Origin of the sequence: Kocuria carniphila, from assembly GCF_004136555.1 — a bacterium.
Classification (GTDB): Bacteria; Actinomycetota; Actinomycetes; order Actinomycetales; family Micrococcaceae; genus Kocuria; species Kocuria carniphila.
In genome coordinates this window covers 1-57,671 of the sequence record NZ_NOIT01000013.1, presented here as the reverse complement: position 1 = coordinate 57,671, position 57,671 = coordinate 1, and the positions used below count along the sequence as shown (strand labels likewise).

Below are 57,671 nucleotides of genomic sequence, written 5' to 3'. Positions count from 1 at the left end.
TGGACGGGCCCTTCATGCCGCGCTTGGCCTCCACCACGAACGCGCGAATGCGGGCGCCGTGCTTGTAGACCTCGCCGGGTGCCTGCTCGTGCGGTGGCAGCACGGCCTCCACGGTGCCCAGGTTCACCTGGATCATGTTGGGATTCTTTCCCTGTTGAATCTGGCCGGACACCAGTTCGCCCTCGCGGCCCTTGAAGTGGCCCAGCACGTTGTCGTCCTCCACGTCCCGCAGCTTTTGCAGGATGACCTGGCGTGCGGTGGCGGCGGCAATGCGACCAAAACCGGCGGGGGTGTCGTCGAACTCGCCGATCTTGTTCCCGTCCTCGTCGACCTCGTCCGCCCAGATGGTCACGTGACCGGTGCGGCGTTCGACCTCTGCGCGAGCACCGCTCACGGCACCCGGGGACTTCTGGTAGGCGAGCAACAGTGCCTGTTCGATGGTGGGGATCAACACGTCCACCGGAATGTCCCGTTCGCGTTCGAGCAGACGCAGGGTACTCATATCAATGTCCATGTGACCGGCCTTCCTTCGTGCCCATTCGGGACCCGTCCGGGAACCAAACAGCGCGCCACACATGGGAGGTGTGGAGCGCTGCGCGTGGGTATTGGCTAATTGTTCTTCGGGCTATGGTACATCCCCCGTGCGGGTTTAGATTTCGACCTCAACGCGCGCGCCACGCACGTTCTGGTAGTCCAGCCGCTCCGGATCCAAATACTTGATGGGCATGCCCTTCTTGGGCTGGTGCCAACGCTGGAGCACCGCGTGATCGTCGTGGGCTTCCAGCAGGCGGGCCGTGAAACGTTCGCCGTCCGCGGGGCGCACACGCACCAGGTGGCCGACATTGCGCTTCCAGTGTCGTGGGGTTTCCAGCTCGCGGGTGGCACCGGGCGTGGAGACTTCCAGTTCGTAGGGCGGTCCCGGAACGGGGTCGTGTTCGTCCAGCGCGGCGGAAATGTCACGGGAGACCTCGGCCAGGCGATCCAGGTTCAGGGCGTCCGTGCCGTCCGGCAGGTCCAGCACGATCCGCAGGGTCCGCTGGGAGCCCTTGGTCTCGAGATCGAGGTCTTCCAGATACAGTCCCGCGGTGGTGACCACTGGCTCCACGGCGTTGCGAATGGCGGTAGTGTCTGCCGAGCTCATGCGTTCTCCTTCGTGTCGGTCGTTCTCCCTATCATGGAACAACACCGGAGCTAGGGAGGAATCGTGGCCGCTGACCGCAGCATTCGCGCCTGGCCGTGGGTGATTGCGTTCCTGGCCATGGCGCTGGTCGCCGTCCTTGCGGCCGGTGCCTGGGCCACGTGGCGCCCGTTGTCCGAGTACGACGCCGCCCGGCTCACCGCCCGCGACATCGTCACCTCCGTGGATGAATCGCCCCGCGACGACGTTCCGCAAGACACCACGGATCGTCAGCTCTCCGCTCTCGGGCCCGCGGCCACTCCGGCGCAACGCGACCGGCTGGAAGACATGCGTGGCACAAATTCTGGACCGGATGCCACAACGGATACACCGGACCGCACACCGCAGGACGCTGCTTCCGCGGACACCGACCTGACCACGGCCATCTCCCGCATGACTGAACTGGCCACGGATCAAGAAGACCCAGACCTGGCAGCCACGATGGCCGGCATCGCGGCCTCGTGGTCCGCGGAAGTCACCCGGCAGGACGGAACCGCACAGCCATTGATGCAAAACGATGTATCCGACGAAAGAGCACCCGCGGATGCCGGAAGCCAGGAAGCCGAAGCAGAAGTGACCGAGCGGTGCACACCCGAGCTGACCGCCGTGGCCACGCAGATTGACCGAGCCCTGTTCACCGCTCAATCGGCCGATGCGCGCGGCACCGATTTCTCAGAAACCGCTCGGGCGCTCACCGGATGGCAGGAGAGTCTGCAGCGGATTCAGGACCACCCCGCGGTCGAGTCGTTGTACGAATGTGAGCCTCGCCCCGCACGCGGCGGTTACGAGTTACCGCGTGACATCGCGGATGACCCCGAGGCCGCGTCGGGTGAGGTGGCCCAAGACGTGTCTGCCTACGCTCAAGGCGCCATCAGCACGGTCACCTCCATTGAACGTGTCTGGCTCATGGATGTCCTGGAATCCTCGGCGCGTGCTCAGGCGCTACTGCAGCCTTCCGATCCCGTGCCCGCGTTGGCGGGTGAACACCAGGTCAGCGACCGCTGAGGATGTCCCATCCAAGCTTCACGATGAGCACGCTCACCACCACGAAGAAGATGATCCGGATAAAAGAACTCCCTTTCGCCACGGCCGTTCGGGCACCGATGTAGCCACCCAGCATGTTGCTGATGCCCAGCACCAAGCCGAGTCCCCACGGGATCGACCCGTTGGCCGTGAACACGATGAGTGCGCCGATGTTGGTGGCCAGATTGATGATCTTGGCCTTGGCGCTCGCGGCCAGGAAGCTATAGCCGAGCACCGAGACCAGCCCGATCACCAGGAAGGATCCGGTTCCGGGACCCATGACGCCGTCGTAGAAGCCGATGCCGCCGCCCAGCAGAACGGCCAATCCGTAGTGCCGCACGCCGCTGTGCCGCAGGGCCGTGAGCTGCCCCATGGTGGGGTGGGCAATGGTGAAAATCAACACACCGATCAGCGCTGCCACGATGATCGGCCGAAAGACCTCGGCGGGCAGCAAGGATGCGACCGCCGCTCCCCCACCTGAAGCAACGAGGGCCACCACCGCCATGGGAAGGGCGGTGCGAAGGTCCGGATGCACCCGGCGGTAATACGTGACCGCAGAGGTTGCCGTGCCGAAGATCGACCCCATCTTGTTGGTCGCGAGCGCCTGGACGGGGGTGATTCCCGGAATCATCATGGCAACGGGCAGCTGTAGCAGTCCCCCGCCGCCCACGACCGCATCGATGAATCCGGCGGCCAGGCCGGTCAGTACCAAGAGCAGCAGAAGGCCCGGGGTTGCGGATTCCAACCCCGAGCCTTCCAAGAACCATGCGTCCACACGGGATACCGGTGGTGACCGCGCGAGCGGTTACCGGGCCTCGGCCGATTCGGGCTGAACGCTGTTCGAGATTTCCGATTGCAGCTCTTGGACCACTCGGTCCCGGGCGATGTCCCGGCTGTCGCCGCTGCGGCGATCGCGCACCTCGAGCAGTCCGTCCTTGAGACCGCGTCCGATCACCAGGACCGTGGGAACACCCAGCAGCTCTGCGTCACCGAATTTCACGCCCGGTGAGGTCTTGGGACGGTCGTCGAAGATCACGCTCAGACCCGCGTCCTCGATCTCCTTGACGATTTCCTCGGCAGCTTCGAGCACCTCGGCACCCTTGCCCGTGGCCACCACGTGCACGTCGGCCGGGGCCAGGTTGCGGGGCCAGATCAGGCCCTTGTCGTCGTGGTAGTACTCGGCCACGGCGGCCAGCGCGCGTGTCACGCCAACACCGTAGGAGCCCATGGTCACGGTCACGAGCTTGCCGTTCTGGTCTAGCACCTTCAGCCCCAGAGCCTCCGCGTACTTGCGGCCGAGCTGGAACACGTGCCCCATTTCTACGCCGCGGGCAATCTCCAGTTCACCGGAACCGTCGGGTGCCTGGTCACCGGCTCGCACGCTGCAAGCCTCCAGGGTGGCGTCCCACGTGAAGTCACGCTCGGCCACCAGGCCGTACACGTGCATTTCGCTCACGTTGGCACCGGTAATCCAGCTGGTACCGGGCACCACGCGGGGATCCACGAAGTACGGGATTTCCGACTGGGACTTTGCACCCAACAGGGCATCGTCCCTGGTCATGCCGGGGCCGAGATAGCCCTTGACGATCTCGGGACGGGCCCGCAGCTGCTCGTCGCTGGCGGGTTCCACGTCCAGTTCGCCGCCCACGCCCAGAGCTTCGCCGATACCGGCCTCCACACGCTTGATGTCGATGTCACGATCACCGGGGATTCCCACGGCAACCAGTTGTTTCTCACCATCGGGAAGGATCACCGACAGCACCACGTTCTTGAGGGTGTCCGCGGCGGTCCACTCCCCCGATTCACGCGGGTGGAGCTCGTTGGAACGCTGGACGAGAGTCTCGATCGTGGGACTGTCAGGGGTCCTGTTCACCTGGGCGGCCGGAGCGGCGTCGTAGAAGATGGCCTCGGGCGGGACGGTGGTGACGGCCTCCACGTTGGCGGCGTAGCCGCCAGCCGACCGGACAAAGGTGTCCTCGCCGATGGGCGTGGGGTGCATGAACTCTTCGGACTGCGAACCGCCCATGGCACCCGACTGTGCCGATACCGCGACCACGGGCAGACCGAGACGCTCGAAGATCCGAACGTACGCGGCGCGGTGCTTAGCGTAGGACTCGTCCAGACCGGTGTCGTCCACGTCGAAGGAATAGGAATCCTTCATGATGAACTCGCGACCGCGCAGCAGACCCGCGCGAGGGCGGGCCTCGTCGCGGTACTTGGTCTGGATCTGGTAGAGCATCGCCGGCAGATCCTTGTACGAGGAGTACATGTCCTTCACGACCAGGGTGAACATTTCCTCGTGCGTGGGCGCGAGCAGGTAATCGGCGCCCTTGCGGTCCTGGAGCCGGAACAGGTTCTCGCCGTACTCGGTCCAGCGATTGGTGGTCTCGTACGGTTCACGGGGCAGCAGCGCCGGGAAGTGAACTTCCTGCGCACCGATCGCGTCCATTTCCTCGCGGACCACGGACTCGACCTTGCGCAGCACATTCAGCCCGAGCGGCAACCACGTGTAAATACCCGGAGCGGCGCGACGAATATAACCAGCGCGCACGAGCAGTCGGTGGCTGGCCACGTCTGCATCAACGGGATCCTCACGCAAAGTGCGGAGGAACAGGGAACTCAGGCGAAGCGGCACGAAGAGTCCTAACCGCCCGTAAACGGGCCTTCGAAAAAATGGCTGGTATCTGGTGGGATTCTATCCCCCAGATACCAGCCTCTCAGACCAAGATGGATGCTTACTGTTCAGAAATCTTGTTGGCGGATTCTTGCAGGATGGCCTCGATGTCCGGGGTTTCGGACGAGGCGCTTTCCGACTCACCGGATGCGCCCTGGCCACTGACCACGACAAAGGTGTTTCCGACCACGGCGGAGGCCTGAGTCATCTTGTTGGACTGTCCACCCATGTCCATGGTCATGTCCATGATGGAAGCTTCGGAGCCGTTATCGACCTCGATGTCACGCGGTTCGATGGTGGCTTCGATCTTGCTTCCCATGAGCTCCATCGTGAAGTCCTGGCAGTCTTCGTTCTGCTGGTTGGCGTTCTTCGCGTGCTCGGTGGCCTCGTCCCCGGATCCCAATGGCATGGCGCTCACCGCGAACTTCCCGCCCGAGGGTGTGGCCACCACGATGTTCTCAACGTGGCCGGAGGATGAGTCCAGGGCCGCCTTGACCAGGTCCTTGCATTGCGAGGGCTCGATGGTGGCCTGCTCCAACGCCTGCTCAATGTCATCCATCTGGGTCCCGGCGCTCTCCTGGTCCATGGCCTCGGCGGTCAGGGTCTGACCGTCCACTTCCACGCTGTTGAGCGCCGTGATCAATTGGTCCTGGGAGTAGCTGGCTTCGGGATCGGGTTCGTTACCTCCCCCGGAAGAACATGCCGTGAGCGCGAGTGCTGTGATCGCGACTGCCGCCGCGGCACGTGCGCCGCGGCGTCGGGGGGACTGAATACGAGAGAACGATGCGGGGGTAGTGGTCTTGGAGCCCATCGGAGATCACCTATTTTCGCCGGTACTGTCAGTTGTCTTCAGCGGCTGATCGCGCCACGCTCCAAAGGTAACCCGGTTCACACTTCACGCCGCGTGTTCACGCAGATTGTGAAGCACCTCGTTGGCCACGTCCGTGGCTTCGCGTTCGAGATCCTCGGCCGGCATACGTTGGCTGTTCATATCGCCGGTGACCAGGAAATCCGAATCGAAGTGCGCCACCGTGACCACCGCGTTGCCCAGGCTGGCTTGCACCAGCACGGTCTTGAGCGGTGCTCCCAACACCGTTCCGCTCACCTTGGCCGCTGAACTCTGCAACGCATCCACATCCACGTCCAGGGGCATCACCCGGGTCTGAACGCTGACACCGGACACCGTCATGGTCATGTCCTGGCAGCGCCCGTGAAGTTCGATGTTCTCGGTCACCCGTTCTCGAGCATCCTCGGCCGAATCCGTCAGCTCAACTGTGACGGCCGTGAGATTGTCCCGGCTCAACGCCTTGTACGAGTTCGTGGATGATGCCGGAACCGCCAGGTAGGACACTGCAGCGTCCCTCACGGGTTCGCAGATCTTGGGGTCCGCTTGGGCCCCCAACCCCAGTTCGCTGACCGCGCGGTCGCGCGCTCTACCCCCGGAGTCACCGCCGGTCTCGTTCGTACCCGGCGATGAAGGCTGATCACTGGCGGCTGTGCCCGCGCCCTGTCGAGTGGTGTACAACGACAACGGATTCTCCTCCGAGACCAGCACACCGTCCATCGACTGGCGTGCGTCTTCGGGCTCGACCACTATGTGGGACTCGGTGGAGTGCTGAGCTTCCGGTGAAGCGCAACCAGAGAGCATATACAGTCCCAGGCCGGCGCACATGCGCGTACCCACGATCGAGACGCGCTTCGTTGCGCGCCTGGTATTCTTCATGGCAGTCAATCCCCTCCCCAGGCAATCGACCTCAATGGTACTGACCAGTTACTGGCTTGCCGTTCTCCCGGAACAACATGACGGGCCCTGACTACAGCAGAACGGTCGCGAAGGTCCCGGATCTCTCAAAACCGACCCGGCGATACGTGGCCAGGGCCGGGGCATTGTAGGAATTCACGTAGAGACTGACCACGGGAACATATGTCCTAGCCAACGCAACCACAGCGGCCATACAGGGTGCCGCGAGTCCTTGACCGCGATAGGCAGGATCGACCCACACGCCCTGGATCTGGCACACCCCACCGCTGATGGAACCGATGTCCGCTTTAAAGAGGACTTTCCCGTCCGTGTCGTTGGTGAGCACCGCGGTTCGTTTCTCACGCAGCAGCTGCTCCACACGCTTGCGGTAACTCTGAGCACCATCCACGAACGGTGAATAGCCCACTTCTTCTTCGAACATGGCCGCGGCCGCGGGGAGCACGCGGGAGAACTCCGAGATCTCGGCCCACCGCACTCGACGCGAGACGTGATTCAACTGTTCAGGGGCTGGGTCCTGGTCCATGGCCAGCAGCGGTTGCTCTGGACGCACGTCGAAGGGAAGCGGCCACGAACCTTTAAGGCGGTTCCAGAGCCCCATGACGGGATCCGCGGGGCCGAAAATCGACGCGTAGTGAGCCCCGCCCCGCGCCAGATAATCAGCCACGAGGTCCTGCCCGGTCTCGTCCAGCGCCACGGGGACCACGTTGGTACCCACCCAGCAGGCACCCACGAGTTCCTGATCCGGGTTCATGACGCCCACCACGGGCGGAGGGCGGCGACGTCGTGCGGTGCGCACCGAATCGACGTGGGAGCCCACGAACACCGAGGAGACCGCGTGACGCGCCAGGAGCTGGTCCAATTGGGATTGGGGCACTGCCCCGGGAACCAGCAGACGCGTCACCCGGTATCGGATCATCCGGCCGTCACGACCGGGGCGCCCTCTACGGGCTGACCGTTCTCGTCGAGCTCCATGTCCTCGGCCATGCGATTCGCCTGCTCCAGCAGGGTCTCCACGATTTGGTCCTCGGGAACGGTCTTGATGACCTCACCCTTGACGAAGATCTGTCCCTTCCCATTACCGGAAGCAACACCCAGATCGGCTTCGCGAGCCTCGCCAGGCCCGTTGACGACACAACCCATCACGGCCACGCGCAACGGCACGGTCAGGTGCTCGAGACCCTTGGTGACGTCGTCGGCGAGCTTGTAGACATCCACCTGGGCGCGGCCACAGGACGGGCAGGAGACGATCTCCAGCTTGCGCGGGCGCAGGCCCAGCGACTGCAGAATCTGGTTGCCCACCTTGACCTCTTCGACCGGTGGTGCGGACAGCGAGACGCGAATGGTGTCGCCGATGCCCTGTCCCAGCAGAATGCCGAAGGCGGTCGCGGACTTCACGGTGCCCTGCAGCGCGGGCCCGGCCTCGGTCACACCCAGGTGCAACGGCCAGTCACCGCGCTCGGCGAGCAACTGGTAGGCGCGCACCATGGTCACGGGGTCGTTGTGCTTGACGGAGATCTTGAAATCGTGGAAGTTGTGTTCCTCGAACAAAGAGGCTTCCCAGACGGCGGACTCCATGAGTGCCTCCGGGGTGGCCTTGCCGTACTTCTCGAGCAGGCGCTTGTCCAGCGATCCCGCGTTCACGCCGATCCGGATGGACACGCCCGCGGCCTCGGCTGCGCGAGAAATGCCCTCGATCTGATCATCGAACTTGCGGATGTTGCCCGGGTTCACGCGTACCGCGGCACAGCCGGCATCGATGGCCGCGTAGACGTACTTGGGCTGGAAGTGGATGTCAGCAATCACCGGGATCGGTGACTTCTTGGCGATGATGGGCAACGCATCAGCGTCATCCTGGGACGGGCAGGCCACACGCACAATGTCGCAACCAGCTGCGTTGAGTTCTGCGATCTGCTGCAGCGTGGCGTTGATGTTGGTGGTGGGCGTGGTGGTCATCGACTGCACGCTGACCGAGAAATCCGATCCGACACCCACGGACCCCACCTGGATCTGACGGGTCTTCCGTCGAGGTGAAAGGACCGGCTGGGGTGCAGCGGGCATACCGAGACTGACCGAACTCACGAATTGCCTCCAGAAGCTTGTTGGCCGGGGGTGCGCAAGGGCACTCCCCGATTTATTCACCTTCCATTGTGCCACCTTGCCGAGAGCCTGCAGCCGGACGTGAGCAAACGAACGCCCAACGACGCCGCCCCGGGCCTTCCGTGGGAAGGCCCGGGGCGGGATTCGTAGCGGTTGTCCTCGCTAGCGGCGCATGATCTTGCGCGCCAACCAGTTGCCGAAGAACTGAACCAACTGCACCAGAATGATGATCACAATCACAGCTGCCCAGGTGACCTCGTCATTGAAACGCTGGTAACCCAGACGCAACGCGAAGTCGCCCAAACCACCAGCGCCAATGGCACCGGCCATGGCGGACATGTCCGTGATGCCGATGACCAAGAAGGTGTAACCCAGCACCAGCGGGCCGAGAGCCTCGGGCAGGATCACCGTGGTGATGATCCGGAACCGAGACACACCCATGGAACGAGCGGCCTCAACCACACCGGGATCCACGCTCATCAGGTTCTGCTCCACGATGCGCGCCACAGCGAACGTTGCACCAATGGTCATGGCGAAAATCGCGGCGTTGGGACCCAGTCGGGTGCCCACGACGGCCTCGGTGGCCTGGCCAAGTGCGGCCAGCAGAATGATGAACGGGATGGGGCGGATGAAGTTCACCAGGAGGTTCAGCGCGGTGAAAACCGCGGTGTTCTCCAGGATGTTGCCCCGACGGGTGACGTAGAGTCCCACGCCGACCACCAGCCCGATAAGACCGGCCAACACCAGGGTGACTGCCACCATGTACAGGGTCTCGCCGGTGGCCGAGAGCAATTGGGGTCCCAATAATGACCAATCCATCAGCGGGTCACCTCCTCTACCTTGGTGATTTCACGCAGCCGAACAATGGTGTTCTCCACGGCGGTGTCCGGACCGTTCAACGACAGCGTCAACGTGCCGAAGGACCGCGACTGCAGCATGGAGATGCCACCGAACGCGATGTTGAACGTCACGCCGTCCCGGGCGCACTCCGAGAGAACGGAGCCGATCCGGTTCTGGTCGGTGACATCCACCAGGATCAGGCGACCCGGGTGTTCCTCGCGCAGCTTGGCGATCTCGTCCTCACGGGGAACGGTGCGCATCACCGAGGAGACGAACTTCCGTGTGGTCTCGGCCTGGGGGTAGGCAAAAACGTCCGACGTGGTGCCCATTTCGACCACTCGGCCGCTGTCCATCACGGCTACGCGATCCGCGATGGAACGCACCACGTCCATCTCGTGGGTGATCAGCACAATGGTGATCCCCAGTTCCCGGTTGACCCGCTTGAGCAGTCCGAGCACTTCCTGGGTGGTTTCGGGGTCCAGCGCCGAGGTCGATTCGTCCGCGAGTAACAACTCCGGATTGGAGGCGAGGGCGCGAGCAATGCCCACGCGCTGCTTCTGCCCACCGGACAGCTCTTCGGGATAGTTCTTGGCACGGTCCGTCAGTCCCACGAAGTCCAGCAGCTCGGTCACTCGTCGTTTGCGCTCCTCGGGCTTCCACCCGGCACGCTTGAGCGGATACTCGATATTGCCCGCCACGGTGCGCGAGTTGAACAGGTTGAACTGCTGAAAGATCATGCCGATCTTGCGGCGGATGGGTGCCAACTGCACCTCGGACTTACCGTCCACCCGGTTACCCGCAACCTCGAGCGATCCGGAGCTGATGGGCTCCAGACCGTTGATCAATCGCACGAGGGTGGACTTGCCGGCTCCGGAGTACCCGATCACGGCAAAGATCTCGCCCTTGGTGATGTCCAGGGTGACGCTGTCCACGGCGTTGACCACTCGCGGTGCGCGCTTGGATCCGCCCGTGTAGACCTTGCTGACGTCCCGGAAGCGCACCAGGGTGCGCTCACTGGATACTTCCGTCACTGGGTCTGTTCCTTCAGGTCTTCCTGGTACCGCGTCAGCAGATCCTTGAGTTCCTGCTGGTCCACCTCTGTCGGGACAGCGGTGCCCTTGCTCTCCTCGTCCTCGGCCTTCAAGACCTTGGGGTCGTAGTAGAAGCTTGCAACCTTCTTGAGAGTTTCGTTGTCGGCGTTGGCCTCGGTAGCAGCGAACAGGTTGTTGAAGACCTTGGCGCTGTCCTGCTTGGGATCATCCGATGCGAGAGCGGACTTGGGATCGATGTTCGCTCGGCCCAGGAAGTCGTTGTTGATCACGGAAGCCGCCACGGAATCCATTGACAAAACAGTCTGTTCGGCGGACACGGGACGCACAGAGACCTTGGACTTCTCGGTGTCGATATCGCCTTCGGTCGGGGCAATGGTGTCCTTGGTGAATTCGACCAGCCCCTCCTGCTTGAGCAGGTTCAGCGCACGACCCAGGTTGATCGAGTCATTGGGAATCGCGATCTCGTCGCCGTCCTTGATCTGGTCCAGGGAGTCGTACTTGCTGGAGTACATACCCAACGGGTAAATCGCGGTGGACCCGACCGGTGTGATGGTGTCACCAGAGTTGTTGTTGTAGTCAGCAAGGTACGCGGTGTGCTGGAACCAGTTCATGTCCACGTCGCCGCTCTTGGTGGCGGGGTTCGGCTGGTTGTAGTCGCTGAAATCCACGTACTCGACGGTGATGTCGTTCTCGGCAGCGACTTCCTTGAGCGCGTCGTGAGCGGGCTCCGAGCCGACGATGCCAATGGTGACGGTGCCGTCCGCAGCAGGATCGGAGGATTCAGAATCTCCGCCGCCGCACGCGGTCAAGGTGAGGCCGATGGTGGTGGCCAGCGCAAGGGGGATCAAACGGTGAGATCGCACGATGTGCCTTTCCGAGGTGTGAAATGTTCTGGGCGATTAACAACTGAAAGCGGTACGTCCGAGGACACACCGCAGTTGCAAGGCTCGTGCTAGTTGATTCGGGAAACCGCACTTGCCGGGAGCTACGTTAACCGCGGCCGGATGGTCATCTGGGGCACCCCGCTACGGGAGAGGGTTGCCGTCCGGCCAGCCAGAGCTTGACGCCGGATCTCGTCATCCGCGGCAAAGCCTAACATGGGGCCGGCGGTGATCAGCGTGCGCTGAAACGCTGCGCAATAAACTGATCCGCCCGGTTCCTGGCCCAGCCCTCGGCGCCCAGGACGTCCTCGAGCCGCGGGGTCGTGTCGCCCTCGTGTTCATTCACGACCACCGCAACGATGTCCACGATGGTCGTGAAGTTCACCTCACCCCGGTGGAAGGCGTACACGGCCTGCTCATTGGCCGCGTTGAACACGGCCGGCCAGGTGCCGCCCAGCGTCCCGGCATGCTTCATCAGCTCGATGGCGGGGAATGCCTCGGTGTCCAGCGGCTCGAAGGTCCAGTGCGCCGCTTGCGTCCAATCGCACGACGCCGCCGCGCCGGGAATTCTGTGGGGCCACCCCATACCCAGGGCAATGGGCAGTCGCATGTCCGGCGGTGATACCTGGGCCAGGGTGGAACCGTCCACGAACTGGACCATGGAATGCACCACGGACTGTGGGTGCACGGTCACGTCTATCCGGTCCAGGGCAACGTCGAACAACAAGGATGCTTCCAGGACCTCAAGCGCCTTGTTGACCATGGTGGCCGAATTGGTCGTGACCATCACCCCCATGTCCCATGTGGGGTGTTTCAACGCCTGCTGGGGCGTGACCGTGGTGAGTTGATCCCGGGACATCCCTCGGAAGGGTCCGCCGGAGGCGGTGAGGATCAATCGGTCGACTTCGCTCGAACGGCCTCCCCGCAGCGCCTGCGCCAGAGCCGAGTGCTCGGAATCCACCGGGATCAGCGGGGTCTCCAGGCCGGTGGCGGCCGCGGCCTGTTTGACCAGCGGGCCGCCCGCGATGAGGGACTCCTTGTTGGCCAGCGCCACGGGCGTCCCCGCGTGTAATGCGGCGAGCGTGGGAGCCAGTCCGATGGACCCGGTGATGCCGTTGAGAACAACATCACAGTCCGAGTGTTCCGCCACGCACGTTGCGGCCTCAGGCCCGTGGAAGATCTCGGGGGTGAAGCCTGTCAGGCCCTCCCCCGAGGCTCGTTGGGCAATGAGTTCTTTCAGTTGCCGGGCGTGGTCGGCCGTGCCACTGGTTCCGACCGCGGCCACACGTTCTCGGACGGCCTGCTCCGCCAGCACCGGCAGGTTGGACGTTCCGGCGGCCAAGGCCGTGACCGACAGCGGCGGGTGCCCCGCGGCGGCGTCGCCCTCGCCCGGTCGCCGCAGGCCACGCGCGGAGGCGACGACGTCGAGCGCTTGCGTACCGATGGAGCCCGTGGAACCCAGAATGACCACGCGCCGGGGATGCTTGCCAGTGGCGCTGTCGAGTTCGGGGGTCATGGTCAGGGGTGCGTCAGACATGGTCACCAGTATCTCGTGGATCGGAGGAGCTCAGCACATACAACAAGGGCGCCACCCGGAGGTGACGCCCTCGTTCAGTGATGCCGTGGATCAGCGACGAGCGCCCTTGCGGCCGGTCACTGCACCGTAAATGAACAGCACGATGAGTGCGCCCACGATTGCGGTGATGATGGTTCCGATGTCGAACACGGATTCCAAGGATCCGATGCCCACCAGGCTGCCCAGGAAGCCGCCCAGGATGGCACCGATGATGCCCAGGATGATGGTGACGATGATGCCGCCACCCTGACGACCCGGCATGATGAGCTTGGCGAGTGCGCCAGCGATCAGGCCCAGGACGATCCAGCTAATAATGCCCATGATTCCTCCAGTTTAGCTGTTTGCTTTAACACGAGGTCGTCGCGTTCGTATGCCTTGGTCAGCGTACTGACTGCCAGCTTCCTATCAGGTTACAGGAGAAATCGTCAGGACACTCAATCAGTGATCGACTGCCTTCTCAGCACCAACGCCCGTCAAGGAACGAACTTCCATCTCGGCCTGCTTCTTGGGATCCTCCGGCCGACGCTCGGACATGGAACCGAGGAAGCCCAATAGGAACGACAACGGAATGGAGATGATGCCCGGGTTGGACAGCGGGTAGATGGCGAAATCTGCACCCGGGATCATGGACGTCTCAGCGCCCGACATCACCGGCGAGAAGATGATCAGGACCACGGAGCTGATCAGACCTCCGTACATGGACAGCACGGCACCGCGGGTGGTGAAGCGCTTCCAGTACAGCGAGTACAGGATCGTGGGGAGGTTGGCCGATGCGGCGACCGCGAAGGCCAGTGCCACCAGGAACGCGATGTTCTGACCCTGGGCGCCGATACCGCCGGCGATCGACACCAGGCCGATGATGACCACGGTGGTCTTGGCGACGCGCAGTTCCTGCTTGGGGTCGGAATTGCCGTTCTTGATCACGGATGTGTAGATGTCATGCGCGAAGGACGCTGAGGCCGTGATGGCCAGACCGGCGACGACGGCAAGGATGGTTGCGAAGGCCACTGCGGCGATCAAACCCATCAGGATGGAGCCGCCCAGCTCGTAGGCGAGCAATGGAGCGGCCGAGTTCACGCCACCGGGGGAATTCAAGATCCGGTCGGAGCCGATCAACGCGGCTGCGCCGAAACCCAGCACCAGGGTGAAAAGGTAGAACAAGCCGATCAGGGTGATGGCCCACACCACGGACTTGCGTGCTTCCTTGGCGGTGGGAACCGTGTAGAAGCGCATGAGCACGTGCGGCAGACCGGCGGCACCGAGCACCAGAGCCAGGCCCAGCGAGATGAAGTCGATCTTGGTGATCTCACTCAAGCCGTACTTCAGTCCCGGATCCAGCATGGCGGGGTTGTTATTGGTTTCCACTGCGGCGCCCAGGATGGCCGAGAAATTGAAGCCGAACATGGCCAGGATCCACACGGTCATCACGGCAACACCCGTGACCAGCAGGCACGCCTTGATGATCTGGACCCACGTGGTGCCCTTCATGCCGCCCACCAAGACGTAGACGATCATGATGATGCCCACAACCACGATGACCAGTGACTGACCGGTCTTGGAACCGATGCCCAACAGCAGCGACACGAGAGCACCCGCGCCGGCCATCTGCGCCAGAAGGTAGAAGAAGGTCACGGCCAGGGTGGAAATGGACGCCGCGACGCGCACTGGACGCTGACGCAGGCGGAAGGAGAGCACGTCCGCCATCGTGAACTTACCGGTGTTTCGCAGCGGCTCGGCGATGAGTAGCAGGGCCACGAGCCACGCGACGAAGAAGCCGATGGAGTACAGGAACCCGTCGTAACCCTGCAACGCAATGGCCCCCACGATGCCGAGGAACGATGCCGCGGAGAGATAGTCGCCCGCAATGGCCAGGCCGTTCTGGGTACCGGAGAACGATCGGCCGCCCGCGTAGTAGTCGGCCGCCGTGGATGTCGACTTGGAAGCGCGGATTACGACGACCAGCGTGACCACGACGAATGCCAGGAACACGCTGATGTTGATCCACGGAGTACCGACGGTTTCGGTGTCAGTGGCGGCATGGATCGCCGGAAGTGCCGCATTAGTGATGTTGATCATGATTTACGCTTCTCCTCGTCCCGCACCGGCGGCCTCGAGGTGCTCACGCAACGCTGTGGCCTGGGGATCAAGTTTCCGGTTGGCAAAGGACACGTACGCAGCGGTGATGCCAAAGGTGGTTACGAACTGTAGGAGCCCCAGGAGCAGCCCGAGGTTCACATTCCCGAAAATGCGCTGGGACATGAACTCAGGGGCGTAAATGGCAAGCACCACGTAGAGCAGGTACCAGACCAGGAACGCCACGGCCATGGGGAAGACGAAAGAACGGTGAGTTTTGCGCAGCTGCTGGAACTGATCCGAGCGCTGAGCTTCTGTGAAGTCGAAAGCCGTGGAGTTGGCCGAGTCGACAGGGGGCGTAGACGCCATGAAAGCCTCCTTGTGTGATGAGGACCACATTAGGCTCTTTGTATCCACAAACACAACAGCAACGCGAAAAAAGACGAAAAAACGGGCCCAACTTTCCGAATATTTCGGTAGTTAGGCCCGCTTTGTATACAAACGCGCGGAAGTCTGGGAGTCAGCGCAATGCCAGGATGAGCTCCACGACCCGGTCCATGAACGCATCGACTTGCTGTTCCTCGTAGCATCGTTGACCCTGCGCCTGACGGAACACCGCCTTGCGCACCAGTGTTGGATCAAGAGCTTCGTCGGAACGGAAGTGCTCGGTGATCCGGTCACACAGCACATCCACGTCAGAGACCGAATACCCGAGCTGCTTGCGCTGGGAAGGCCTGCGGAACCGCTCCCCGTGGGGCCGGTTCAGGCGTCCGAGCAGAGTCTGACCCATGAGTTCCAGGTGCTCCTCCCAGCGCTCGGGACCGTGCTCCGAGATGAAGGCCTCACGTTCTCGATCCGCCAGCTCGTCTTCGAGCTCGTCGAGCCGGGCATCCACCGGAGCCGGATCGTAACCGCCCTGCACACGATCGAACACGCGCTCGCGCACCTGCCGGCTACCTACGCCCGGCGCGGACTGCAGATCGCGCGCCGTGGTGGCCAGAACGGCGTCGACCCGGTCCAGGAAGTCGTCGACCTCGGCGGGATCGTAACCCCAGCGTTCATCCTCGACACGCATGAACTTGCGGCCCGCCGTCTCGCGAGCCGGAGCCGAAGCCTGCGTGGCCTCCTGAGTGGGGGCAGCCGCCTGGGGGGCGGCAGCAGAGTGGCTGGGGGCGCCGTCGCCGCCCGGGACCTGCTGGGCCTTGGTTCGAGTGTCCAGTCCGTCGATCGCCTGCGTGGGCTGATCAGCGGCGGAGGAACCCAACGTGTTCTCGGTCATTTTGGTGTGTACCTTTCCAACTGCCGAAGCGATTCCGCTCCGCGCCCCGACCAGCCGGGGCCAATGCCTATCCCAGAAGGGCGAATAACTCGAAGATCACGTAGCCGGTCATGACCGCGAACAGAATGGAATCGATGCGGTCCATCACTCCCCCGTGCCCCGGTAGCAACGTGCCCATGTCCTTGATGCCCAGCTCACGCTTGATCATGGACTCGGAAAAGTCGCCCAGGGTGGAAACGGCCACGATTGCCAGGGCGAGAATGATGCCCTGCCACCAAGCGTCCCCCAGTAGGAAGACCGAACACAGAACGCCCACGATCATGGCACCACCGGCCGATCCGGCAAAGCCCTCCCAGGACTTCTTGGGCGAGATCTTGGGTGCCATGGGATGTTTACCCCACACGACACCCACCGCGTAGCCGAACGTGTCCGAGCTGACCGCGAGCAGGATGACGGTGAGGATCTTGAAGGGTCCGTCGTCGGAGTGATAAAGCAGCAGAGCAGCGCTCAGCAGGAACGATGCCCACACCAAGGCGAAGACCGACCCCATGATGGAGAGCAGCATGCCCTCCTTGGGCCCGAAGGCTCGCCACAACACGACGAGCGTCACTGAGAGCACCATGGCGAATGAGAGATACTGCGCGCCGCCCTGATAGGCCGCCAGAGGCATGAGCACCGCGGCTATCACCGCTGGAACCCTGGGGATCCGAATCCCCCGGTAGCTCAGCGAACGTGCGATCTCCCACACGCCAATCCCGGCGGCGGTGCCGGCCAGCAGCGCGAGGACGATCGGGAAGAGGTAGAGTCCCACCAACAGGGTGGCAATCAGAACCAGTGCAACGGCGATGGCCGCCGGTAAATTGCGTCCGGCCTTGGACGGCGCGCGGTGTTCGTCGCTGCGTGTCCAAGGCCGCTTGATGACTTCTCTCAGTGTGCCCGTGTTGAGCAGGTCGATCCGGGAGGGTTTACCTGCCGGGTCATGCCGTTCATCCGCCTGTCCCTGGGGAGAGGCGGATGAACGGTTGTCAGATCCGTGAGGGGTATGAGCTGCCGCCATCAGGCACCGAGCAGTTCGGTTTCCTTGTTCTTGAGCAGCTCATCGATCTGGTCAATGTGCTTCTTGGTGGCGGCGTCGAGGTCCTTCTCGCCGCGCTTGCCTTCGTCCTCGCCCACGTCGCCGTCCTTGATGGCCTTTTCCATGGCCTCCTTGGCGCTACGACGGATGTTGCGCACGGACACGCGGCCTTCCTCGGCCTTGGTGGAAACGACCTTGACGTATTCTTTGCGGCGCTCCTCGGTGAGCTCCGGCATGACCACGCGAATCACGTTGCCGTCATTGGCGGGGTTGGCTCCGATATCCGAATCGCGCAGCGCCTTCTCAATGTCGTTGAGGGCGGAGCGGTCGTAGGGAGTGATCAGCAGGGTGCGCGCCTCGGGCGTCTGGAAGGACGCCAGCTGCTGCAGCGGAGTGGGCGTGCCGTAGTACTCGACCGTGAGGCTCGAGAACAGTGCCGGGTTCGCGCGACCGGTGCGAACCGTGGAGAAGTCGGTCTTGGCCGCATCCACCGCTTTGGCCATCCGGGAGGTGGCGTCGGAAAGGATCTCGGAAATCACGTGTTTTGCTCCTTATACGTGGAAAAGCCAGGGGCGCTGGCGGACTGCGGTACTAGCTTCCACTCTATCGGTGGATGCAAGTACTAACGATTCACGGGGTGACCAGCGTGCCGATCTGCTCCCCCAGTACCGCGCGGGTGACATTACCTTCACCCTCCATGCCGAACACGCGCATGGTCACGTTGTTGTCGCGGCACAGGCTGAAAGCGGTCTGATCCATCACGCGGATGTCGCGTGCCAGGGCTTCGTCGTAGGTCAGAGCGGTCAGGCGTTCCGCGGTGGGGTCCTTGCGGGGATCGGCCGTGTACACGCCGTCCACACCGTTCTTGGCCATCAGAACCTCGGTTGCGTGGACTTCGAGTGCTCGCTGGGCGGCCACGGTGTCTGTAGAGAAGTACGGCAGCCCTGCACCGGCGCCGAAGATGACCACGCGGTCCTTCTCCATGTGGCGGATGGCACGGCGGGGGATGTAGGTCTCGGCCACCTGTTCCATCTTGATGGCCGACTGCACGCGGGTATCGACCCCGCACTGCTCCAGGAAGTCCTGCAACGCCAGGCAGTTCATCACGGTGCCCAGCATGCCCATGTAATCCGCGCGCGAGCGATCCATCCCGGCTTGGGAGAGCTCGGCGCCACGGAAGAAGTTGCCACCACCCACCACGATGGAGGTTTCCACCTGGCCCACGGTGGCCGCGATCTGCTCGGCAATCCGACGGACCACGGTGGTGTCCAGACCCACCTGCCCGCCGCCGAAGACCTCACCGGAGAGCTTCAACAGCACCCTGCGGCGCTTGGGCTCGACCCGGGGATCCCGGCTCAACCGCACGGCTTCGTCGTGCAGTTCGGATTCGTTGGTGGTGGGCATAGATCCTCCCGAAAAATACGTGGTCGAGGTGCGGGCCCGAATGTGGCAGACCGCTTTACAGCATACAGAAACGGCGGGGTGCCACCGATTGCTCGGTGACACCCCGCCGAGGTGACCTCGTACGACGCCGCTCGCGAGCGGCGTCGGCGGAGGTTGCCTAACTAACTAGCTAGCTCAGGCACCCACGCGGAAACGCGCGAAGGCAGTGGCGGTGGCGCCTGCCTCGGACAGCACCTGGCCCACGGACTTCTTGGAATCCTTGGCGAAGTCCTGATCGACCAGAACGACGTCTTTGTAGAAGCCCTTGAGGCGACCCTGAACGATGTTCGGGATGATCTTGTCCGGCTTGCCCTCGTTGCGTGCGGTCTCTTCGGCCACGCGCTTCTCGTTCTCGACGGTCTCTTCCGGAACGTCGGACTCGTGGAGGAAGCTCGGGGACATGGCGGCGGTGTGCACAGCCACGTCGTGAGCGGCCTGGTCGATGTCGGCGCCTTCACCGGACACGGCCAACAGCACGCCGACCTGCGCCGGGAGATCCTTGGAGGTCTTGTGCAGGTAAACGGCCACGTGATCGCCCTGGACGCGAGCCACGCGACGCACGACGACCTTCTCGCCCAGCAGTGCGCCGGTCTCGGTCACGAGCTCGGACACGGGCTTGCCCTCGGAATCAGCAGCGAGCAGTTCGTCCAGGTCCTTGGCGTCAGCGGCAACGGCTGCGTCCAGAACCTTGGCACCGAACTCGACGAACGGGCCGGACTTGGCCACGAAGTCGGTTTCGGAGTTGAGCTCGACCATGTGGCCGACGTTGCCCTCGACGCGAGCGACGATGATGCCCTCCGCGGTGGAACGGCCTTCACGCTTGGTGACGCCCTTGAGGCCCTTCACGCGGATGATTTCCTGGGCCTTCTGAGCGTCGCCATTAGCTTCGTCCAGGGCCTTCTTGACGTCGAGCATGCCGGCACCGGTGCGCTCGCGCAGTGCCTTGATGTCAGCAGCGGTGTAGTTCGCCATGTGAACTCCTCTGTTGTCGTTTGGGGTTGGCCGGGCGCGAGATACACGCCCGGCCAACGTCGGTGACCATGATGGGCCACCCGAAAGAATGGAAGGTAAACGAAACTCGCGGCCTTACTCGGCTGCGGGGGTCTCTTCCTTCGGAGCTTCCTCGGAAGCAGCCTCGGTCTCGGCTGCGGGCGCAGCCTGCTCAGCATCGTCAGCCTTTTCGGCGGACTCGGCCTTCTCGGCGCCCTCGGCCTCGTGCTGTTCGAGGAGCTCGCGCTCCCACTCGGCCATCGGCTCGTCGGTGGCGTTGCCACCGGACTTACCGTTGTTGCGCTCGATGAGGCCCTCGGCCACGGCGTCGGCGATCACGCGGGTCAACAGCGAGACGGATCGAATGGCGTCGTCGTTACCCGGGATCGGGAAGGAGACCTCGTCCGGGTCGCAGTTGGTGTCCAGGATCGCGACGATCGGGATACCGAGCTTCTGCGCCTCGTCAACGGCCAGGTGTTCCTTCTTGGTGTCAACGATCCACACCAGCGAGGGAGCCTTGGTCAGGTTGCGGATACCGCCCAGGGTGCGCTCCAGCTTTTCCTTCTCGCGGCGCAGCAGCAGCAGTTCCTTCTTGGTGTACTGCGAACCGGCGACGTCGTCGAAGTCGACCTCTTCCAGTTCCTTCATGCGATCGATGCGCTTGGAAACGGTGGAGAAGTTGGTGAGCATGCCGCCCAACCAGCGGTGGTTCACGTAGGGCATGTTCACGCGGGTGGCCTGCTCGGCGATGGCTTCCTGAGCCTGCTTCTTGGTACCCACGAACAGAATGGTGCCACCGTGAGCCACGGTGTTCTTGACTGCTTCGTAGGCGCGGTCAATGAAGCCCAGCGACTGCTGCAAGTCAATGATGTAGATGCCATTGCGCTCGGTGAAGATGAAACGCTTCATCTTGGGGTTCCAACGGCGGGTCTGGTGGCCGAAGTGAACGCCGTTGTCGAGCATCTGGCGCATGGTTACGACGGGCATGTCGTCTCCTGTTAATTGCTGGCGGCCTTATGGGCGACCGCCATGGGTTTACGGTTATTGATCGATCGGGACGATCCCTGGCGCGATTCGTGATCCGGTCCAACGGACCTGACCAACGCACCCCATCCGCAACAAGTTCCGGACCGAGGAGTGCGCACACACGTCAATGTGTTCCTTCGCGCGCGAAGTCAGTGTCAGCCTCACGGTCTTACCCGGGTCACGGGCATGATGAATGAGGGCAGTCGACACTGCAACGTTCAGAATACATCATGCACGGTGCATCTCGCTCCACATCGAGCGGATTCCTCTGGTGTCAGCCATCTCGCGGGGTCAGGCTTGCCTCATGGTCCCCGACGACGCCGCCCTCGCCCCTTATTCACCCGCCTCGCGTTCTCCGCTTGGTCACCGGTCGAGAGCGTTCACCATTCTTGTGGCGCTCTGTCTCCTCCTTGGTGCTGCGTTGGGCGGTGGGGCGCTCGGTCTACAGCCGGCTCTGGCCGCCGGAGGGTGGACATGGCCGGTCAAGCCCAAACCAGCGGTCACGCGCACGTTCCAACCGCCGGCCGAGAAGTGGCTCTCGGGCCGCCGTGGCGTGGACCTGGGTGCGGCACCGGGAACCGAGGTTCGCTCCCCCGCGGCAGGCACGGTGACGTTCGCCGGAGTTGTCGTGGACCGGCCGGTGATCACGGTGGATCACGGCGGTGGGTTGAAATCCTCTTTCGAACCCATTGAAGCCTCGGTCAAACGCGGCGACTCGGTGGCCCGGGGACAGGTGATCGGCAACATCGCTTCCGCCGGACACTGTCCTCCGGCGAACTGCGTGCACTGGGGTGTTCGACGGGACGGCGAATACGTGAACCCCTTGCAGTTCGTGCAGGACATGCGCCCGTCTGTGTTGCTACCAGTGCCCGAGTGATGGCGGCTGCGGCTCTTGGCTCTCGTGTGCCTGCGGGACTGCCGGATCTGCTGGCTCCCCGACTCCCGACGGGTGTACACCTGGGGGTCCGCTGCGACCCGACGTCTGGGGGTCGGCTGCGTCCCGGTATCTGGGGTCCGCCTGCATCCTGGATGCCGTCAGGACCCCACCGTGCACCTGAGGTTTCTTTGCAACCCTTATCCACTGTGCCAAGGGCTCCAACGGCGCAGGAGGTGCAGCGGGTGGTTCTACCGAACCATGAGGTGAGTAGCTGACGGCTTGAACCGTCACAACCAGATGAAAAAGGCCCTCTCGCCAATGTTTCCATCGGCGAAAGGGCCATTTCTGTAGGGCGGGTGGGGCTTGAACCCACGACCAAAGGATTATGAGTCCTCTGCTCTGACCAGCTGAGCTACCGCCCCCTGTTGCCACCACGAAACAGTGCCGTGGTCGCCGCTCTACGCTACCGCATCCACGCGGTGGAGCCGCTCATCAGACAGGTTCGCCGCGATAAATCCGTTCGAAGGTGTCCAGCGTCTTGGCGAACGAGTGCTGCGCCATCATCCGGTGGCTGGCCTCCCCCATGGCGCGCTGTCTCTCGGGACTGGCGTCCAGAACCAACTGCAGCTTCTCCGCCAGGTCCTGGGGATTTCCAGGTTCGAAGAGGTAGCCGTTGACTCCTTCGTCCGCCAAGTGCGGCAAGGCCCGCGCGTTGGCGAGAACCACAGGGGTGGACGCGGACATTGCTTCCAGCGTGACCAGCGACTGCAGCTCGGCGGTGCCCGGCTGACAGAACACATCGGCGTTCAGGTACGAAACACGCAGCTGTTCGTCGGTCAGGAACCCACGGAAATGGATTCGTTCGGCCACACCCAGCGAGTGCGCGAGCGAAACCAATGTGTCGAGCTGCTCACCCTCCCCCACAATTTCCGCGTGCACATTCTTCTCGGCCGGGATGAGGGATATGGCTTCGATCAGCTCGTTGACGTTCTTCTCCACGGCCAGGCGACCGCAGAACAGAACGGTCTCACGGTTGGGCTTCTTCATGTTCTCACCCGGGTGAAGTTCGTAGTCACCCACCTGAATGCCGTTGGACACGGGAATCGCGTTGTCATCCACGCCATTGGTCACCATGGTGTCCACGGCCAACTGGGTCGGTGCCGTCACCACATCGCAGCGGCGGAACTGGCGGGCCAGGTCCCACCACGACACCTTCCGATACCCACGAATGAACCATTCCGGGAACGGCAGGAACGGCTCGATGTTCTCCGGGATGAAGTGGTTGGTGCCTACCAACCGGATCCCGCGGCGCTGAGCTTCCTGGATAGCGAGTCGTCCCAGGATGTAGTGACATTGGCTGTGCACCACATCCGGCTGGACTTCATCGATCACCCGTTTGATCTCGCTGTAGATCTCCCACGGGAAGCACAACCGGAAATACGAATGGGTGAACGCACGGTGCGAGCGGATCCGGTGCTCGGTCACGCCGTCCTTCTCGACCGTCAGGGATTTACCCCGGGACGTCATAGGCGCCATCACATGAACCTCGTGGCCACGCCGGAGCATGCCCTGTGCGAGCCGCCGAGCGAACTGCGCCGAGCCGTTGATGTCCGGCGGATAAGTTTCGGCGATGATCAAAATCTTCAAGGGGCGCTGTTCCTCGGGATGCTCAGTGCTCACGGGTGCTGTTCAGAGTCTTCCTGTGCTCAAGGTCGGTGGGTGGAGCTTCACTTGAGAGTTCACGCTGCAGTTGCTTGGTCTGCTCCCTACGCTCGATCACCTCTGGGTGATGCCGGGACAGCAGTACCACGCCGACTATAGCAACGGCGCCTGCCAGAGACATGACCGCTCCGATGATAGGGGTGAAGCCCGGTCCGGCCTCCCCTAGGACAGACAGGCCAAGGATCACGCCCACTATCGGATCGACCACGGTCAGGCCCGCGATCACCAGATCAGGGGGTCCGCATGAGTAAGCACACTGAACCATCCAACCACCCACCACGGAGGCCACAACGATCATGATGACCGTGAACCAGTGGATCTGCCCCAGTCCGTGGGCCAGGGTGTGAGTCATGGTGAGTCGCACCAGCACCGCTACGAATCCATAGAGGATTCCTGCCGCCAAGACGTAGAACATGCTGATACGGCGGTGCCGAAGGAACAATTCCGCGATACCGAAGAAGAGGACCAGCCCGATCAGGATGGACACCAAAATGGTCTCCGCTTTGGGATCAGCCAAGTAGGTGGGGTCGGTGCCCGCAACAGCGGCCACAACGAACACCGCACCGCCCGCGGTGCAGAGAGAGATCGCACCCCACGTCCGGACATTGATGTCCAGGTGCTTGTGCTTGGCGTGCAACAAGGTGGTGATCACCAGTGCGATCACGCCGATGGGTTGCACTACCGTCACGGTCGCCAAGGTCAACGCGGCAACGTTGAGTGCCGTGCCCAGGCCCAGCAGAACCAACCCGGCCACCCACTTGGGATTGCGCACCAGCGAACCAAGGTTCGAGGGCTTCAAAGCCTCCTGGGTGTGCGCCGTGACGGCCGCAGACTGGGTCTGAGTACCGAGCGCCAGGCAGAGGGCGGCTATGAGAGCCAAGGAAACTGCCAACCACTGCATCACCGGTTCATCACATCTTCCACCACAGCTTCATCGTAGGGCGCGCCCGTGGCATTTTCCTCACCAAATCATGGAAATCAGCCCGTGGGAGGACCAACGCCATACTCCGGTAGGAGTTGGGCAGGAGGAAGGCCGGGTCACCGTGGTGACCCGGCCTTCCGGAGGCGACGCCGCGGCGTCGTCGAATCGTGTCGAGCGATTACTTCTTGAGGAGCTTGCGCAAGAACACCAAGAACGCAGATCCCGCGGTTGCGGCAACCGCGAGCGGCTGCCAGCGATCCGCCAGCGGGTTCTCGCCGGCAGTGGCCGAGGTGGAACCCCCGGTACGCACACCCTGCGAACCGCCACTGGTCGCGAAGGTCTGCTTGATCGAGTTCTCGGTGGACTTGAAGGTATTCGCGGTGCGACCAACGAATCCCTGAGTGGCTGCTTGAACGGAGTCCGCACGATTCTGGGCGTCGTCGCGCAGGCTCTTCAGGTGCTCGCGGCGCAACTTCAGACGGTGGCGCAACTGCTCCTCGGTCGGCTTGACCGGCTTGACCTGGTTGGGGTCGTTGGCGGCAGCTTCCTGCTCGCGTTCCTTCTGCTGCTCGGCCTCGTTCATCTCACGCTGCACGCGACCTTCGGTGTAGGCAGAGCCTTCCTTCACGACACCCAGATCGTAACGGAGACCGAAAATAGTCTTCTCCGGCTTGAGCGGCAGAGCGCTCTTGATCTTGGACAACGCAATCAGTGCGAGGACCGCAAGAATGATGATGAAGAGCAGGGCCAGCAGCAACGCGGCCAACCACGCCGGCATCACGTTCGACAAGCCCGCAATGGCCGCACCGATCAGTGCGATGACAGCCATACCCAGGAACACCAGGCCCACAATGGCGAGGGCCGCACCCACGCCGAGCTTGATCCCCTTGTCCTTGAGCTCGAGTACCGCTAACTGCGCCTCGTCCTTGAGCTGCTTGGGCAGCAAACGGGCGAAGACCTTGGCGACATCAAGGATGGATGCCGCTCCAGGTTTCTTGGTTGCCCGAGTACGCGCGCCGGGGGTGTGGCCGCTTTCCGGGCCCACTGCATGACTCATGCCGCCTCCGATGTTGCTTGAACTTCACTACTGGTTATTTTTCAAGGTCAAAACTACCACTCAGCATGCTGCCAGGAGGCTAGCCCGCTCGGATCCCGCTGTCACAGAGTTAGGAAACAGTTGCGTTTCACCCGGGGGTGCAAAACTGGAATTGTTCACACGAACACGATTTGAGCCGAACAAGTTACACTTGCTGCGTTGGAACGGCTCGAAATCATCAAAATCGAGCCAAGTGGCTCATAAATCCTTCAGGAGCGACCATGACTATCGAGATCAACGTTCCCGCCGCCGACATCATCAAGTGGCGCCGCCACTTTCACGCTAACCCCGAGCTGTCCTTCAAGGAGCACAACACGGCCAAGTTCGTGGCCGAAACCCTGGAGAGCTTCGGATTGGCCCCGACCCACCCCACCGAAACTTCCGTGGTGGCCGTGATCGAGGGCAAGGGCCCCGGTAAGACCGTGGCGCTGCGCGCCGATATGGACGCGCTTCCCCTCAACGAGGAGACCGACAACGACTTCAAGTCCACCGTTGACGGTGTGATGCACGCGTGCGGTCACGACACCCACACCGCCATGCTGCTCGGTGCCGCCAAGGCATTGACCGAGCTCAAGGACACTTTCAACGGCCGCGTGAAGCTCATCTTCCAGCACGCCGAGGAGACCCCTCCCGGAGGTGCCAAGGAAATGGTGGCCGCCGGAGTCCTGGAAGACGTGGACGCCATTTACGGCATGCACATCATGAACCAGAAGACCGGCACCGTCAGCGTGCACAAGGGCCCCGCGTCCACCGTGGCCGGTGGCTTCTTCCTGAAGATCAACGGCCAGGGTTCGCACGGCTCCATGCCGCAGGACGGAATCGACCCGGTACTGGTCGCCGCGCAGGTGACCGTTGCCCTGAACACGATCGTCTCCCGCAGTGTTGCACCCGATCACATGAACGTGGTCAACGTGGGCATGATCCAGGCCGGTCAGGCTCCCAACGTGATCCCGGATTCGGCCAAGCTCGGTGTCTCCATGCGCACCGTGGACGACAACGACTGGAACATCCTCAAGGAACGCGCCACGGAGATCGTCGAGAACGTGTGCGCCGCCTACGGTGCCAAGGCCGAGTTCCAGTGGGCCGAGGGCTACCCCGTGGTCATCAACAACGATGACCTCGCGGAGCTGGCCCTGGAAGCAGCCAAGAAGGCCGTTGGAGACGAGAACGCGTTCTGGGGTCCGCCCGCCTCTGCGTCCGAGGACTTCTCCTACTTCGCCCGTGAGATCCCCGGTTGCTTCATCTTCCTGGGCGGTGGCACCGCCGAGGACGGCCTGCCCTACATGAACCACCACCCCAAGTTCGACATCAAGGAAGAGGCTCTCGAAGCCGGCGCCCGCACGGAAGTGCAGATCGCCCTGGACTTCCTGGCTTCTTGATCCCCCGTCCGCATCACTTGAGTACGAAAGGCTGAGGAAATGAACCTCACCAAAACCCAGAAGGGCGTGTTCGCCACACTCTTCTGGGTGGGTTTGCTGGCTAACATCGAAAAGGGTCTGGCGGGTGCTATCGGTCCGTTCCTGACCGACCCGGCCTACATGTCCAACCTGGGACTGGAGACCTTCACCAAGACCCAGTTCGGGCTGATCACCACTCTGTTCTACCTGTCCTTCATCGTGATGACCTTCGTGGCTGGCTGGTTCGTGGACCGCTACGGCTACCGCATCTTCATCCCGGTGGCACTGTTGATCCTGGCCGCTGGCGCTGCGTTCTTTGGCTTCGCCGGCTTCAGCTCCACGTCCATGATCTTCATCCTGATCCCGCTGGCACGTCTGATCATCGGTTTCGGTCAGGCCGGTTACACCAACGGCACCCCGCCGGTCATCGCCAAGATGTTCGCCGCCGAAGAGCGCGGCGCCGTGCAGTCCAAGGTGGTCTCCACTGCCGGTATCGGTACGATCCTCGTTTACCTGGTCTTCGCACCGCTCGTGGTCGCCCGTGACTTCCGTTGGATGTACTTCCTGCTCGCCGTCCTGTTGGTCGTTGCGACCCTGATGTTCATCAAGCTGGTCCCGAGCGAGTCCCCGGCCGACAAGGCCGCCGCCGCTGACAAGGCTGCTGCCAAGGCCAAGAACGACGTCTCCATCCTGGACGCCTGGAAGAACCGCAACTCACTGGTCCTGGGCCTGTGCCTCTTGCTCAACAACGCCGTGGGCGTGGGCCTGCTGACCTGGCTCGCCACGATGTACTCAGAGCAGTTCGGCATCACCCCCACCGGATGGGAGTACATGGTCGTGATGGTCGGTTACGGTCTCTCGCTGTGGATCGCTACCAGCACGGGTGCCACCGTGGTCAAGCGCTGGTTCGAGAACAACGAGAAGGTCTTCATGCTGCTGATGTCCAGCATCGGCGCAGTGCTCATGGTCATCGCCGTGATCATCCCCAACCTGTGGGGCTCCGCGGTCATGATGTGGCTGGCCAACCTGTTCATCATGTGGTCCTTCTCCGCCATCCTGATGCTCCCCTACCGCTTGATCCCGCTGAAGATCATCGGTTCCGCGTTCGCAGTCATCAACATCGGCGCGTTCGTCGGTGGTATGGCCCAGGGTGCCCTGGTCGGTGCAGTGGTCGACGCCGCAGGTTACGTGGTGGCCTTCATCGTCCTGGCTGTCATGCTGGTCGCCGGCGGTCTGGCTCCGTTCCTGCTCAAGGAACCGGCTCGCCCGATCAACGAACCCACGACCCCTCCGGGTAACCCGGAGGCCGGTGTCGAGGCAGCAACCGGCACCACCGACGAGAAGTAAGGTACTGACCTTCACTTCACGTTCCTGAAGAAGCCGAAGGCGCCCCGGACAGTTACTGTCCGGGGCGCCTTTGGTTCGTGGTGCACCCAAGGCCCCGTACGACGTCGTTCTGGTCGCGTTCCTGACCAGGGCAACCGGCGAGCGCGGCGCCTCAGCCCTGAGCCACCTCGCGTGCGGGCTGCGGCTTGGTTCCGAGATCCCAAGTGCGCTTGACCGACCAGGCGAGCAGGAGTACCAGGAGGACGTTTCGGATGGTCAGCACACCTGCCATGATCGGATTGGCGTGAATGAGCGGGGTGTAGAAGAGCGGGTAGATGAAGAACGTGACGACCGCGATGCCCATGAGCAGGGCCGCGGGGGTGCGCCAGCGCTTCCAGTCGTAGACGAGGCCGGCCACGATCACGGGCGCGAGCCAGATCATAAACTGTGGTGAGCCCACTTTGTTGAACACGATGAGCACGGTGGTCATCATCAGAGCACCCTCGTAGAAGAGTTCACCGCGGTCCGCTCCCCTGCGCAACGAACGAATCAACAGAGCGGTGCCCAGGACCACTGCCACGATGAGCAGCGGTTGCATGAGGTACGCGGCGACCTCGGTGCCGGGCCCGTAGACCTCAGACGAGTTGATCGCCGTGTTGTCCGCGATCTTGGAATCCGCGATGTTCAGCACGCTCAACCACACCCACGGGGTGGAGAAAGTAGCCTCGAGCTGCATGCCGCGCGAACCCTGATTGACCATGAAGTCCGCGATGCGGGCCAATCCGCCGGACAGCCACGTACCCAGAACGACCACCGCGGTGACCACTACGCCAGCCACGAACACCTGCGCGCGCTTCTTGGCTGCGATGAGAAGAGACAGGATGACCGCCGCGGGCCACACCTTGATCCACGTGGCGATACTCAGCAGCACGGAGGCCACCACGGGCTGCCGGGCAGCGTAGAGCATACCGATCAGCACGATGGGAGCCGCGATGCCCTCGACGCGCGCGAAGCTCAGGTACCCCATGAACACCAGGAAAATCAGCAGCCACCACGCGGGCGCCACTCCGCGACTTTGCATGGAGCGGCGGGTGAGGAACCAGATAGCAACCGCATTGAGCGCCGTGATGATCAGGGTCCACGCGAGCAGGTACAGATCGTGCCCTGCAATACCGGCCGCGTGGATGGGCAGCTGCGCCAGGACCGGGTAAACCCACGGGCTGATCGACTGATCGGTGACCTCGGGGGTGAACCCGGCCATGGCCCACTCGCGGTACTGCTCGGTGTCGCTGAAGGCCCACCCGTTCAGGAAGAAGGAGGCCAGCCAGCCCATGTAGTACAGATGAACTACCGCGAAACCCCACCACACGCTGGAGGGACGGGCGAACCAGGCGATCACGCGGTCCGGCAGCAGGGCGTCGCGTACGCCGCTCAGCCGGTCGAAGAATGCGGCGGAAATGTCAGGACTCCTTGGTCACGAGCTCATCGGTGGGGCGCTTGGATCCCAGCCAGTACAGACGGCGGGCAGACCACAGCATCAGCACAACGAGCAGCGCGTTGCGCACGGTCAGCACCAAGGCCATGGCCAGGTTGTCGTGGCTCAGCTCTGTGTAGAACAGCGGGTAAATGAAGAACGTCAGCACCGCTATCGCGATCAGCATGATGGCGGGAGTACGCCACGAGCGCCAGTGGTGCACGAGTCCCAGAGCCACGGCCGGCCCAAGCCACACCATGAACTGAGGCGAGCCCACCTTGTTGAACACGATGAACACGGACACCAGGGTCAGCGTGCCCGCGAGCAACAGCTCGGTGCGATCCGCACCACCGGTACGCACACCGTGACGTAGGGCCCGGACGAGCAACGTGGTGGTGGCCAGCGCGGCCAGAATCAGCAGGGGCTGCATGAGCGAGGACATGATCTCGGTACCGGGGCCGTCCACCTGCATGGAGTTGATGTCAGTGTTCATGTACATCTGCGAGCCGCCCACGCCCAGCACGGAGGACCACAGCCACGGGGTGGTGAACGTGGCTTCCAGTTGCATGCCACGGTCGCCCTGCTGCGTGAGGAAGTTGAAGAGCAAGGGCAGAGCACCCATGGCTGCGGCAATGCCCGCGGCCACCACGCTCACGATCAAGCCCGCCACGACCACCTGCACGCGCTGCCGCACCACCGTGAAGAGCGCCAGCACGATAGCTGCCGGCCACACCTTCATCCACGTCGCGATGCTCAGAAGAGTGGAGGCGATGAACGGATGGGCCACGCCGTAGGCCAAGGCCACCAGAACAATGGGGGCCGTCACGCCGTCGACCCGAGCAAAGCCAAGCCACCCCATGAGGAAGGTGAAGCCCAACCACCACCAGGCAGCGGGAATCGCCTGTGTGTTGCGACCGCGATCGGTGAGTTTGAGCACCGCCCAGCCGTTGAGCAGCGTGGTCATCAGGACCCAGAGGAAGAAGAAGGGCGCAGGTCCCGCGATCCCCGCGAGCGCCATGGGCAGTAGGGCCAGCACCGGATATACCCACGGGCTGGGGCCGCCGTCCAAGGCGTCCTGGTCGAAGCCGATGCGCGTCCAGCCCCGATAAATATTGGTGTCACTGAAGGCGTTGCCGTTGAGTGAAACAATCAGCGCGAAGATCAGGAAGACGAGGTGCAGGACCACGAACCCCGCCAGAAGGGCACGCGGGGAACTCAACCACCCCGGTAGGTTCCGGGGACGATCCAGAACATCCAATCGGTCCTGTTGGGTCAACGGCTTGTGCGTGGACATGATCAATCCTCGTCGGGTGCGCAGCGGTACGAGACCACGTGCGGCCTCATGAAATCAGTACCGTGCCCAGCGGAAACGGGCACGGGTGTCTTCTCATGCTACGTGCCACGGGTACCTCTCCACGGACTCGCGGCCCATGGGGTGCGGCACATCGAGGTACTGTCCCCGGCTAATCCCCATCCTGAACCGGCCCCGATACCCACGGTTGAGGCGGCTCTGACTGCTAAGATCGGCCTTCTGAGAAAGGTCCCGCGGGCCCAAGACCCTGGGTGCCCGAACACGGTCACAAGTAGGGGAACGACACAGGTCATGGCGCAAAGTGGTTCGGGTCCGGAGGTCACTGCCCACGGCAGCACCCCGGCGCAACACCAACCCTCCGAGACCCCCTCGCTCGCCGAAGCCCGTTCCGCCCCCGGCACTCCGCTGATTCCCCGCCCGCACATCGCCATCGTCCAGGGCCTGATCGGCTCGCTCATGATGCTCGTTGGGTCCGTCGGAACCGGATGGATGGCACTCGGTTCCCCCATGGTTCGCAACCCCCTGGTGATCGCCATGCGCACGGAGGGCTGGGGCATTTACACCTCCACCGTCCTGTTGACGTTCGGCGCCATGCTACTCATGCGCTCGTGGATCCGGCTGGGACAGCGACTGGCCGGCTGGCCAGAAGGTTCGCTGCGCGCCGTCGTCGCCGCGATCATTGCCTGGTCTCTGCCCTTGTTCCTGGCCGTCCCCATCTTTTCGCGCGACGTGTACGCGTACATCGGGCAAGGCCGCCTCATGGAGGCCGGAGAGAACCCGTACACGACCGGCATCTCAACCCTCGATAATTGGTTCATGCTGGGCGCTGATCCGGCGTGGGCCGAATCCCGCACCCCTTACGGTCCGTACTTCCTGTGGCTCGCGCACCTGGTCGTGAAGGTCACCGACGCCCAGCCGGACCTCTCGGGCCTCTTGTTCCGCGCCCTCGCGTGCATCGGCGTGGCACTGTGCGTGATCTACGTGCCCAAGCTCGCGAAAATGCACGGGTTCGACGGCGCTCGCGCCCTGTGGCTCTCGGTCGCCAATCCGCTGTTCCTCATCAGCTTTGTGGCCAGCGCCCACAACGACGGCCTGATGGTCGGCTTGGCCGTGGCCGGTACGTATTTCGCGGCGACCGGCCGACCCATCCGAGGGATTCTGTTGGTGACCGCCTCGATCGGCATCAAGCCGATTACCATTCTGCTGCTGCCGTTCATCGGACTGCTGTGGGCGGGGCGGAACGCGTCATGGCCCCGCAAGTTCGCGACCTGGGCCGCCACCGCAGTCCTGAGTTTCGGCGTGCTGTTCATGAGCGGCATCCCTTACAACCTGGGATCGGGGTGGATCCTGGCGATCCTGGATCCCACACCCGGGTTCACCGGCTACTCTCCCTCGGGATTCCTGGGAATGCAGGTCAACCGGATCGGCGACGCCCTCGGGCTGCCCGGCGGCGACATCGCCAAAGTCTTGCGCACCGCCCTCAAGTACCTGGGCATCGGCATTGTGGTGCTGCTGATGTTCTGGGGAGAGGGCCAGCGCAGTCACCGCGTGGTCCGCCGCATGGGTCTGGCCTTCGCAGCGGTCGTGATGCTCTCCCCCATCATCCAGCCCTGGTACATCCTGTGGTTCCTGCCGTTCCTGGCCGTCACAGGCATCAAGAACAACTGGCAGGTGCGTGTGCTGTACGTGGTTACCGGGTTCTTCGTGATCTTCGGTGCGCAGGATCAACTCTCCGTGTGGCCGTTCATCGAGGTCCAGTGGGACGTCTCCACGATCGCCTACGTCATCGCCTTGGCCTTCACCGCGTACCTCATGCTCCTCGACCCGCACACCAAGCACGTTCTCATCGAGGGCGGGCCCCGCGGTTGGTTCGAACGGCGCCGCCGACGCCGCAGCGGCCAGTAATCGTCGGCCACGTGAATCATCGCTGAACCGACGAAGTCGCGCGTCCACGGGTGAGGTTTTGACGGAACGCGAGCTGTCACTGACATCTCGGGATCAAGTTCGCTAGAAAACAAGGGGACCGGCTGCGACACTCTGCCCCGAATGTCATCGGTGTGAACCTCTGCCATAAACGATCAAGAGGACCTGCGGGTTATAGGCCAAAATGTGTGTATGGCGGGGGCTTGCTTGCCTGCGATAGCACCGTTCTAGGGGCTTTGACATGCTCTGGGAGCATGTCTGGTGCCCCTTCCACGAAACAGACCCTCTTGTGGTGTATGCGCTCAACCGTTGGTGAAGAACGGGAAGACCAGCGCTGGTCGGACCCGATGGCGATGCCGGCAGTGCGGGGCCTCAACCACCATCCACCGCGAACAGCTCACCCGACGAGCCCAACTGGACTGGTTTCACGCCTGGCTTGTGCACGGAGCGAAGAGCGGCGATTTCAGCGGTAGCGCCCGCACCTTCAGGAGAGCCACCGCCTGGTGCTGGCGAGTACCTGTCCCGCGCCCGGAGCCGACCGGGGTGATCCACCACCAGATCATGCTCGATGGCACCTACTTCAACGGCTGGTGCGTGCTCATCGCCTACACCGGCACCCACGTGGTGGACTGGCAATGGTGTGACCACGAGAAGAAAGCCGCCTGGGTGGCGCTGTTGAACCGGATCCCGGCCCCGGTCGTGGCCATCATCGACGGTGGCACCGGCCTGCACGCGGCCCTGCGCCAGGGGTGGCCCCACACCGCGGTTCAGCGCTGCTACTTCCACATCTACACCGCTATCCGCCGGCACCTGAGCCTCTCACCACGCCTGGAAGCCGGCCAAGAACTGATGCGTCTGACCCGGGCGCTGATGGCAGTCACCGACCTGGACCAAGCCGCGGTCTGGATGGGCGCCTACGCCACCTGGGAAGCGAAATGGGAGACGTTCTTGAAACAACGCTCCCGCCCGGGCAAAGGAGTACTACGCCCCACCGGGGTGAACGAGAACCGGGCCTGGTGGTACACCCATCAACGCCTACGCCGAGCCCGCGGGTTCTACCGGACCCTGATCCGCCACCACAACCTCTTCACCTGGCTCAACCCCGCCCTGGCACCGGGAACTGGGGTGAAGGTCGACCGCACGACCTCTCCGTTGGAGGGCGGGCCAAACAAAGCCATCAAAGAACTCCTACGAGCCCACCGCGGAATGCCCGAAGACCACGCTCGACGGGCCGTGGACTGGTTACTGAACTCCCTCACCGAACACCCCAGAAACCCCTGGGACCTCGCCCGGGAAGAACACTGGAACCCACCACCAACACGCCCCCAACACCAGGACGAACCGATCGGGCCGACCCTCTATGACAACGCCTTCAGTTGGGAAGACGGCAACGGCATCCAACACGGCTGGGCAGGCCGAAACCACCCATGACACACCCGAGCCATACACACATTTTGGCCTTTAACCCGGACCTGCGGACCGCTGGCCGGAACCGGAAACGACAGAAGCCCCGGCGAACCGGGGCTTCTCTCGTCTGCAGCTCCCCCGACTGGACTCGAACCAGTAACCCTTCGATTAACAGTCGAATGCTCTGCCAATTGAGCTACGGGGGAACGTGCACATCTGTGCAACGAGAAGATACTTTACAGACCCTTTGCCGGTTCCTCAAATCCGGCTCGCTGCAACGTGAACGTCAGTTACCGAGGAGGCTACGCCGCTGCATCTCCAGGTCCAGCAGCTCACGCTGCAGCGACTGGTACAGAGCCGATTCTTGCTGCGGATCCGTGCGGTTCAGGTGCGCCAGCTTGTCCGATTTGGCGCGGTTAATGTGCATCTCCACCAGGCTCGTCAGCACACCCACCGCGTAGTTGCGGACCTGTTGCTCAGAAGAAGCGGGCAGCGGGGTCACCGACAACTGCGCAAGGTATCCGTGCAACGGTTCGGGCAGCTGCCCGCGCACATGCTCGAGCCAGCCGCGGCCACCGCGAGGATCGTTCACGTCGTATTCGGGCCGCGCGGCCACGATCGCATCGTGCAGTGCCTGGTGCACCGGGTAGCGCATCTCCGCGGACTCGAAATGACCCCAGTATGCGTCCGGCACCAAGTCAGGCACCTGGAGAACAACCTCCAGCGCCTCGCGTTCCATTCGGGCCACCGGCTCGCGAGGATTGGGTAGCTGCACCTCGGCAGGGCGTTCCTGCTCCTGAGAGTCACCGGGGCGACCCCCCGGGCGTCCCGGAGTGTCAGAGCCGCGTCCGGACCCATCACGGCCCGACGAGAACTGCTGCGACTCATGATGCTGCGGCGCCCGTTGTTGCTGCCCGCGCTGTTGCGAGGACGAGCCGCGCTTGGAGGCCGCCGCGACCGCCCGCATCACCTCGTCCGTCTCGATGCCCAACCACCCGGACAACTCTCGCGCATACGCCGGCCGCAGGGACGAGTCACGGATCTGAGCCACGATCGGCGCACACGCACGCATGGCCCGCAGTCGCCCTTCCAGGCTGTTCACGTCGTAGTCGCGGATGGTGGCCTTCAACGCGAACTCGAACAGCGGGGTGCGGGTGCTGACCAGGTCACGCACGGCGGCGTCGCCCCGGGTCAGTCGTAAATCGCACGGGTCCATGCCCTCCGGGCCCACGGCCACGTAGGTCTGGGCCACGAACCGCTGGTCCTCCTGGAACGCGCGCAGCGCGGCCTTCTGCCCTGCGGCATCGCCGTCGAAGGTGAAGATGACCTCTCCCCCGGCCGAGTCGTCAGAGAGGAAGCGGCGCACGATCTTGATGTGGTCCGCACCGAACGCGGTACCGCACGTGGCCACCGCGGTCTCGACACCGGCCAGGTGACACGCCATGACGTCCGTGTAGCCCTCGACCACGACGACCTGCTTGCCCTTGGCGATCGCCCGCTTGGCCAGGTTGATGCCGTAGAGCACCTGAGACTTCTTGTAGAGCTGGGTTTCAGGGGTGTTCAGGTACTTGGGACCCTGATCGTCCTCGTAGAGCTTGCGCGCACCGAAGCCGATGACCTCTCCGGCCACCGCGTGGATGGGCCAGATCAACCGCCCGCGGAACCGGTCGTAGAGACCACGATTACCCTCGGAGAACATGCCGGTGAGTTTGAGTTCCTGGTCGGTGAAACCTTGGTCACGCAGATGCTTGAGCAGGTTGGACCAGCCCTTGGGCGCGTAGCCGATGCCGTAGGTTCGCGCGGCGGCGTCATCGAATCCGCGCTCCCCCAGGAACTGCTGCGCGGCCGTGGCCTGGCGCGTGTAGAGGTTGCGTTGGAAGAATTCCGCGGCGATCTTGTGCGCGTCCAGCAGACGTTGGCGGCGGCCGACTTCCTCGCGTTTGGGGCCCGAGCCCTGCTCGTAGCGCAGTTCGTACCCGATGCGCGCGGCCAGCCGCTCGACCGTCTCGGTGAACGGGGTGTGGTCCATCTCCATGAGGAACGCGATGACGTCCCCGGATTCATCACAGCCGAAGCAGTGGTACGTGCCCATTTGCGGGCGCACGTGGAACGAGGGCGTGCGCTCGTCGTGGAACGGGCACAGCCCCTTGTAGGAACCGATGCCGGCGGGCTTCAAGGTCACGTACTGGTCGACAATTTCCTTGAGATCGGTGCGTGATCGCACCTCGTCTATGTCTTCGCGCCTGATCAGTCCTGCCACGCCTCTCATCCTAGGCAACGCGTCAAACTCGCGGGGCCGCGACGTCGGCCTGTGCAGCTCGGGTACGAAAAAGCGGCGTCGCCCGCTCGGGACGACGCCGCTCTCGACTGACTCGACGCGCGGAACCTACCGCGCGGGAGAGTCCTCGGGGTCGATGACCACGCGTTTGTCCACAGGATCCACCGTCTTGGTGCCCAGCATGGACGCCCCACCTAACGCACCCACGAGCGCGAAGGCGAAGAAGCCCCACGGGTACGCCAGACCGGCGGTCAGCAGCGTGCCACCCACGATGGGGCCGCTAATCGCACCCAGACGACCCACGCCCGCGGACATGCCCAACGCGGTCGCACGGACCTGCGGCGGGTGGTTGGCCGCGGTGAACGCGTACACGAGCACCTGCGACGAGAACACGAAGCAACCGGTCAGGAACACCATGAAGTAAATGCCCAACACTGGCAGCTTGATGGCCAGGGCGGCCAGCAGCACAGCGGAGCCCGCGAACCACAGGATGCCGGCGACACGAGGGGTGATCCGGTCGGCCACGCGGCCACCGATCCACAGGCCCACCACGGCACCCACGTTGAGGATCAGCAGGAAGCCCAGCGAGTTGCCCAGGTCGTAATCGGCGGCGCGCATGATCTGCGGCAGCCACGTGTTCAGGCCGTAAACCAGCAGCAGACCCATGAAGGACGCGGTCCAGATGAACACCGAGTTGCGCGCGTACGTTCCGCTCAGCAGCAGGGCCGCGCCCTGCTTCGCGGGCTTGGCCGTCTCGCCGTTCGGGGTCGACGACGCCGCGCGGCCGGCACCCGCCGCATCCGGAAGTTCGAGCTCAACGTTGTAATGCGCGGCGACGGCGCGAGCGGCGTCGTAATCGCCCTTGGCCGCCAGGTAGGACGGCGACTCGGGAAGGAAGATGTACATGAGCGGCACCAGGATCAGTGCGGGCAGGGCGCCGGCGATGAACATGGTGTGCCAGGAGAACTGTGCCAGGACCCAGATGGCCAGTGCTGCGGTGAGCACGGCGCCCACGTGGTAGCCGGTCATCATGACGGTCGTGGCGTTGGAGCCGCGGCCCTTGCGGGCGAATTCGGTGACCATGGAGATGCCGGTGGGCAGGCAACCGCCCAGACCCAGGCCGGCCAGGAAGCGCAGCACGCCGAACCACAGCACGCTGGGCGCGAAGGCTGCGGCAAAGGTCAGGACGGAGAAAACGATCACGGCGCCGATCAGCATCTTGCGGCGGCCCAGGCGGTCGGTGAGCCAACCCATGCCGAGCGCGCCGACCATCATGCCGAACAAGCCCGCAGTGGCTACAGCGGTGCCTTCGCCGGTGGACATGTCGAAGGCTGCGTCGTCGAGCAGTGCGGGCATCACCGCGCCGAGGACCACGGCGTCGAAACCGTCCAGCAGAACGGCGATCCAGCACAGCGGTGCGACCCACAAGGGGGATTTGAGAATGAGGCCCTTGGTGGGCGCGGGGCCAGCAGTGGGCGAGGAAGCGGTGGAGCTCACGGAGAATCTCTTCCGGTAGGGCAACAGATCACAGTGATCCTAGTCGCACGCTCGTGTTAGCCCGGCCACAATCCCATTGAATGAGAGCAAGCTCACCAGAGCGGCTTGTCGCCCGTCCGCCAGTTGGTACCGCGAATCTTGTCGTGCAGGGCCACGGCGGAGATGTCCGTGAGGCACGCGACCTGGTCCACGACCAGGCGCAGGCGGGCGGCCTCGGCTCCGGGTCCGTCCTCGATCTCGCGCCAGTCCCCCGCGAATTCGGGTGAGAGGAACCGACCATCGGTCTCCATGAGGGCATTGACCAGAATGGTGAGGATCTCGTTCTGGTTGTCGTAGAGCGGTTGGGCGTCGCGCACGGTCATCACGAAGGCCGTGGCAATGCCCTTGAGCACCGCGATCTCCAGCTCGGTTTCGTGCGGCACCACAAGCTCGGCTGAATAGCGGGTCAGCTGACCGTCTCCGGCGACATCACGCGTGGCCTCAACCGCCGACATCGCAAACCGGCCAATGAGCTGGCTGGTCATGTTCTTGAGCCGTGCCAGGTCCTTGCGGGAGCCGTCCATGAGCGGAATCCACACCGGGGAGGCTTCCAGGCGGCGCAGGGCCGCGTCCAGTTCCTCCGCGGTGGCCTGCGGAAGGTACCAACGCTGAGTCCACTCGATCACGCGGGCCCGGGCAAGGGGATCAGCCAGTTGACCCAGTTGCAGGGTGTTGGAGGCGATGGCATCCTCCACGTCGTGCACGCTGTAAGAGATGTCGTCGGCGAGGTCCATGACCTGGGCTTCCAGGCACTTGCGGCCCTCGATGGCGCCTTCTCGCATCCAGCGGAAGACCGGCAGGTCGTCCTGGTAGACACCGAACTTGAGGTTGGGTTTACCGTCCGGGCGCTGCGGTGCATCCTCTGCCCTCCACGGGTACTTGCACGTGGCGTCCAGTGCGGCGCGAGTGAGGTTAAGACCGGCGGGATGGCCGTCCTCGGTAATGATCTTGGGCTCGAGCCGTACGAGGAGTCGCAGGGTCTGGGCATTGCCCTCAAAGCCGCCGATCTCCCGGGTCATGGCCGCGAGCGCCGTCTCTCCGTTGTGCCCGAAGGGCGGGTGCCCCAGGTCGTGGGAGAGGCACGCGGCATCCACGACGTCCGGATCGCAGCCGAGAGCCTTGCCCAGTTCGCGGCCGATCTGCGCGACTTCCAGGGAGTGGGTCAGGCGGTTGCGGACGAAGTCATCCGTGCTCGGTGCGACCACTTGGGTCTTGGCGGCCAACCGCCGCAGAGCGGAGCTGTGCAGCACACGCGCGCGGTCTCGCTCGAAGTGGGAGCGGTGGCGGTTGTGGTGGTTCTCGGCCACGTACCGCTCGGCGTCCTCGTAGGCGTATCCGGCGGGCAGGATTCCCAGGCGATCAGGGGTGTGCAATCGGTTAGCCTCCGGAGACATCGAGTTCAGCGTGCACCAGGCCCAGACGTTCGGCGTCACCCAGAATGCGGGAGTTCAACCAACCGTCCGGGAGGTGAGGTCTGCGGGGGTTGCCCGCGCGGCCGCGCGGCCCCTCCACGTCCTTGCCGGGGTACGGCAGGGCCAGATCAAGCTGGTCGAGCAGTTCGCGCAGTCGCACCAGGCTGGGCACCTGCGCCATCTGCGCACGAAGTTCACCGCCCACCGGATAGCCCTTGAAGTACCAGGGCACGTGCTTACGGATTTCGCGGCAGCCCTTGGCCTCGTCACCGAATTCCTCGGCGAGCAGCTCGGCGTGCCGGTAAATGGTTTCCGCGACCTTGCGGACTCCGGGCTTGTAGCGCTTGGGGCTGCCCTCGAAGGCGGCCTGCAGGTCACCGAACAGCCACGGGCGACCCTGGCAACCGCGACCCACCACCACACCGTCCACGCCGGTCTGTTCGACCATGTGTACGGCGTCCTCCGCCGAGAAGATGTCGCCGTTACCGAGCACGGGGATGTCCGGGAGCGCTTCGCGCAGCCGTGCGATCGAGTCCCAGTCGGCCTTGCTGGAGTAGTGCTGCTGCAGAGTGCGACCGTGCAGGGCAACCGCGGCCACGCCTTCATCGCGTGCCATCCGGCCCGCATCCAGGTAGGTCTGGTGCTCATCGTCAATGCCGATGCGCATCTTAATGGTCACCGGGATGTTCGCCTCGGAGGCCTCCTGAACCGCGGTGCGAATGATCGCCCGGAACAGGTCGGTCTTCCACGGCAGGGCAGAACCGCCGCCGCGCTTGGTGACCTTGGGGACCGGACAACCGAAGTTCAGGTCGATGTGATCCGCGCGGTCCTCCTGCGCGACCATGCGCACGGCCTTGCCAACGTTGACCGCGTCCACGCCGTAGATCTGGATCGAGCGCGGCGTCTCGTCCGGGTCGTGATGAATGATCCGCAGCGACTCCGGGCGGCGTTCGACCAGGGCCCGCGCGGTGACCATTTCGGTGACGTACAGTCCCCCGCCGTACTCGCGGCACAGCTTGCGGAAGGACTTGTTGGTCACCCCCGCCATGGGCGCCAGAACCACGGGCACGTCGATCGTCAACGGTCCCAGCTGCAACGGTTTCAGGTTCAACACGGCCAGTTCCCGGTCCGTGGTCTCAAGATCTATGGTGCTCATCGTGCGCCATTGTCTCACTATTCGAGTTAACGCGTGCCGAGCTGTCCACCTGCTCCAAGCGCACCGCGAGCTTGAACGCCCGCACCTGTTCGTCGCGGCGGCCCAGGGTTTTGTACACGGCTCCTAGATCCCGCAGACATTGCACCCACTCCCGCGTGTGGGCCTCCGGATCCGGCAGCGCGGGATAAAGGTTACTGGCGTGGTAGAGGGCGTGAGCGGCGTCATTCCAGGCCATCATGTCCTCGGCGAGCGCCGCGAGTCCCTTCCAACACATGATCTGTCCGGCAATGTCCCCGCGCAGCTCACAACCCGCGAGAACCTTCTCGTAGTGGTCGTTCGCCAGTCTGCGACGGCCGGCTGCCTGTGCCGCCGTGGCCAGGTGCGAGGTCCACCGCAGATCCTCGCGTGAGACGAACTCCACACCATGCTCGGTACCCATGGGCCGCGACGGGTCCGCCCCGGCCGCCGTGGCGCCCTCCTGGAACTCGCGATACGCGTCCCACGGGCGCCCCTCCAGCAGCAGGACGTCACCCAGACTCTCCAGGCACCGCACCCGCCCGCCCACGGATCGCGCGGTCCGCGGTGCGCGCCGGTACTGGGTCGCGGCCAGCCGGTAATGGTGTTCCGCTCCTGGCAGGTCAGCAGAATCTCGCGCCAAGTCCCCCAACGACGACGCCGCATCGCCGGCTACCAGCCACACCTCACCCAGTCGTGCGGTGCGCAGGGCGGCCTCGAAGGACTCTCGCGCCACCGCGGTATCCCCGGTTTTGAGGGCCGCGAGTCCGCGTTTGAGTCGTCGTTTGGCACTGGCCGCTGCGAACACGGGTGACTCCTAGGGGTGAGTGACATTTTTGGCAGAGGATCGCACAATACCTAGCCTCATTCTGGCGAACCTCTGCCCAGAATGTTCAGCGCCTGGGGCTCGACAGAAAGCTCCGCAGGAATCAGAGGATCCTGCGGCCCGCTTCGGACGGTTGCAAGGTCAAAAAGAGCGGTTCGCGGAAGCCGTTCTGGGCAAAGCACAACTGCACGGCCGCGGCCAGCCGATCCACGGACTCCAACGACACCAGGGCAATCACCGATCCGCCGAATCCGCCACCCACGACCTTGGCACCCAGCGCACCCGCGGACAGGCACCCGTCCACCGCGGCATCTAGTTCCGGGACGGTGACCTCGCAGTCATCTCGCATGGATTCATGACCCTCCACCAGGAGGCGACCCACGAACGCCCAGTCGGGGGAATCCGAGTGCAGCTCATCGGCGATCTGCACCGAGCGCACCATCTCTGTCATCGAATGTCGCAGCCTCAACCGAGTGTTCTCACGGTCCTCGGTGAGCTCCGCGCCCACCTCAAGAAGGTGATCGAAGCGATCGAGGACGGCAGCGGCGTCGTCGGGGGTGGGATGCTCAGGAAGCGCATCGCGCAACGTGGGCACATCCAAGACCGCTGCCGCGGCCTCGCACTCGGCCCGGCGGGAACTGTACTGACCATCCGCGAGCTTGTGCGGGGCGCGGGTATCGATGGCCAGCCACGTGAGGCCGGCGAGCGCGGGATCGGCGGGTAAGCGGACGACGTCGAAATCGCGGCAGTCCAGCGCCAGGATCTCCCCCGCGTGCGAGCGCAGGGACGCCGTCTGGTCCAGGCCGCCCGTGTTGGCACCCACGATGTAGTTTTCTGCGTCCATGCAGGCGCGAGCGAGGGCTCGGCGTAAGGCGTCGTTCGGGTGATCGTTGCCGGTGTTCAAGGAGAACAGCGAGAGCGCCACCGAGCATTCGAGAGCGGCGGAGGAGGCGAGCCCGGCCCCGATCGGCACCGTGGAGTCGACCATCAGGTCCGCCCCGAAACTCGTAGGCAGCCCGAGTTCGGGCACCGCGACGGGGTGCGCGGATGCCCCGCGGGCCACCCGATTCATCCCCCAGGCCACGCCGGCCACGTATCCGAACCACCCGGAGATGACCCCGGGTTCAATGTCGTCGATGCGGGTGGAACGGGGGCGGTCATCGGCCACGGACTCGTCCGCGTCCTGCATCGACTGAGCGTTGAGCACGCCGTCCTCACGAGGCGCAGCGGCCGTCAACGTGACGTACTGATGAGCGAACGGGAGGCACATACCACCGGAGAAATCCACGTACTCGCCCATGAGATTGGCGCGGCCGGGTGCGGCCCACACACCCACCGGTGCGCGGCCATAAGCCTCTTCGAACTTCTGGCTCAGCCGCTGTGCCCGCTCGAGGACATCCGGCTGACCGACCCACCGTGGGCGCGCGAAATCTTCCGGTGTGGCGGTTTCGCTGAGCTCACAGGACACGGGCGGATTCCTCACATGACGTTGACACCGGGGTGCGACGGACTGGGCTGACAAACCATTGTCCACTACCCGGCGCGGAAGTAGTGCTCCAGCTCCTCCAGCGACTTGTCCTTGGTCTCCGGAGCCACCCGGTACACCCACACCAGCGCGATGACCTGCAGCACCACGAAGATCAGGATCGTGTACCCCACGCCCAGCGAATCGGTGAGGATCGGGAACGTCAGGCCCACCACGAACGTCATCATCCACAAGATCCAAGCGCACACACCCATACCCACGCCACGCACGTTCAGCGGGAAAATTTCGGACATGTACAGCCAGGTCACCGTGCCGATGCAGCACTGCATGAACCCCACGAACACCACGATGCACGCGAGGATCACCCACGCTCGCGCCTCGTTGGTTTCCGGGATCAGCAAGTAGGACAGCGCAAAGGCCGTCAACGATGTCGCCGTGCCCGCCAAGCCGGTCAGCAACAGTTTGCGGCGCCCCACGTACTTGAGCAGGTACATGGCCAGTCCCACGGCCAGCACCCCCACCACGCCCGGGATGATGTTCGCGTAGAAAGCGCCGTTACCGCCGAAACCGACGTCCTGGAGAACGGTCACCCCGTAGTACTGGATGGCGTTGATGCCGGAGATCTGGTTGATGATGGCCATGGACGCGCCCAGGATGAAGATCCTGCGGATCCAGGGAATGCGCACCAGGTCCATGACCCGCGCGGTGGGGCGGTTCTTGTCCTCTTCGGCCAGTTGGAGGACGGTCTCGCCCTCCCTCGAGTCGTAGGCGTCTTCTCTGATGCGGCGGAGCACCTCGAACATTCGGTCGACGGAACCGTTGCGCGCCAGCCAGCGCGGTGACTCGGGGACCACAATCATGCCGACCCAGAGGATCAGCGCGGGGATGGTGGCGAGGACCAACATGTAGCGCCACACGTGCGGGATGTGGCCGAACGCGGTAGCGAGTCCGGCGTTGAAGACGAACGCGAGTGCCTGCCCACCCACGATCATGAGTTCGTTCTGGGCAACCACGCGACCCCGCAAATGTGCGGGCGCCAGTTCCGCCAAGAACACCGGGACGATCACGGAGGCCGCACCGACGGCCAGGCCGAGGATGCAGCGAAATGCCACGAGGGTCGTGACGGTCGGCGCTGTTCCACAGCCGATCGTTGCAATCACAAAGATGACGGCCAGGATCAGCAGGACTCTACGGCGACCGAAATGGTCGGCCAGCTTGCCGCCGAAGGCCGCACCCCATGCCGCACCGAACGGCAGAATCGAAGCAACCAGACCCTCCAGGAACGGCGTGAGCTGAAGGTCGTCCACCATGGATGGCAGGGCACCGTTGATCACTCCGGTGTCGTAGCCGAACAGCAGACCACCGAACGTGGCCACCGTGGCAATAAACTTGAGCCGCCTGTTCATGGGCGGTTTACTCTCCGCGGGCACCGTTTTCAATGACATGGCCGTCCTTTCTCCATAGAACGTCATACCACTGACGGTCACTCGGAACCCAACCGCTGGTCGGGTTTCGCAGTAACGATGCCTCCGGATGGGAACTATGGAGTGATGCCGTGCTCGGAAAGTTTGGTTTTGAACGCCCGCCACATGTTTGCGTAGCTGAAATCCTCGGTGATCTTCGCCCGACCCGCGCTCGCCAACGCCTCGCGTTCCGATGATGACTCCACGAGGTGGCCGATGACGCGCTGCCACCCTTTGCTGTCCCCCACGGAAACGGGAGCGGCGTATGACGCGTCAAAATATTCGCTGAGTGCGGTCGTTGCGGTGTAGGCCACAGCCGCCCCGGAAGCCGCTGCTTCTAAGGCAACCGATTGGCCCGTGGGATACGCCAGTTCTTCAGTCGGGACGGCGACGATCTTGGCACGCCTCAGCATCGCGCGGTATTGGTCGAACGGCACGACTCCGTGCACGACCACGTTGTCCGGCACAGTCAATCCGGCGAGATTCGCGGGCTGACACAGGACATGGACAGTGACGTCCAGGTCCCCCACTCCATCGAAGAACGTTCCGTAATCGCGTCCGTGATCAAACCCTGCGGCGAGAACGTCGATATCCCGTTCAACATCTTCACCGTCGAACAGTTCCGGCGCGCAGCCGAACGGGATGGCATCCACCTGTTCCGGTCTGAACCCGGCGTCGATCAGGATCTCGATCTGATTGCGGCTCAGTGTGAGGATCAGGTCAACTGCCTCGAACTGCCGGACCAGCGCACGGCGGTCCTCTGGATTCGCCTTAGAGATCCATTCGGCCAGCCAGCACGAAATCATGACCATGGGTGTTCCTGCGTAAGGCGGGATTCCACGTCTCTTGAGCTGAGCCGCGAACTTTGAATTGGGTTCCAGCAGTCCGAGAATCAGATCCGCCCGCTGGGCTTTGGGTATGGATCGGACCGGAACATCAATCTTTGTGCTGGTGCGATGTTCGATGACATCGCGAAGCTTGCGCGGCAGCCTTCCCTGAAGCGGTTGAACACCGCTCAGTTCAAATCCCAGATCCGGCAAGAGGTCTATGCCGTATGGGCCTTGCCGGAAATCACCTTCGAAGAGAACCAGGGTCTTCACGCGAGTCACACACCTTGCAGGGGACTGAGAGGGCGTCCTGAGCCTAGTCGACCAGCGTCACCGTCTCCGTGACCACGTGCGCCACCCCAGCCTCGAGCAGGTTGTCCACGACAGCCACCAGTGGGGTCATGGAGTCGTCCACTTCGAGCTCGACCGGGTAGTCGTTGACGAGCAGGGCCAGCAGCTTCTCCACCGCCTCGCCGGTTCCCGCTTCGCTGTGTTCTGCACATGGCACGTAGCCCAGCAGCACGTCAGCCGCCTCGAACTCGGCTGGTTCCTGATCCGGGTTGTGCGGATCGAACGGACGGTAGCTCACGGCGAAGGCCGAAATGGGAGCCTTGCCACCGGAAGCCCCGGTCCCGTCGCGCAGTACCACGGCACCGAAGGCACCGGCCTTGTCCGACAGCAACTGCTGATTGACGGCGCCAATTCCGATGTCACCCACGGGATCCCACTCGTGCACCGAACGGTAGAACTCCCACACGGCGCGCGTGAGTTCCACCGATCCGGTCGCGAGATCCTCAACGGTCTGAGCGGGAGTACCGTCCGCGTTCTGCCCCAGCGTGGGCATCGGCAGCGCGCCAGCGTTGACGCGGACGACGCGTGACCGCATGGCCGGACGCAGCCCCTCGGCCTGGGCAAACTGCTGCCCAACCGTCTCCGGAGTCACGCGGGTGCGCAGCGCGCTGACGCCCGACGGCGCTTGCTCGGCTTCCGCGCGCAACCGGGCCACGAGCTCGCGGCCAATTCCTTCGCGCTGCCGATCCGGCGCAACCTCCACGTAGGCCCACAATCGCTGCGGGTGCCACGGGGATTCGTACACCACCCCCGCGCCCACGGGCACACCGGAATCGGTGGCCACGAGCGTGCGGGAGAAAGCGGCGTCGTCGTTGGCACCCAAACGGGCACGGAAGGCTTGGGCGGGGGCCGACGGCGCGTCCGGCCAGACCTCCAGCAAGCGGAGGTCGTCGTCTTCGCGCCACGGACGGTACTCGATGCTCATGCGGTCCTTACTTCTCGAGACGCTCGGCGAGGTACTGGCTCACGCGGTCCAGGCCAACGCGCTCCTGCGTCATTTCGTCGCGGGAACGGATGGTCACGGCTTGGTCTTCGAGGGTATCGAAGTCCACGGTGACGCAGAACGGCGTGCCGATCTCGTCCTGGCGGCGGTAACGACGGCCGATGGCGCCGGCGTCGTCGTAGTCGATGTTCCAGCGGCGGCGCAGCTCGGCGTCCAGGTTCTGGGCGACCGGCTTGAGGTCGTCCTTCTTGGACAACGGCAGCACCGCAGCCTTGACCGGGGCCAGGCGCGGATCGAGCTTGAGCACGGTGCGCTTGTCCACGCCGCCCTTGGTGTTGGGGGCCTCGTCCTCGACGTAGGCGTCGACCAGGAAGGCCATCATGGAGCGGGTCAGGCCGAAGGACGGTTCGATCACGTACGGCGTGTAGCGGTCGCCGGACGCCTGATCGAAGTACTGCATCTTGTCGCCGGAGTGCTCGGTGTGGTTGGACAGGTCGAAGTCCGTGCGGTTGGCCACGCCCATGAGCTCGCCCCACTCGGAGCCCTGGAAACCGAAGCGGTACTCGATGTCGATGGTGCCGTCCGAGTAGTGCGCGCGCTCATCCGCGGGCACGTCGAAGCGACGCATGTTGTCCGGGTTCACGCCCAAATCCACGAACCAGTCCCAGCACGCCTCGACCCACTCGTCGAAGTACTTCTGGGCGTCGTCCGGGTGGATGAAGTACTCGATCTCCATTTGCTCGAACTCGCGCGTACGGAAGATGAAGTTACCCGGGGTGATCTCGTTGCGGAACGCCTTGCCGATCTGCCCGATGCCGAACGGCGGCTTCTTACGCGATGCGTTGAGCACGTTGAGGAAGTTCACGAAGATGCCCTGGGCGGTCTCGGGGCGCAGGTAGTGCTTGCCCTCTTCGTTGTCCACGGGGCCCAGGAAGGTCTTCATCAGACCGGAGAACTGCTGCGGCTCGGTCCACTTGCCGTCCTGACCGGTCTCCGGGTCCTTGACGTCCGCCAAGCCGTTGACCGGCGGGTGACCGTGCTTGGCCTCGTAGGCCTCGAGCAGGTGATCGGCGCGGTAACGCTTGTGGGTGTGCAGCGATTCGACCAGCGGGTCGGTGAAGGTCTCCACGTGGCCGGAAGCTTCCCACACGGCCGAGGGCAGGATGATGGACGAGTCCAGGCCCACCATGTCCGCGCGGCCGCGCACGAAGGTCTGCCACCACTCACGCTTGATGTTTTCCTTCAGTTCCGCGCCCAAGGGTCCGTAGTCCCACGCGGAGCGCGAACCGCCGTAAATTTCACCCGCCTGAAAGACAAAACCTCGGCGCTTGGCCAGGGAGATGACATTGTCCAGGGTGGTTTTGGCAGCCATGCGTGCTCACATCCGTTTCTCGCCCGACCGCTGGCTGCGGCCGCGCGCGTGGAATCAGTTGGGTGGTTCTTGAGGGCGCTACTGACGACGACGCCGCGGGGCGGCTTTCGTGCGCTCGGCACCACGAATGAGACGCCCGAGATGACGTCTCTGTTCCAGGGTAGCCACTACGCGGAAAACTCGCCTAACTCGCCGGTTCGAGGTGAGTCAGACGAGTCTTCGTAGCGGTTTCTCTTGCGGGGTTTAGACGAATGCCGAGACGCCGGTCAACGCCCGGGACACGATGAGTGCGTTGATGTGATAGCTGCCCTCATAGGTGTAAATGGCCTCGAGGTCGCCCAGCACCTTGGAGATCTCGTAGTCGCTGAGCAGGCCGTTGCCACCGAGCGCATCGCGCGCCAACAACGCCGATTGACGGCCCAGTCGCGTAGCCGTGGACTTGGCGATGGCCGCGTGCATCATCTCGAGCTCGCCGGTCTCCTGCAGTCGTGCCATCTGGACCATCATCGCGGAGCTTGCGGCCAGATTGCCGGCGATCTCCGCCATGGCCTGCTGGATCACCTGGAAACGCGCCAGCGGCTTGCCGAACTGGAGGCGCTCGAGCGAGTAGTCACGCAGGATGTCCAAAATGGCCTGCTGGGCGCCCACGGCCTGCCACCCGACCCAGGCTCGGGAATCCTTCAGGAGTTCGTTGGCGGCATCGAAGCTGATGGCGCCGGGCAGGAGCGCGGAGCGGGGTACGCGGATCTCGTTGAGCACGATGTCCGCGTTCTGCATGATGCGCAGACCCATTTTGTTGGCGATCTTCGTGGCCGTGTAACCGGGGTGGGTGGTGTCCACGGCAAAGCACTTGATCAGACCGTCCGCGGTGTCGCGGGCCCACACGAGGGCGACCGCAGCCACGGTACCGGCACCGATCCAGCGCTTTTCACCTTGGATGACCCATTCGTCACCGTCCAACGTGGCGGTGGTGGCCAGGCCACCAGCGATGTCGGAACCGTGGGTGGGCTCGGTCAGGCAAAAGGCGCCCAACTGCGTCAGCTCGGAGAGGCCGGGCAACCACTGGGCTTTCTGTTCCTCCGAGCCCAGTTCCGCAATCGTTCCCACGATCAGTTCGTTGTGGATGCCAATCAGCGCGGACAGTGAGACGTCCGCCCGTGCGATCTGCGAGTGCACGATGCCCTGGAACAACCGTGAAGAACCATCCAGGAACAGTTTGCCGAGTCCCAGTTCCGCGAGCGCGGGCAGCAGCTCGGTGGGCAGGTGCTCACGATTCCACGGGTCGATGGACTGCTTGCGCACGTGGGTCTGCAAATGCTCCTTGATCATGGCCAAGCGCTCACGTTCGGCCGGATCGAGGAGGGACTCCACGTGCAGAAGGTCGACGTCCGGCAAGAGGCTCTGTGGTGCCTTACCGGACTGGGAGAGGGTCGCGCTGGTCATGATCGTGGTCCTCAAATTTCTCGGTATTCCGATTGTGGTCTTTCCAACTATAGGCCTTCCAAGTATATTTGTGGTGTCGTGAGTCACACTTTCTTGCCAACGGACTCTTCAGAGCCGTTGCCGCCACCTGGTGAGCACGGCACGTCAGGATCACGACCGCATATCTAGGAGGCCTCGAAAGCCATGACCGTGACGAACGAATTTCGCACCGCCCGTGACCACCTGGTGTCACTCCAACAGGACTGGGAGCGTGCCCGCGAGGAATTTGTGTGGCCTCGCTTCGACCACTTCAACTTCGGTTTCGACTGGTTCGACCAGGTTGCAGCATCCCCCGAGCGCAAGGACCAGGATGCGCTGATCATTCTCGAAGAGGACGGCTCAGAGTTGCGCCGGACCTTCGGCGAGCTCGGCCGCGACTCGAACAAGGTGGCCAACTGGCTGCGGGAGCAGGGCGTGCAGCGCGGTGACCGCGTCATTCTCATGCTCAACAACCAGGTGGAACTGTGGGAGTCGATGCTCGCCTGCATCAAGCTCGAGGCCGTCATGGTTCCCACCACCACACAAATGGGACCCGCAGACCTCGAGGACCGGGTGACCCGCGCCGAAGCCAAGTGGGCCATCGTGGGTATGCAGGACGCCCCCAAGTTCGCCCCGGTGGACGGCGACTACACCGTGATCTATGTGCCCGGCGTCTACACCCCGGCCGACCAGGTCAAGGAGCCGCAAGCCGGTGGCCGCACCGTCATCAACTACAATGAGGCCTACGACGCCTCCCCCGAACTGAGCCAGGACTCCCCCACCGGTGCGGATGAGACCCTACTGCTCTATTTCACCTCCGGCACCACGTCTAAGCCCAAACTCGTGGAGCACACGCACACCTCCTACCCCGTGGGGCACCTGTCCACCATGTACTGGATCGGACTGGAACCCGGCGACATCCACCTCAACGTGGCCTCGCCGGGTTGGGCCAAGCACGCGTGGTCCAACTTCTTTGCTCCCTGGATCGCCGAGGCCACCATCTTCGTGTACAACTTCCGCAAGTTCGACGCCGCCGCGCTCATGAGCGTGATGGACAAGATCGGCGTGACCAGCCTGTGCGCACCGCCCACCGTGTGGCGCATGCTCATCAAGGCAGATCTGAGCCTGTTGCAGACTGCACCCCAGAAGACCGTGTCGGCTGGTGAGCCACTCAACGCCGAGGTCATCGAGCAGGTCAACCGGGCCTGGGGTTGCACGATTCGCGACGGCTTCGGCCAGACGGAATCCTCCCTGCAGGTGGCCAACACCCCCGGACGCCGCATCGTGATTGGCTCCATGGGCGTACCGCTTCCCGGTTTCGATGTGGTGCTCATCGATCCGATGACCGATGAGGAAGCGGACGAGGGAGAACTCTGTCTGCGTCTGGACCCCCGCCCGGTGGGTCTGATGCGCGGCTACTACGGCGACAAGGCCAAGACCGATGATGTGTTCCGCAACGGTCTCTATCACACCGGTGACGTGGTCTCCCGTGACGAGAACGGCATCTTCACCTACGTGGGCCGCGCGGATGACGTGTTCAAGTCCAGTGACTACAAGGTCTCGCCGTTCGAGTTGGAATCGGTTCTGGTCGAGCACCCGGCGGTCATGGAAGCGGCCATTGTGCCGACCCCCGACGAGCTGCGGTTGGCCATCCCCAAGGCCTTCGTGACCTTGAGTTCGGGGTACGAGCCCACCGCGGAGACTGCCACGGAAATCCTGCAGTTCTGCCTGAGCAAGTTGCCTCCGTACAAGCGCATCCGCCGGATCGAGTTCTTGGAACTGCCCAAGACGATCTCCGGCAAGATTCGGCGTGTGGAGCTCCGGAAGGCGGAGGAACAACGGTCCGAATCGGGTGAGGCGCCGGAGGGCTACGGCACGGAATTCCGTGAGGAAGACCTGACGCTCAAGCGCTAGAGCTCCTTCAACGGCCGGTGGCGCAGATATGACACCGGCCGTTGCTCCTCCCCCGGTCAGAGTTCCCCCAACCCCCGGAATAGAATGGTCCAATGTCCAATAGTCGTACGCTCACGAAAGATCCGATTGCGGAAGCCCAGCGCAACTGGGTGCGCAATGGCTGGGAAGATGCCTCGGGTCCCATGGCTGCCGTCACGGCCATCATGCGGGTCCAGCAGATCCTGCTGGCAGAGGCCGAGCAGGTACTCAAGCCCTTCAAACTGACCTTCGCCCGCTACGAGCTCATTGCCCTGCTCAGCTTCACGCGGGAACAGCAGATGCTCATGAAGCGCGCCAGCGCCCTGCTGCAGGTTCACCCGACGTCGGTGACCAATGCGGTGGATCGACTGGAGGACGCCGGCCTGGTCAAGCGCGAGCCCCTCAAGACGGACCGTCGGGCCATGACCATCGTGCTGACCGCCAAGGGGAAAAAGATCGCGGCCGAGGCCACGGCGGCCTTGAACCAGGAGTTATTCCTGCAAACAGGTTTCGAGCCCGACGAGGTGGACTCGTTGATCAGCATTCTGAGTCGCTTCCGCGCCCGTTCCGGGGACTTCGAGGACTCGCCAACTGCCCCGTGAGCACTGAATCCGGTACATCCGGCCCGAAACAACTGGCCGCGTAGGGTCCGGATTCTCGGTCGTTTCCGCCACTCAGTCATGACGCTGGGAGCCAGGCAAGACTCGTGCCCCGCCTCCGGGAGATCGGAGACGGGGCACGAGTTCTGTTGGGACGCTACTTCGCGTTGCCGCTGTCCTCACGGATGGTGTTGATGATTCCGGAGAAGTCCTGTCGGGCACCCTCACCGTCGGAGAACTTCTTGTAGATCTCCGCAGCCAACTGACCCATTTGGGCATCCACGCCCGTCTGCTCAATGGCGGTCACGGCCAGGTTGAGGTCTTTGGACATCAGCGCACCACCGAAACCGGGCTGGTAGTCGTTGTTGGCCGGGCTCGTGGGAACCGGCCCCGGCACGGGGCAGTTGGTGGTCAGTGCCCAGCACTGGCCGGAAGCCTTGGAGACCACGTCGTACATGGCCTGATGTTCCAACCCGAGCTTCTCGGCGAGGACGAAGGCCTCACTGACGGCCACCATGGAGATCCCCAGGATCATGTTGTTGCAGATCTTCGCGGCCTGTCCCATGCCGTTGTCACCGCAGTGCACGATCCGGGCACCCATGATGTCCAGGAGGGGGTAGATCTCCTGATACACGTCGTCCGGTGCGCCCACCATGAACGCGAGAGTTCCGGCCTGAGCACCCACCACACCGCCGGAGACCGGGGCGTCGGCAGCCTTGAAACCGGCCTCCTTGGCCAGGGTGGCCACCTCCTGAGCCTCGGAGATGTTGATGGTCGAGCAATCCAGGAAAGTGGCACCGGCCGGGGCCGCGGCGAGAAGGCCCTCGGCGCCGTCGGCACCCGTGTAGGCGGCCTTCACGTGCTGGCCGGAGGGGAACATGGTGATGACCACCTGCGCGTCCCGCACGGCCTCCTGAGGGCTGTCCGCCACGGTGATCCCGTTTTCACGAGCGACATCGAGCGCAGCGGGGACCACGTCGAAACCGGTCACGGGGACGCCCGCTTGAACCAGGTTCACGGCCATCGGCCCGCCCATGTGCCCCAACCCCAGGAACGCTACGCGCGGCGGGGTGGCTGTCGGTGAAGTGTTCATGACTCTCCTTCGAGTTCGGAAATCAGGGACTCGGTATGACGTCAGCTACCTTCGGGCATCACGAAGCTGGCGCCTTCCTTGGCACCCGAGGGCCAGCGCGTGGTGACCGTTTTGGTCTTGGTGTAGAACTTCAGACCGTCCGTACCGTGCTGGTTCAAATCGCCGAAGCCCGAGGCTTTCCAGCCGCCGAAGGTGTAGTACGCAATCGGCACGGGAATCGGGACATTGACACCCACCATGCCGACCTCCACACGGGTGGTGAAGTCACGGGCCGTGTCACCGTCGCGAGTGAAGATGGCCACGCCGTTGCCGTATTCGTGCTCGCTGGGCAGTCGGAGGGCTTCCTGGTAGTCCGCGGCACGGGCGATGCACAGCACCGGGCCGAAGATCTCTTCCTTGTAGATGCGCATATCCGGGGTCACGCGGTCGAACAACGTGGCACCGACCCAGAAACCGTTGGGGTGACCGTCAACGGTCGCACCGCGTCCGTCCACGAGCAGCTCAGCGCCCTCGTCCACACCAATTCCGATGTAGTTCTCGATGCGCTCCTTGGCGTCCTTGCCGACCACGGGACCGAAGTCGGAAGATTCATCCAGCGACGGGCCCAACGTGAGCTTGTCAATGCGTTCGCGCAGCAACTCCACGAGCTTGTCCGCGGTGGCCTCACCCACGGGAACGGCCACGGAGATCGCCATGCAACGCTCACCGGCAGAACCGTATGCCGCACCCATGAGGGCATCGGCAGCCTGCTCGAGATCCGCGTCCGGCATGATCACCATATGGTTCTTGGCGCCGCCGAAGCACTGCGCGCGCTTGTTGTGCTTGGCCGCTCCCATGTAGATCGACTGGGCGATCGGAGAGGAACCGACAAATCCGATGGCCTTGATGCGGGGATCTTCGATGAGAGTGTCCACCGCGGTCTTGTCACCGTGGATCACGTTCAGGGTGCCCTCGGGCATACCGGCCTCAAGAGCCAGCTCGGCCAGGCGAACGGGCACGGATGGGTCACGCTCGGAGGGCTTGAGGACAAAGGTGTTACCGGCGGCCAGGGCAATGCCGGCCTTCCACAGCGGGATCATGGCGGGGAAGTTGAACGGGGTGATACCCGCGACCACCCCGAGCGGCTGACGTAGCGAGTGCACGTCGATCCCGGTACCCGCCGCGGTCGAGTACTCACCCTTGAGCAGATGGGGTGCACCTGCAGCGAACTCGACCACCTCGACACCTCGCTGGATGTCGCCCTTGGCATCCGGGAAGGTCTTGCCGTGCTCGTTGGAGAGCAGCGTGGCCAGCTCGTCCATGTTCGCGTTGATGAGATCCACCCACTTGAGCAACACTCGACCGCGGCGCTGCGCATTGGTGGTGGACCACTTGGCGAAGGCCTGCTGCGAGGAATCGATCGCATTCTCTACTTCCTCGACCGAGGCCAGAGGAACCTGAGCGGCTACCTCACCCTTGACCGGGTTGTAGACGTCTTGGAAGCGTCCGGACGTGCCTTCTACGCGGCGGCCGGAAATGAAGTGAGGAACCTGAGTCATTGGTGCTCTCCTGAATGGTTGGTGCGTCGCGCTGTGACGTGTGTCTCACAGATAATCTAACGACAAACCATTGGACATGCAACTAATTTTTTCGGTTCGTTCTCCACGCCGACGCCGCTCGGTCCGGCCTCGCGGTTCGGACGGGTTGATTCGCCGGCACCAACTCTGCGATCACGCTGCGTGCGACGACGGGCGGTTCCGTTGACGAGGTCAGTCGATGTCTTCACCCGCGAGCGCCTTGGCTCCCAGGCTCTCCTCCTCCGCGGCTTCCCAGACCTCACGGGCCGCGGAGAAGGTGAGAATCACGATGAACAGTCCCAGAATGATGTCCGGCCAGCCGGACATGGTCAGTGCCGTGATCCCGCCCATCATGATGATCGCGATGTTGATGAGCACATCGTTGCGGGCCGCCAGGAACGCAGCGGTTCCCATGGATCCGGCGTGTTTCCGATGGCGCGCCAGCAGCAGGGCACACACGAGATTGACCACGGCCGCTCCCCCGGCGGTGATTGCCAGCAGGAACGGATCCGGGGCTTGCGGGTCGAAGGCCTTACGCACCAATTGCACGGCGGCCGCGAGCGCGGGGATCAGAATGATGATCGCCATGATCCGTCCGGCGACGGCCTGGGCCCGTACCGTCCAGCCCAGCGCAATGAAAATGAGCAGATTGATGGCCACGTCCTCTAGGAAGTCCACGCCGTCCGCAAACAGGGCCACTGAGCCGATGCTCAGAGCAACCCCCATTTCCACGAAAAAATAACTGAGGTTCAACGCCGCGACCACGAGAACCGTGATGCGCAGTGACCGGACGAGCTGAGAGGATGGGCCCATGAGCGAAGAGATTACCGAAGAACTGCCCATCCGCGATGACATGATCCGTTTGGGTCAGGCGCTCAAACTGGCCAATCTGGCCGACGACGGCAACCACGCCAAGGAGCTCATTGCCGAAGGCGTAGTGATCGTGAACGGCAAGGAAGAACAACGCCGCGGTGCTCAGTTGCACCACGGCGATGTCATTGAGGTCCTGGGAGCAGACCTCCCAGCGGTGAAGATCGTCAGCCCTGCGGGCGAGGTTTCCACGGAAGAGTGACGACCACCAGCCCCAGCAGCGTCACCAGCGTTCCAATGATCGTGACCGGGGTGACGATGGTATTGGGTGTAGGCACGATCAGGTCCAGCACGAGTGCGGAAATCAGCATGCCCGCCACCATGCCCAGGCTGGTTTCCAGCACGCCGAAGTGCTTGGGCAGCACACTGGACGCGGCCACGTGGATGATGCCCAAGATGCCTCCGGCGTAGAGCCACCACTGACCGGGCCACACCCACGGTCCGGGATCCGAGATTCCGCGCGCAATGAGCACGGTCACGATGAGCGCGAGCGTGCCCGCGGCGAAATTCGTCAGCGTGGGTGTGATGGGCGTACCTGCCTTGGCACCGATGCCGGCGTTCCAGGCGGTCATAATCGCGTTTCCCAGACCCGCCAGCACGGACAGCGTGGCGAAAAGAATGAGCAGCGGCAGTGATGCCGCCAGATCGGTCGCCGCGAATCGCGGGGCCATGGCCACCAGGGCGGCCACGATGATGATGGCGGTCCCCACCACGCGGTAGCTGGTCAGGTACTTGACGCCTCCCGGGCCCACGCCAAAGCGATCGACGATCAGCGAACCGACCGACTTACCGAACACGAGCCCCAGGATGTAGACGGACAGGCCCAAGACCACCGTGGTCATCGCTTGCGTGACGATCATGAAGCCACCCAGCACACCCGCGGTGAGATACCACCACGGAACCTCGCCGCTCTTCACCGCCGCGGGAATTCGAGAAGCACCCCGGCGGCCGGCGGGAGTCACGATAGTGACGACCAGGATGATCAGAAATGCGGAGGAAAAGCTGACGAGCGCTGCCCCGTAGGGATCACTCACGGCATGTCCCAGCTCACCGTTGACCCTGGATTGCAATGCCTGGGCGGTGCCAGCGAGCAAGCTCACGACGAGGCCCACGGTCAGCGCCACGGCACCGCGCGCGGACGCCACCGGGGGTTTCTTGTTTCCGGCCGCAGGCGAAGTCTTGGATTCCACCGTGGTTTGAACAGTCATGGCGCCCAATGTAGGTGCGGCATGCCCCTCAGGGCACGCCGCCTGTCACGCTTCGTAGCAATCGGACTCGCTGCGGAGCCGTTACGTGGAACCGGTGGGCGTCACCGCACCACGTGCTGCAGGTACTCCTTGACGTGCCCCAATTCCTGCGGGGACACTCCGTGGCCGATTCCCCGGTACTGCACCTTGGTCACCTCGGCATGATCAACGCACCAGTCCGCCGTTGCATCCACCATGGCCTGCGGAATGACCGGGTCCTCGGGATCGCGGCCCCAGAACATCTGCAGGGGGTGCTCCACGAGGTAGTCGTCGCGGAAGAAGTCCGCGTGAGCGTTGTCGTCGGCGATCGGCACTACAAAACCGGACAGGCCGACCACGGCGTCCACGGTTTCGGGAATGTGCCGGGCCACGCTCGTGGCGACCGCCATGCCCTGGGAGAAGCCGAGCAGGAACACGCGTGAGTGGTTCTTGGCTTGTTCCTCGACCCACTCCGCCACGGGACGAACCGAGTCCACCACGGCCTCGGTCGAGAAACTCGCGTCCGCTGACAACGGGAACCATTGGTAGCCCATCTGCGCTCGCTGGGGAGCCCGCACCGAAGCGTAGGTGGCTCCCGGTAGGAGGGCCGGAATCAAGGCCATCAGGTCCTCTTCGTGGGATCCGTAGCCGTGGAACAACACCACGAGCGGGGTGTCGGCACGTTGGGCGGGCTCGTTGTTCCAGATCACAAACGGGGTATCACTCATGTGACCATCCTGACATGACTCGCGGGTGCCTCATATTCGGCGACGAGACTCAGCTAAAAGGTCCGGGAACGGGAGCGGGTGCCTCACGTAAGAATGTCCGCGTAGTTCCCTGGGGTG

The 57,671-nt window shown here is 63.6% G+C and carries 51 protein-coding genes, 2 tRNA genes and 1 riboswitch (1 of these 54 running past the window's edge); of the genes, 9 read left to right on the top strand and 44 right to left on the bottom strand.

The annotated features are described in order from the left end of the window. Together nusA and EWV37_RS10745 are read right to left on the bottom strand one after the other, a co-directional pair. Positions 1 to 514 carry the 5' portion of a transcription termination factor NusA gene (nusA, locus tag EWV37_RS10750; RefSeq protein WP_129701536.1) on the bottom strand. The gene continues 464 nt to the left of window position 1, outside the view, so only the first 514 of its 978 coding nucleotides appear in the window; the start codon lies at positions 512 to 514; its stop codon lies off the left edge, out of view. Positions 515 to 649: 135 nt separating this feature from the next. After that, positions 650 to 1,141 (bottom strand): ribosome maturation factor RimP, encoded by a 492-nt coding sequence (locus EWV37_RS10745; RefSeq protein WP_129701534.1) that lies wholly within the window; start codon positions 1,139 to 1,141, stop codon positions 650 to 652. A gap of 63 nt (positions 1,142 to 1,204) precedes the next feature. Here EWV37_RS10745 and EWV37_RS10740 point away from each other — a divergent pair, with 63 nt between their 5' ends. After that, positions 1,205 to 2,182: a hypothetical protein gene (locus EWV37_RS10740; RefSeq protein WP_129701532.1), complete on the top strand. Its 978-nt coding sequence runs from the start codon at positions 1,205 to 1,207 to the stop codon at positions 2,180 to 2,182. On the opposite strand, the gene EWV37_RS10735 is transcribed toward EWV37_RS10740, so the two are convergent. The 19 genes from EWV37_RS10735 to rpsB form a co-directional block, all read right to left on the bottom strand. Next, on the bottom strand, positions 2,169 to 2,975 hold the full coding sequence (locus EWV37_RS10735) for a TSUP family transporter (protein ID WP_129701530.1): 807 nt from the start codon (positions 2,973 to 2,975) through the stop codon (positions 2,169 to 2,171). The genes EWV37_RS10740 and EWV37_RS10735 overlap by 14 nt on opposite strands. 30 nt (positions 2,976 to 3,005) lie before the next feature. Next, complete coding sequence (locus EWV37_RS10730) at positions 3,006 to 4,835, bottom strand: proline--tRNA ligase (protein WP_129701528.1); 1,830 nt, start codon at positions 4,833 to 4,835, stop codon at positions 3,006 to 3,008. Positions 4,836 to 4,935: 100 nt separating this feature from the next. Next, on the bottom strand, positions 4,936 to 5,685 hold the full coding sequence (locus EWV37_RS10725) for a hypothetical protein (protein ID WP_129701526.1): 750 nt from the start codon (positions 5,683 to 5,685) through the stop codon (positions 4,936 to 4,938). 84 nt (positions 5,686 to 5,769) lie between these two features. Next, positions 5,770 to 6,597: a hypothetical protein gene (locus EWV37_RS10720; RefSeq protein ID WP_129701524.1), complete on the bottom strand. Its 828-nt coding sequence runs from the start codon at positions 6,595 to 6,597 to the stop codon at positions 5,770 to 5,772. A 91-nt stretch (positions 6,598 to 6,688) separates the two neighbouring features. Further along, positions 6,689 to 7,510 carry a GNAT family N-acetyltransferase gene (locus EWV37_RS10715; RefSeq protein ID WP_238663216.1) on the bottom strand — a complete coding sequence of 274 codons (822 nt, stop codon included), beginning with the start codon at positions 7,508 to 7,510 and terminating at the stop codon, positions 6,689 to 6,691. Positions 7,511 to 7,548: 38 nt separating this feature from the next. After that, the gene (gene ispG, locus EWV37_RS10710; RefSeq protein WP_129701520.1) at positions 7,549 to 8,715 is read right to left on the bottom strand and encodes a flavodoxin-dependent (E)-4-hydroxy-3-methylbut-2-enyl-diphosphate synthase; all 1,167 of its coding nucleotides are present in this window, start codon (positions 8,713 to 8,715) and stop codon (positions 7,549 to 7,551) included. Between the two features lie 180 nt (positions 8,716 to 8,895). Then, entirely contained in the window at positions 8,896 to 9,552 is a 657-nt protein-coding gene (locus EWV37_RS10705; protein ID WP_129701518.1) for a methionine ABC transporter permease, read from the bottom strand. After that, positions 9,552 to 10,604 carry a methionine ABC transporter ATP-binding protein gene (locus EWV37_RS10700; RefSeq protein ID WP_095796730.1) on the bottom strand — a complete coding sequence of 351 codons (1,053 nt, stop codon included), beginning with the start codon at positions 10,602 to 10,604 and terminating at the stop codon, positions 9,552 to 9,554. The genes EWV37_RS10705 and EWV37_RS10700 overlap by 1 nt, the downstream gene beginning before the upstream one ends. Next, the gene (locus tag EWV37_RS10695; protein WP_165189395.1) at positions 10,601 to 11,488 is read right to left on the bottom strand and encodes a MetQ/NlpA family ABC transporter substrate-binding protein; all 888 of its coding nucleotides are present in this window, start codon (positions 11,486 to 11,488) and stop codon (positions 10,601 to 10,603) included. Before EWV37_RS10695 ends, EWV37_RS10700 begins: the two co-directional genes overlap by 4 nt. Before the next feature lie 103 nt (positions 11,489 to 11,591). Continuing rightward, positions 11,592 to 11,706: riboswitch (SAM riboswitch) on the bottom strand. Between the two features lie 32 nt (positions 11,707 to 11,738). Then, complete coding sequence (dxr, locus tag EWV37_RS10690; RefSeq protein ID WP_129701607.1) at positions 11,739 to 13,022, bottom strand: 1-deoxy-D-xylulose-5-phosphate reductoisomerase; 1,284 nt, start codon at positions 13,020 to 13,022, stop codon at positions 11,739 to 11,741. A gap of 111 nt (positions 13,023 to 13,133) precedes the next feature. Further along, a complete protein-coding gene (locus EWV37_RS10685) occupies positions 13,134 to 13,403 on the bottom strand; it encodes a GlsB/YeaQ/YmgE family stress response membrane protein (RefSeq protein WP_095796731.1) in 270 nt (89 codons plus the stop codon). 117 nt (positions 13,404 to 13,520) lie between these two features. Beyond that, positions 13,521 to 15,158: a solute symporter family protein gene (locus EWV37_RS10680; RefSeq protein ID WP_095796732.1), complete on the bottom strand. Its 1,638-nt coding sequence runs from the start codon at positions 15,156 to 15,158 to the stop codon at positions 13,521 to 13,523. A gap of 3 nt (positions 15,159 to 15,161) precedes the next feature. After that, the gene (locus tag EWV37_RS10675; RefSeq protein WP_095796967.1) at positions 15,162 to 15,524 is read right to left on the bottom strand and encodes a DUF485 domain-containing protein; all 363 of its coding nucleotides are present in this window, start codon (positions 15,522 to 15,524) and stop codon (positions 15,162 to 15,164) included. A 151-nt stretch (positions 15,525 to 15,675) separates the two neighbouring features. Next, positions 15,676 to 16,434: a DivIVA domain-containing protein gene (locus EWV37_RS10670; RefSeq protein ID WP_095796733.1), complete on the bottom strand. Its 759-nt coding sequence runs from the start codon at positions 16,432 to 16,434 to the stop codon at positions 15,676 to 15,678. Positions 16,435 to 16,501: 67 nt separating this feature from the next. Then, positions 16,502 to 17,491 (bottom strand): phosphatidate cytidylyltransferase, encoded by a 990-nt coding sequence (locus EWV37_RS10665; protein ID WP_095796734.1) that lies wholly within the window; start codon positions 17,489 to 17,491, stop codon positions 16,502 to 16,504. After that, positions 17,491 to 18,048, bottom strand: a complete 558-nt coding sequence (gene frr, locus EWV37_RS10660) for a ribosome recycling factor (protein ID WP_016996510.1) — start codon at positions 18,046 to 18,048, stop codon at positions 17,491 to 17,493. The genes EWV37_RS10665 and frr overlap by 1 nt, the downstream gene beginning before the upstream one ends. Positions 18,049 to 18,139: 91 nt before the next feature. Continuing rightward, positions 18,140 to 18,913: a UMP kinase gene (gene pyrH / locus EWV37_RS10655; RefSeq protein WP_238663215.1), complete on the bottom strand. Its 774-nt coding sequence runs from the start codon at positions 18,911 to 18,913 to the stop codon at positions 18,140 to 18,142. 174 nt (positions 18,914 to 19,087) lie between these two features. Continuing rightward, on the bottom strand, positions 19,088 to 19,924 hold the full coding sequence (gene tsf, locus EWV37_RS10650; RefSeq protein WP_095796735.1) for a translation elongation factor Ts: 837 nt from the start codon (positions 19,922 to 19,924) through the stop codon (positions 19,088 to 19,090). Between the two features lie 114 nt (positions 19,925 to 20,038). Next, positions 20,039 to 20,929, bottom strand: a complete 891-nt coding sequence (gene rpsB / locus EWV37_RS10645) for a 30S ribosomal protein S2 (protein WP_129701516.1) — start codon at positions 20,927 to 20,929, stop codon at positions 20,039 to 20,041. Positions 20,930 to 21,272: 343 nt separating this feature from the next. Between rpsB and EWV37_RS10640 the strand changes: the two genes are divergently transcribed. Further along, positions 21,273 to 21,845: a M23 family metallopeptidase gene (locus EWV37_RS10640; protein ID WP_238663214.1), complete on the top strand. Its 573-nt coding sequence runs from the start codon at positions 21,273 to 21,275 to the stop codon at positions 21,843 to 21,845. Positions 21,846 to 22,193: 348 nt separating this feature from the next. Here the strand turns inward: EWV37_RS10640 and EWV37_RS10635 are convergent. From EWV37_RS10635 to EWV37_RS10620, 4 genes are all read right to left on the bottom strand, one after another. Continuing rightward, positions 22,194 to 22,267 (bottom strand) — tRNA-Ile (locus EWV37_RS10635). Positions 22,268 to 22,337: 70 nt separating this feature from the next. Then, positions 22,338 to 23,525 carry a glycosyltransferase gene (locus EWV37_RS10630; RefSeq protein WP_238663213.1) on the bottom strand — a complete coding sequence of 396 codons (1,188 nt, stop codon included), beginning with the start codon at positions 23,523 to 23,525 and terminating at the stop codon, positions 22,338 to 22,340. Then, positions 23,515 to 24,468, bottom strand: a complete 954-nt coding sequence (locus EWV37_RS10625; RefSeq protein ID WP_095796738.1) for a DMT family transporter — start codon at positions 24,466 to 24,468, stop codon at positions 23,515 to 23,517. The genes EWV37_RS10630 and EWV37_RS10625 overlap by 11 nt, the downstream gene beginning before the upstream one ends. Positions 24,469 to 24,667: 199 nt before the next feature. Further along, positions 24,668 to 25,546, bottom strand: a complete 879-nt coding sequence (locus tag EWV37_RS10620; RefSeq protein ID WP_165189392.1) for a phage holin family protein — start codon at positions 25,544 to 25,546, stop codon at positions 24,668 to 24,670. A gap of 260 nt (positions 25,547 to 25,806) precedes the next feature. Here EWV37_RS10620 and EWV37_RS10615 point away from each other — a divergent pair, with 260 nt between their 5' ends. Together EWV37_RS10615 and EWV37_RS10610 are read left to right on the top strand one after the other, a co-directional pair. Further along, on the top strand, positions 25,807 to 26,964 hold the full coding sequence (locus tag EWV37_RS10615) for a M20 metallopeptidase family protein (protein ID WP_129701514.1): 1,158 nt from the start codon (positions 25,807 to 25,809) through the stop codon (positions 26,962 to 26,964). A 39-nt stretch (positions 26,965 to 27,003) separates the two neighbouring features. Next, positions 27,004 to 28,329, top strand: coding sequence for an MFS transporter (locus tag EWV37_RS10610; RefSeq protein WP_129701512.1), 1,326 nt, complete (start codon positions 27,004 to 27,006; stop codon positions 28,327 to 28,329). Positions 28,330 to 28,480: 151 nt separating this feature from the next. On the opposite strand, the gene EWV37_RS10605 is transcribed toward EWV37_RS10610, so the two are convergent. Next, positions 28,481 to 29,707: a glycosyltransferase 87 family protein gene (locus EWV37_RS10605; RefSeq protein WP_238663212.1), complete on the bottom strand. Its 1,227-nt coding sequence runs from the start codon at positions 29,705 to 29,707 to the stop codon at positions 28,481 to 28,483. A 61-nt stretch (positions 29,708 to 29,768) separates the two neighbouring features. Further along, positions 29,769 to 31,076 (bottom strand): glycosyltransferase 87 family protein, encoded by a 1,308-nt coding sequence (locus EWV37_RS10600; protein WP_129701510.1) that lies wholly within the window; start codon positions 31,074 to 31,076, stop codon positions 29,769 to 29,771. Positions 31,077 to 31,385: 309 nt separating this feature from the next. Here EWV37_RS10600 and mptB point away from each other — a divergent pair, with 309 nt between their 5' ends. Next, positions 31,386 to 32,999 (top strand): polyprenol phosphomannose-dependent alpha 1,6 mannosyltransferase MptB, encoded by a 1,614-nt coding sequence (gene mptB, locus EWV37_RS10595; RefSeq protein ID WP_193554315.1) that lies wholly within the window; start codon positions 31,386 to 31,388, stop codon positions 32,997 to 32,999. A gap of 279 nt (positions 33,000 to 33,278) precedes the next feature. After that, complete coding sequence (locus EWV37_RS10590) at positions 33,279 to 34,448, top strand: IS1249 family transposase (RefSeq protein ID WP_129701508.1); 1,170 nt, start codon at positions 33,279 to 33,281, stop codon at positions 34,446 to 34,448. 109 nt (positions 34,449 to 34,557) lie between these two features. Here EWV37_RS10590 and EWV37_RS10585 read toward each other — a convergent pair. The 12 genes from EWV37_RS10585 to EWV37_RS10530 all read right to left on the bottom strand — a co-directional run bounded on the left by EWV37_RS10585 (position 34,558) and on the right by EWV37_RS10530 (position 49,532). Beyond that, positions 34,558 to 34,630, bottom strand: a tRNA-Asn gene (locus EWV37_RS10585). 80 nt (positions 34,631 to 34,710) lie between these two features. After that, on the bottom strand, positions 34,711 to 36,684 hold the full coding sequence (gene dnaG / locus EWV37_RS10580) for a DNA primase (RefSeq protein ID WP_129701506.1): 1,974 nt from the start codon (positions 36,682 to 36,684) through the stop codon (positions 34,711 to 34,713). A 126-nt stretch (positions 36,685 to 36,810) separates the two neighbouring features. Then, a complete protein-coding gene (locus tag EWV37_RS10575; protein WP_202976210.1) occupies positions 36,811 to 38,199 on the bottom strand; it encodes an MFS transporter in 1,389 nt (462 codons plus the stop codon). A 92-nt stretch (positions 38,200 to 38,291) separates the two neighbouring features. Further along, on the bottom strand, positions 38,292 to 39,632 hold the full coding sequence (locus tag EWV37_RS10570; protein ID WP_165189389.1) for a deoxyguanosinetriphosphate triphosphohydrolase: 1,341 nt from the start codon (positions 39,630 to 39,632) through the stop codon (positions 38,292 to 38,294). Further along, a complete protein-coding gene (gene dusB / locus EWV37_RS10565) occupies positions 39,616 to 40,806 on the bottom strand; it encodes a tRNA dihydrouridine synthase DusB (protein WP_129701504.1) in 1,191 nt (396 codons plus the stop codon). Before dusB ends, EWV37_RS10570 begins: the two co-directional genes overlap by 17 nt. Continuing rightward, positions 40,787 to 41,629, bottom strand: a complete 843-nt coding sequence (locus tag EWV37_RS10560) for a hypothetical protein (RefSeq protein ID WP_129701502.1) — start codon at positions 41,627 to 41,629, stop codon at positions 40,787 to 40,789. The genes dusB and EWV37_RS10560 overlap by 20 nt, the downstream gene beginning before the upstream one ends. 121 nt (positions 41,630 to 41,750) lie before the next feature. Then, positions 41,751 to 43,115 carry a galactokinase gene (locus tag EWV37_RS10555; RefSeq protein ID WP_129701500.1) on the bottom strand — a complete coding sequence of 455 codons (1,365 nt, stop codon included), beginning with the start codon at positions 43,113 to 43,115 and terminating at the stop codon, positions 41,751 to 41,753. A 65-nt stretch (positions 43,116 to 43,180) separates the two neighbouring features. Continuing rightward, positions 43,181 to 44,578: a sugar porter family MFS transporter gene (locus tag EWV37_RS10550; RefSeq protein ID WP_238663211.1), complete on the bottom strand. Its 1,398-nt coding sequence runs from the start codon at positions 44,576 to 44,578 to the stop codon at positions 43,181 to 43,183. Between the two features lie 95 nt (positions 44,579 to 44,673). Beyond that, positions 44,674 to 45,696 carry a glycosyltransferase family protein gene (locus tag EWV37_RS10545; RefSeq protein WP_129701498.1) on the bottom strand — a complete coding sequence of 341 codons (1,023 nt, stop codon included), beginning with the start codon at positions 45,694 to 45,696 and terminating at the stop codon, positions 44,674 to 44,676. Positions 45,697 to 45,739: 43 nt separating this feature from the next. After that, entirely contained in the window at positions 45,740 to 46,699 is a 960-nt protein-coding gene (locus tag EWV37_RS10540; RefSeq protein WP_129701496.1) for a GNAT family N-acetyltransferase, read from the bottom strand. 7 nt (positions 46,700 to 46,706) lie between these two features. Then, positions 46,707 to 48,089, bottom strand: coding sequence for a glycine--tRNA ligase (locus EWV37_RS10535; RefSeq protein ID WP_095796751.1), 1,383 nt, complete (start codon positions 48,087 to 48,089; stop codon positions 46,707 to 46,709). Positions 48,090 to 48,332: 243 nt separating this feature from the next. Further along, complete coding sequence (locus EWV37_RS10530) at positions 48,333 to 49,532, bottom strand: acyl-CoA dehydrogenase family protein (protein ID WP_095796752.1); 1,200 nt, start codon at positions 49,530 to 49,532, stop codon at positions 48,333 to 48,335. A 183-nt stretch (positions 49,533 to 49,715) separates the two neighbouring features. On the opposite strand from EWV37_RS10530, the gene EWV37_RS10525 reads away from it, so the two are divergent. Together EWV37_RS10525 and EWV37_RS10520 are read left to right on the top strand one after the other, a co-directional pair. After that, complete coding sequence (locus EWV37_RS10525; RefSeq protein ID WP_095796753.1) at positions 49,716 to 51,464, top strand: AMP-binding protein; 1,749 nt, start codon at positions 49,716 to 49,718, stop codon at positions 51,462 to 51,464. A 92-nt stretch (positions 51,465 to 51,556) separates the two neighbouring features. After that, a complete protein-coding gene (locus EWV37_RS10520; RefSeq protein ID WP_095796754.1) occupies positions 51,557 to 52,084 on the top strand; it encodes a MarR family winged helix-turn-helix transcriptional regulator in 528 nt (175 codons plus the stop codon). A gap of 154 nt (positions 52,085 to 52,238) precedes the next feature. On the opposite strand, the gene mmsB is transcribed toward EWV37_RS10520, so the two are convergent. The 3 genes from mmsB to EWV37_RS10505 all read right to left on the bottom strand — a co-directional run bounded on the left by mmsB (position 52,239) and on the right by EWV37_RS10505 (position 55,543). Beyond that, positions 52,239 to 53,174 carry a 3-hydroxyisobutyrate dehydrogenase gene (mmsB, locus tag EWV37_RS10515; RefSeq protein ID WP_095796755.1) on the bottom strand — a complete coding sequence of 312 codons (936 nt, stop codon included), beginning with the start codon at positions 53,172 to 53,174 and terminating at the stop codon, positions 52,239 to 52,241. A gap of 41 nt (positions 53,175 to 53,215) precedes the next feature. Next, positions 53,216 to 54,712 carry a CoA-acylating methylmalonate-semialdehyde dehydrogenase gene (locus EWV37_RS10510; protein ID WP_129701494.1) on the bottom strand — a complete coding sequence of 499 codons (1,497 nt, stop codon included), beginning with the start codon at positions 54,710 to 54,712 and terminating at the stop codon, positions 53,216 to 53,218. A gap of 210 nt (positions 54,713 to 54,922) precedes the next feature. Beyond that, positions 54,923 to 55,543, bottom strand: coding sequence for a cation efflux transmembrane domain-containing protein (locus tag EWV37_RS10505; protein ID WP_095796757.1), 621 nt, complete (start codon positions 55,541 to 55,543; stop codon positions 54,923 to 54,925). On the opposite strand from EWV37_RS10505, the gene EWV37_RS10500 reads away from it, so the two are divergent. After that, positions 55,542 to 55,802, top strand: coding sequence for an RNA-binding S4 domain-containing protein (locus EWV37_RS10500; protein ID WP_095796758.1), 261 nt, complete (start codon positions 55,542 to 55,544; stop codon positions 55,800 to 55,802). The two genes, EWV37_RS10505 and EWV37_RS10500, sit on opposite strands and share 2 nt — an antisense overlap. Here the strand turns inward: EWV37_RS10500 and EWV37_RS10495 are convergent. Further along, the gene (locus tag EWV37_RS10495; RefSeq protein ID WP_095796759.1) at positions 55,768 to 56,808 is read right to left on the bottom strand and encodes a DMT family transporter; all 1,041 of its coding nucleotides are present in this window, start codon (positions 56,806 to 56,808) and stop codon (positions 55,768 to 55,770) included. The genes EWV37_RS10500 and EWV37_RS10495 overlap by 35 nt on opposite strands. Positions 56,809 to 56,909: 101 nt before the next feature. Then, the gene (locus EWV37_RS10490) at positions 56,910 to 57,554 is read right to left on the bottom strand and encodes an alpha/beta hydrolase (RefSeq protein ID WP_129701491.1); all 645 of its coding nucleotides are present in this window, start codon (positions 57,552 to 57,554) and stop codon (positions 56,910 to 56,912) included. Positions 57,555 to 57,671: the final 117 nt, after the last annotated feature.

What these genes read in the sequence shown, in the direction of transcription:
- EWV37_RS10495 (WP_095796759.1), bottom strand. Translation starts at nt 56,808, where the DNA reads ATGACTGTTCAAACCACGGTGGAATCCAAGACTTCGCCTGCGGCCGGA.
- rpsB (WP_129701516.1), bottom strand. Translation starts at nt 20,929, where the DNA reads ATGCCCGTCGTAACCATGCGCCAGATGCTCGACAACGGCGTTCACTTC.
- EWV37_RS10505 (WP_095796757.1), bottom strand. Translation starts at nt 55,543, where the DNA reads ATGGGCCCATCCTCTCAGCTCGTCCGGTCACTGCGCATCACGGTTCTC.
- EWV37_RS10615 (WP_129701514.1), top strand. Translation starts at nt 25,807, where the DNA reads ATGACTATCGAGATCAACGTTCCCGCCGCCGACATCATCAAGTGGCGC.
- EWV37_RS10600 (WP_129701510.1), bottom strand. Translation starts at nt 31,076, where the DNA reads ATGTCCACGCACAAGCCGTTGACCCAACAGGACCGATTGGATGTTCTG.
- EWV37_RS10685 (WP_095796731.1), bottom strand. Translation starts at nt 13,403, where the DNA reads ATGGGCATTATTAGCTGGATCGTCCTGGGCCTGATCGCTGGCGCACTC.
- dusB (WP_129701504.1), bottom strand. Translation starts at nt 40,806, where the DNA reads ATGAGCACCATAGATCTTGAGACCACGGACCGGGAACTGGCCGTGTTG.
- EWV37_RS10720 (WP_129701524.1), bottom strand. Translation starts at nt 6,597, where the DNA reads ATGAAGAATACCAGGCGCGCAACGAAGCGCGTCTCGATCGTGGGTACG.
- EWV37_RS10535 (WP_095796751.1), bottom strand. Translation starts at nt 48,089, where the DNA reads ATGGCTGCCAAAACCACCCTGGACAATGTCATCTCCCTGGCCAAGCGC.
- EWV37_RS10670 (WP_095796733.1), bottom strand. Translation starts at nt 16,434, where the DNA reads ATGACCGAGAACACGTTGGGTTCCTCCGCCGCTGATCAGCCCACGCAG.
- EWV37_RS10550 (WP_238663211.1), bottom strand. Translation starts at nt 44,578, where the DNA reads ATGTCATTGAAAACGGTGCCCGCGGAGAGTAAACCGCCCATGAACAGG.
- EWV37_RS10500 (WP_095796758.1), top strand. Translation starts at nt 55,542, where the DNA reads ATGAGCGAAGAGATTACCGAAGAACTGCCCATCCGCGATGACATGATC.
- EWV37_RS10675 (WP_095796967.1), bottom strand. Translation starts at nt 15,524, where the DNA reads ATGGCGTCTACGCCCCCTGTCGACTCGGCCAACTCCACGGCTTTCGAC.
- pyrH (WP_238663215.1), bottom strand. Translation starts at nt 18,913, where the DNA reads ATGCCCACCACCAACGAATCCGAACTGCACGACGAAGCCGTGCGGTTG.
- EWV37_RS10510 (WP_129701494.1), bottom strand. Translation starts at nt 54,712, where the DNA reads ATGACTCAGGTTCCTCACTTCATTTCCGGCCGCCGCGTAGAAGGCACG.
- EWV37_RS10625 (WP_095796738.1), bottom strand. Translation starts at nt 24,468, where the DNA reads ATGCAGTGGTTGGCAGTTTCCTTGGCTCTCATAGCCGCCCTCTGCCTG.
- mptB (WP_193554315.1), top strand. Translation starts at nt 31,386, where the DNA reads ATGGCGCAAAGTGGTTCGGGTCCGGAGGTCACTGCCCACGGCAGCACC.
- EWV37_RS10520 (WP_095796754.1), top strand. Translation starts at nt 51,557, where the DNA reads ATGTCCAATAGTCGTACGCTCACGAAAGATCCGATTGCGGAAGCCCAG.
- EWV37_RS10705 (WP_129701518.1), bottom strand. Translation starts at nt 9,552, where the DNA reads ATGGATTGGTCATTATTGGGACCCCAATTGCTCTCGGCCACCGGCGAG.
- tsf (WP_095796735.1), bottom strand. Translation starts at nt 19,924, where the DNA reads ATGGCGAACTACACCGCTGCTGACATCAAGGCACTGCGCGAGCGCACC.
- EWV37_RS10680 (WP_095796732.1), bottom strand. Translation starts at nt 15,158, where the DNA reads ATGATCAACATCACTAATGCGGCACTTCCGGCGATCCATGCCGCCACT.
- EWV37_RS10610 (WP_129701512.1), top strand. Translation starts at nt 27,004, where the DNA reads ATGAACCTCACCAAAACCCAGAAGGGCGTGTTCGCCACACTCTTCTGG.
- EWV37_RS10540 (WP_129701496.1), bottom strand. Translation starts at nt 46,699, where the DNA reads ATGAGCATCGAGTACCGTCCGTGGCGCGAAGACGACGACCTCCGCTTG.
- EWV37_RS10530 (WP_095796752.1), bottom strand. Translation starts at nt 49,532, where the DNA reads ATGACCAGCGCGACCCTCTCCCAGTCCGGTAAGGCACCACAGAGCCTC.
- EWV37_RS10525 (WP_095796753.1), top strand. Translation starts at nt 49,716, where the DNA reads ATGACCGTGACGAACGAATTTCGCACCGCCCGTGACCACCTGGTGTCA.
- EWV37_RS10570 (WP_165189389.1), bottom strand. Translation starts at nt 39,632, where the DNA reads ATGTCTCCGGAGGCTAACCGATTGCACACCCCTGATCGCCTGGGAATC.
- dxr (WP_129701607.1), bottom strand. Translation starts at nt 13,022, where the DNA reads ATGACCCCCGAACTCGACAGCGCCACTGGCAAGCATCCCCGGCGCGTG.
- EWV37_RS10490 (WP_129701491.1), bottom strand. Translation starts at nt 57,554, where the DNA reads ATGAGTGATACCCCGTTTGTGATCTGGAACAACGAGCCCGCCCAACGT.
- EWV37_RS10665 (WP_095796734.1), bottom strand. Translation starts at nt 17,491, where the DNA reads ATGGCGGCAGCTCATACCCCTCACGGATCTGACAACCGTTCATCCGCC.
- EWV37_RS10640 (WP_238663214.1), top strand. Translation starts at nt 21,273, where the DNA reads ATGGTCCCCGACGACGCCGCCCTCGCCCCTTATTCACCCGCCTCGCGT.
- EWV37_RS10725 (WP_129701526.1), bottom strand. Translation starts at nt 5,685, where the DNA reads ATGGGCTCCAAGACCACTACCCCCGCATCGTTCTCTCGTATTCAGTCC.
- mmsB (WP_095796755.1), bottom strand. Translation starts at nt 53,174, where the DNA reads ATGAACACTTCACCGACAGCCACCCCGCCGCGCGTAGCGTTCCTGGGG.
- EWV37_RS10620 (WP_165189392.1), bottom strand. Translation starts at nt 25,546, where the DNA reads ATGAGTCATGCAGTGGGCCCGGAAAGCGGCCACACCCCCGGCGCGCGT.
- EWV37_RS10745 (WP_129701534.1), bottom strand. Translation starts at nt 1,141, where the DNA reads ATGAGCTCGGCAGACACTACCGCCATTCGCAACGCCGTGGAGCCAGTG.